This window comes from Altererythrobacter xiamenensis (genome assembly GCF_900177715.1).
In the GTDB taxonomy this organism is placed as follows: Bacteria; Pseudomonadota; Alphaproteobacteria; order Sphingomonadales; family Sphingomonadaceae; genus Erythrobacter; species Erythrobacter xiamenensis.
Genome location: NZ_FXWG01000003.1, coordinates 395,891 through 451,341 on the forward strand (window position 1 = coordinate 395,891; position 55,451 = coordinate 451,341).

Consider the following 55,451-nt stretch of genomic DNA (forward strand, 5'->3'; position numbering starts at 1 on the left):
CATGTCGCCCAAGCGGCTGACAATGGAGATTACCGAGGACGTCCTGCTTGGCGATCTCGACACGGCGGCAGAAGCATTGGCCGCGCTCAAGAAGACGGGGATGCGCGTGGCGCTCGACGATTTCGGCGCGGGATTCTGCAACTTCCACTATCTCAAATTATTGCCACTCGACGCGCTCAAGCTCGACCGGGTGATGGTGCAGGGCATCTGTGAAGACGAACGCGATCTTGCAGTCCTCCGCGCCATCGTAACGATGGCACATGCGCTTGGGTTGGACGTGGTTGCCGAGGGGGTCGAGACCGATGGCCAGCGCGACGTCATCGTCAGCGAAGGCTGCGCCTATTGGCAGGGTTTCCTGCGCGCGGCACCGATGCGGAGCAACGCCTTGCTGCAAATGCTGGGCGACGCGGCCTAGCTTGGAACCGCCTTAGGCCGCTTGCTTTTCTCGCTTCTTCGCCTTCCTGACAATGCCCGAGAGCCCTTTGGTCAGCTGGAATAGCCCGTTGAGGCGGCTCTTCGGGTCGCCCCAGGCGCGGTTGATCACCAGCTTCATGTCCGGACGTAGCTTCGCCGTACCCTGCAGCCTGTCGACATAGGCGATCAGGCCCGGGCCATCAGGGAAATCGTCATTGTGGAAGGTGACGAGCGTGCCGCGCGCACCGACATCGATCTTCGCGATATTGGCGGTAATCGCCTGGTGCTTGATCTCGATCAGGCGGACGAGGTTCTGCGTCGCATCGGGTAGTGGGCCGAAGCGGTCGATCATCTCTGCAGCCATCGCCTCGATCTCGGCCTTGTCCTGCGCATCGTTGAGGCGTCGGTAGAGCGCCATGCGGACGGCGAGATCGGGCACGTAGTCCTCGGGGATCATGATCGGTGCATCGACGGTGATCTGCGGGCTGACCGTTTCCGGCTTGGCTTCGAGCCCTGCCGCGCCAGCCTTGGCGGCGAGGATCGCATCCTCCAGCATCGACTGGTAGAGTTCGAAACCGACCTCGCGGATATGACCCGATTGTTCGTCGCCCAGCAGATTGCCGGCGCCGCGAATGTCGAGGTCGTGACTGGCGAGCTGGAAACCGGCGCCGAGGCTGTCGAGATCGCCCAGCACCTTAAGCCGCTTTTCGGCGACTTCCGAAAGCTGCACGTCCTTGCCGTAGGTAAGGTAGGCATAGGCACGCAGTTTCGAACGGCCCACGCGGCCGCGCAGCTGGTAAAGCTGGGCAAGGCCGAAGCGGTCGGCACGGTGAATGATGATCGTATTCGCGCTCGGAATATCGAGGCCGGATTCGACGATGGTGGTCGAGAGCAGGACGTCGTACTTGCGGTCGTAGAATGCGCTCATGCGTTCTTCCACTTCGCCTGGCGACATCTGCCCGTGTGCGGCGATGTATTTCACCTCCGGCACATTCTCGTGGAGCCAGTCTTCGACTTCGGCCATGTCGGAGATACGCGGCACGACGATGAAGCTCTGGCCGCCGCGATGATGTTCGCGCAGTAGGGCCTCGCGCATCACCATGTCGTCCCATTCCATCACATAGGTTCGCACGGCGAGGCGGTCGACCGGCGGGGTCTGGATGGTGGATAGCTCGCGCAGGCCCGACATCGCCATCTGCAAGGTACGCGGGATCGGTGTCGCGGTCAGCGTCAGGACATGGACGTCGGCGCGAAGCTGCTTGAGCTTCTCCTTGTGCGTCACGCCGAAGCGCTGTTCCTCATCGACGATAACGAGCCCCAGATCGCGGAACTTGGTCGATTTCGAGAGGATTGCGTGGGTGCCGATCACGATGTCGATATCGCCCTTTTCCAGGGCCTCGCGCGTTTCTGTCATTTCCTTGGAAGGGACGAGGCGTGAAAGGCGCCCGATCTTGAGCGGGAAACCGGCGAAACGCTCGGTGAAATTGGTGTAGTGCTGGCGGGCAAGGAGCGTGGTTGGGGCGACAACCGCGACCTGCTGGCCGTTCATCGCCGCCACGAAGGCAGCGCGTAGTGCGACCTCGGTCTTGCCGAAGCCGACATCGCCGCAGACGAGCCGGTCCATCGGACGGCCGCTTTCGAGATCGCGCAACACGTCTTCGATCGCGCGGTCCTGATCGTCGGTTTCGTCCCAGGGAAACTTCTCGACGAACTGGTTATAGGGGCCATCTTCGGCCTCAAGCACCGGCGCCTTCTTCAGCGCGCGTTCGGCTGCGACCTGCATCAGTTCGCCCGCGATCTCTCGGATACGCTCTTTAAGGCGGGCGCGGCGCTTCTGCCATGCCTCGCCGCCGAGCCGGTCGAGCATGACCGCCTCTTCGCTACTGCCGTAGCGCGACAGGACGTCGATATTCTCGACCGGAATGTAGAGTTTGTCGCCGCCCTTGTATTCAAGCATGACGCAGTCGTGCTGGCTCTTGCCGACAGGCACCGGCTCGAGGCCCAGATACTTGCCGATGCCGTGCTCGACATGAACCACCAGGTCGCCGCGATTGAGGGCCTGCAACTCGGCCAGAAACGCGTCCGAATCCTTGCGGCGTTTCTTGCGGCGGACGAGCCGGTCGCCGAGAATGTCCTGCTCGGTCAGCAGCTCCATTTCGTCATTGGCGAAGCCGGTTTCGAGCGGCAGGACCATCGCGGTGGGCCGGCCCTTAACGGACTTGCCGAGCGCATCCTGCCAGCTCTCGGCAAGCTGGGTATCGGCACCCGCTTCCGACAGGATCGAGGCGATGCGCGCGCGGCTACCGGTCGAATAGGCGGCGATCAGTGGCCGCTTGCCTGCCTTGGAAAGCGCCGAGAGATGCTTGGCGGCGGCTTCGTAGACATTGTCGCCGCGCGCCCGTTCGGGTGCGAAGTCGCGCGCAGAACTGAACCCGAAATCCACCACGCGATCGCTTTCGGGCTCGGCGAAGATTACCGTGCGATGGGCGGTGTGCTGTTCAAGCAGGCCAGCCATTTCCTCCGCGCCCAGATAGAGCGCGTCTTCCGCCAGCGGGCGATAGCTGCCTGCTGCCTGTCCGGCGGCTTTCATCCGGGCCTGGTGATAATCGGCGACGTCCTTGAACCGTTCCTCGCTCGCGGCCTGTGCGGCAGCATCGATCACCACCACATCGTCATCGCCGAAATAGTCGAACAGCGTCGCGAGCCGCTCTTCGAGCAGCGGCATCCAGTGTTCAAGTCCGGCAAGACGGCGGCCCTCGCTCACCGCTTCGTAGAGCGGATCCTGCGTCGCCGCGGCGCCGAACTTTTCGCGATATCGGCTGCGGAACCGCTTGATCGTTTCCTCGTCGAGCAAGGCCTCCGAAGCGGGCAACAGCAGGTGCTCGTCGAGCCTGCCCGTGCTCATCTGCGTGTTCGGATCGAACAGCCGCAGGCTTTCGAGCTCGTCCCCGAAGAAATCGAGCCGCAGCCCCTGATCGAGGCTCGAGGGGAAGATGTCCACGATCGAGCCCCGGAGTGCGTATTCGCCGTGATCGACCACCGTGTCGGTGCGCGAATAGCCTTGACGCTGCAGCAGCGCGGCGAGGCTTTCATGGCCGATTTCGGTGCCCTGTTTGAACTGGCGCACACTCTCGCGGATTCGGAAGGGCGTGAGGACGCGCTGGGTCAGCGCGTTGACCGTCGTCACCAGCAATTGCGAGCCGGTATTGCTCGCCTGAAGGCGGAACAGCGCGGACAGTCGCTTCGCGCTGACCGAGAGCGCGGGGCTGGCGCGGTCGTAGGGCAGGCAGTCCCACGCCGGAAACTCGATGACTTCCAGTTCCGGCGCGAAGAATTGCGCCGCGTCGGCGACAGAGCGCATCGCCGCTTCGTCGGGCGCGATGAACACTGCGCGCGCCTTCGATGCGCGGGCAAGGTCGCTCATCACCAGCGGCTGTGCGCCGCGTGCGACCGAGGAAAGCGTCAGCGGCGCCTTGGCCGAAAGAATGCGGGATAGGTCGGGCATGTTCTGTTCAAATCCGCGGGCGCGGGCTGCGTTCCGCTAGCGCGGGATATCGACGTAGTCGAGACGCTGCATGGCTTCGATCATCGGGCCTTGGAAGTGCGGAGGGACCGGGGCCGTCTTCATCGCCCAAGCCATGACATCGACGTCCTCCTCGTCGAGCAGACGCTCGAACCAGGCGAGCTGTTCGCCCTCCCAATCGGCCGAGTAGCGATCGAAGAAGCCACCGAAGATATAGTCTGCTTCACGCGTGCCGCGATGCCAGGCGCGGAATTTCGCGCGGGCGAGGCGGGCTTCGAAAGTGAGGGACTCGGGCATGGAAAAGGGGCGCCATTCTTGCGGAGAAGTAGCGCCCCTCTGTCCGATCATGCCCTCGCGATCAAGGGCGAGCTGCGATCAGGGATGCGTGTGGCTGTAGGTCACCATGGAATTGGCGATCAGGCCGCCATCCTCGTCCATCAGCTTCTTGGCCGCTTCTTCGCCTCCGGCAATTTCGGCAAAGGCCTTGCGGAAGGCGGCGCGTTCCGGCGGGTTATGCGAGTCCAGCATCTCCAGGCCGCGCGGCATTTCCATGACCATCATGATGTCCCACGGGCCAGCCATCATCCAGTGAATGGTGGGTTGCGGCATGCCGGCTTTGTCGGTCGCGGGTCCCCAGTATTTCTCGCCCATCTCGTTCCAACGTTCGGCCGCACCGGGTTTGAACTTCAGGAATTCGATGCGGTAGGTCGTCCGGGCCTCTTCTTCCTCGTCCTGCGCGAATGCCGGTGCGGCGGTCAGCATGAATGCAGTCGCCGAGATTGCCAGTGCAGTTTTCCTCAACATAATCAGTCCCCTCAGTGGTTGTTGCCGCGACCCGTGCGGATCTGGCTGTATCACTGCGGTGAGGATGCGACCTTTCCCCCCAAGTGTCGCCTGCCGCGGATTAGACGCCTGATTCATTCCACTGGCAAGGGGAGGGGGGTGCTTCGCAACATGGTTCATTGGGGGTAGAGCACCCCTTATGCGCCCTGAAGCTCTCAATCCGCTGTTCGTCGAGACAGACGCGCTGGACGGCGTGGGGCCCAAGCTCAAGAAGCCGCTCGACAAGCTCGGGCTGACGCGAGTGCGCGACCTCGCCTATCATCTGCCCGAACGCTTCGTGACGCGGCGCGTGGTCGACAATCTGGATGAGGCTAGCGAGGGCGAACAGATCGTCATTGCACTCACCCCGACCGAATACCGGTCGAGCCGCAACCAGCGCGGGCCCTATCGCGTGCTGGCGCAGGATGCGGCGGGCAATATCTGCGCGCTGACCTATTTCGGGCGCGCATCCTTCACCGCGAAGAAGCTGCTGCCGGTGGGGGAAAAGCGCTGGGTTTCGGGCAAGCTCGAACGCTACGGCGACATGCTGCAGATCGTCCATCCCGACCATGTCGAGGAGGAGGGAGGAGATGCGCTGGGGCGGCTCAACGAGCCGGTCTATGCGCTGTCGGAGGGGCTGACGCAGCCGCGTGTCGCGGCGCTCGTCGCACAGGCGCTAGAGCGCCTCCCCGGATTGCCGGAATGGATCGAACCGAGGCAGTTCGAGAAGGAGGGCTGGCCGAACTGGCGCGATGCGCTGCACCTAGCGCACAAGGGCGAGAATCAAGGCGCGCGCGACCGGCTGGCCTATGACGAACTGCTCGCCAATTCGCTCGCGCTGATGCTGGTGCGCGCCGACAACCGGCGGCGCAAGGGACAGGCGCTGAATGGTGACGGACACCTTCGTGACAGGCTGCAGTTGCCCTATTCGCTGACCGGCGCGCAGGCGCGATCCGTGCGGGAGATCGAAGGCGATCTTGCGCAGGAAGCGCCAATGCTGCGGCTGCTGCAGGGCGACGTCGGGGCGGGTAAGACCGTGGTCGCACTCTACGCCATGCTGATGGCGAATGAGGCGGGCAAACAGGCGGCACTGCTTGCGCCGACAGAAATCCTCGCGCGGCAACACTACGAGACGCTGCGCCAGATGGCCGCGCCCACAGGGATCGAAGTCGCGCTGCTGACGGGGCGCGACAAGGGCAAGACACGCGAAAGCATCCTGATGGGGCTGATGGATGGTTCGATTGATGTCGTCGTCGGCACCCACGCGATCTTCCAGGACAGCGTGAGTTACAAGGATCTCGCGCTGGTCGTGATCGACGAACAGCATCGCTTCGGGGTGCAACAGCGCCTGCAACTGGCGAGCAAGGGACGGGCTGCGCCGCATACGCTGGCGATGACGGCGACACCGATCCCGCGCACGCTGACCCTCGCGCAATATGGCGACATGGATGTCAGTCGTCTCGACGAAATGCCGCCGGGCCGCCAGCCGATAGACACTGTGGTTGTTTCGCAGGACCGGATGGAAGACGTGGTAGCGGGGGTCGCCCGACACATCGGCGCCAATGAAAAGGGTGGGGGACAGCAGGCCTATTGGGTCTGCCCGATGGTGCGAGACAACGAAACCGCCGATATCGCCGCCGCGGAAGAACGCTATGCCATGCTCAAGGAGCGTTTCGGCGATGACGTCGTGCTGGTCCATGGCCAGCTCAAGCCGGAGGCGAAGGACGCAGCGATGGAGCGCTTCGCCAGCGGACAGGCGAAGCTGCTCGTCGCGACCACGGTAATCGAGGTCGGGGTGGATGTGCCCGCCGCGACGCTGATGGTGATCGAACAGGCCGAACGTTTCGGCCTCGCCCAGCTACACCAATTGCGTGGACGCGTGGGGCGGGGCAGCGAGAAGAGCGTGTGCCTCCTGTTGCGCGGTTCAGCGCTGAGCGAGACGGGCCGCAAGCGGCTCGCCCTGATGCGCGAGACGCAGGACGGGTTTCGCATCGCCGAGGAGGATCTCGAGCTGCGCGGCGGGGGCGAACTGCTCGGCACGCGGCAATCGGGCGACACGCCGTTCAATGTCGCCAATCTTGAGCAAATCACCCGGCTCTTGCCTGCAGCGCATGACGATGCACGCCTGTTGATGGATCGAGACGGCGGTTTAGCGTCGGAAAGGGGCGAGGCCGCGCGCTACCTGCTATACCTGTTCGAACGCGACTGGGGCGTACAGCTGTTGCGCGGCGGCTAGGTTTGACCTTGAACCGCAGGAGCCATTGAAGCGCGCAATATCAGTAGCCTAGCGCCGACAATTCACGTTCGACCGGAACACGATAGCTGTCTCCGAAAAGCCGCAGATGGACCAGCCAGGGCCAGAGGCGGTAGAGCGGCTGCCGCTCCCGCCAACCGGTATCGAGTCCAAGCGTATCGAAGAAGCTCTCGGGCGGATGATCGAACAGCGTGAGCATGGCGAGATCGACCTCTCGGTCCCCGTAATAGCTCGCCGGATCGATCAGGAATGCGGTGTCGCGCGTCCAGACGATATTGCCGCCCCACAGATCGCCATGGAGCAGGGCGGCGAGCGGTTTCTCTGGCAGGAGACTGTCGATACCCTCGCACAAATGCTCAAGGCGGCTGGCAAGCCCGGTATCGATGTGAGGGCAATGCGACAGCAGGCGTCGCTCGGCCCAGAACGCGGACCACGTCTCACTTCGGTCATTCTCGATTGAGACCGGACCAAAGGCATAATCCGCATCCCAGCCGTAGGGGTGGTCCGTCGGTTGATGAAGCGTCCTCAAGGTCGAGGCTAGGGCGCTCCACTTATCGGCGCAGCCCGCCGGCGCGACATAGTCCATCGCCAGCCAATCGCCTTCATTCGCCAGAACGCCAGGCACCGGCGCCCCGGTTTCCGCCATCGCGCGAAGCATGTCCGCCTCTACCGATACGAGTGGGCCGGACTTGGCGACAATTTTGCGGCCATCGGCCAGTTCGAGGCGGGTCGCGCCCGATATGTCTCTGCCAGCGAGACGTTCTGATCCGGAGACTTCCGAGCCGAGTGCGCGCCCGATCGCAAAGTTCAGGTCGGCGCCGTTCAATGTCACTCCTGCTCGGCCACCAGCACGGCCACCAGAGCCTGCGCGGCGGCGTTCACATCGGCCCAGGTCACATCGAACTGGTCCTCGCCGTCATAATAGGGATCGGCGATTGCAGCGCCTTCGCGCCCTTTCACCAGGTCCATCAGCAGCAGCACTTGCGCCTTGCTGTCGGCAGGCTCGATCGCACGGATATTGCGCAGGTTCTGGTGATCCATGGCGAAGATGTAGTCGAAGCGTGCAAAATCCTCGGCCACGATCTGGCGGCCGCGGTAATGAGTGATGTCGATCCCTTGCCCGCGGGCTGTTTCGACCGATCGCGGGTCGGGCGGCGCATCGACATGATAGGCGGCGGTGCCTGCACTATCGATGTGAACATCCAGCCCGTGTTCGTCAGCAGCGGCACGAAAGGCGGCTTCGGCGAGAGGCGAGCGGCAGATATTGCCGAGACAGACGAAAAGGACGGCTTTTTGGCTCATGCGACGGGCCTCATGCGGTTTTCTCCAGAGTTTCTTCGACGACGCGCCTGATGTTCACCACGGCGCCGATCCGCGCTCCCATGAGGGCCGTACCGCTCACCTTGCGCTGAACGAACAACGTCTCGGCGGGCGGGAGGTGCCACGCTGCGCGGTCCCTCGCGATCGCCATGCCTTCGTCGCGCAGTAACGGGACGAAGGATCGGTCACCGAAGTCGAACGGCGCGTCGCGGCTCATTTCGCCAATGATGATCGCAATCATGCGGTCAACGCGTTCCGGGTGACGCTCTATCACGACAGGGCTGATGAAGCCTGCCGCCACCGCTTCTTCGCGGACGCGCTCGGCATCGGCGTCGAGGCCTGCCTGCAGCAATCGGCGATAGCTGCCTTGCACGTCCGGAGCGACTGCGCGGGTCGCGCCAAAGTCGAGCAGAATGATTGCCCCGTCGGAGCGGCGGAAACGGTAGTTGGCGAAATTGGGATCGGTCTGCATCACCCCGAACTCGAACAGCTCGCGCGCGACGAGGTGGATCAGGCGCTCGAACGTGGTATCCTTAAGCGCCTGGTCTTCCTCGCCCAGCACTTCGATCGGTACGCCTTCCTCGAAGCTCATGGCGAGGATGCGAGGGCGAGTCAGCTCTTCATGAAGGCGCGGAATGACGAAGCCGTCTTCGCCTTTCAGCCGCTCCGCATAGAGGCGCATCTGATCGCCTTCGCGGATGTAGTCCGCTTCTTCCTTCAATTGCTCCTTGGCGGCACCGAGCAAGGGAGCGATGTCGAGCTCATCCGGCAGCAATCCCGATATCCGGAGCAGCGCAGCGACATTGTCGACATCGGCATCGATACTGTCGGCGACGCCGGGGTACTGGACCTTGATCGCCAGTTCTTCCCCATCGCGGGTCATTGCCTTGTGCACTTGCCCGATGGAAGCGGCGGCGATCGGACGCGGATTGAACCAGCGGAACTGGCGGCGCCAATCCTTGCCCCATTCTGCGGCAAGAACCTTGTCCAATTGGCGGGCAGGCATGAAATGCGCGCGGTCGCGCAAGGCGGCGAGGATGTCGGAGAGTTCCGCGGGCAGGAAATCGCCCGCGTCCATGCTGATCATCTGCCCCAGCTTCATGGCAGCACCGCGCAGATGCGAGAGCCGGTCCGTCAGCCGTTTCGCATTGCCAGGCGTCAGGATGAGTTCTTCGAGACGTGGCCGTTCACCTGCAGCAAGTCTCCTCGCGCCTCCTCCGATGACGGATCCCGCGACACCTGCCGCCAGTCCGCCGAAGCCAGCCAATCGGGAGAGGCGTCCACTCGGAACGCTGCGCTGGCGGCGACGGTCGTCGGCAAAAGGGTCCGCTGGTTCGTCAGATTGCTCGCTCATCGCGCTTCCCTAGCACCTCAAAGACGAACGGCGAACTCTCGAAGGGAGAGCTCGCCGCCGTGTTGTTCGGTTTGCCGCGTCGTTAGGCGATCGCGCGACCACCGCCACGCAGGTAGTTGACGTAGATACCGTGGATCAGGCCAGGTACGAACATCAGCAGCGTGAGGATCAGGTTGATCCAGAAATCGCGGTCGAGGCCGTGCTTCAGCGCAACGCCCAGCGGCGGAACGAGGATAGTGGCGATAAGGGTGATGATTGCCATCATGATCGGGGGTCCTTCGATTGTCTGTTGCACGACGCACAATTGCGCCTGCCTTTGACAAATCAACTGACCGCGCGCGCCTGAAGTTCCGAAAGATTTTCGGGAACCTTTCGGCGGATCAACTGATGCAGAGCCCGCCATCGACCGGCAGGCACTGGCCGGTAATATAATCGCTGTAGCGCGAGGCGAAAAATACCGCGAGGCCTTCCAGTCCCTCATGATCGCCAGGGCGGCGCAGCGGAATTCGCTTCGACATCCACTCGGCAAACTTCGGATCGGCCTGCGCGGTAAGATCGGTCTCGTAATAGCCGAAAAGCAGGGCGTTTGCGGTAATATTGTAACGCGCGAGTTCGAATGCAGCACCACGCGTCAGGCCGTTCACTGCTGCCTTCGACGCAGCATAGTTGGAGCTTCGGTTGACCCCCATGATCGACTGGCCCGATGAGGTTGCGATCAACTTGCCGCCGCCAAATTCGTTCGGCCCGCGCTCGATCATGTGGCGCGTGACATGCTTGTAGGTGAGGGCGGTCCCTTCCGTGTTGACCGTCATGACCCGCTGCCAGGCATCTTCCGTCATGTCGGGAATAGCGAGGCCAGTTCCGCCAATTCCGGCATTGGCGAAACAGCAATCGACCTTACCGAAATGTTCGAGAGTCGCGGCCATCGCAGCCTCGATCTGCCCTTCGTCGGCAACGTCGCAGTTGATCGCTGCAGCTTTTCCTTTTCCCAAGGCATTGAGTTCGTCCACCGCAGCACGGTTTTTTTCCTCGTTACGCCCCCAGATGGCGACGCTGGACCCGGCTTTCGCCAGCCCCCGCGCCATGCCAAGCCCAAGTCCGCCATTGCCGCCTGTCACGACCGATACGTGACCTGTAAGATCAAAGAGTTCCATGCGCTGCAAACTGCCGTAAGCTATGGCGCTCAGCAAGTCGTGTTTTGATCAGGAGGAACTCTTGCGCACAACGGCTATTCACAAGGCATGACCGAACAATCCCTGCCTCCGGAAGCGCGCTGGCTCGGCTATGCGGGTCTGTTACCGCAAGCCCTCGCGCTGCTGCTCTCTCTTTCCAGCAATGAGTGGGGTTTCGTCGCTCTTGCCGGCGGGTTTGCCTACGGCGCGCTGATCTTCAGCTTCCTGGGCGGAGTATGGTGGGGTCAGGCGCTCGCAGCGGAAAGAGTGGGTGCGGGCACATTTGTTGCGGCAGTTCTGCCTAGCCTTATTGCGCTCGCGCTATTCTTGCCCTGGACGCTCGGCTACGCCTGGCCGGGTCCATCGCTGCTTTGGCTCGGCCTGTTTATCGGGATTTCGCCACTGATCGACCGCCGCCTCGACCTGAGCGGCAGCGCATTCATGCGCCTCCGCATCCACCTTTCGGTGGGCCTTGGCGTACTGACGATCTTACTGGGAATAGTCGCGCTTCAGCGCGTCTGAGGTGTCTCAGGTAACTTCGTCACCGGCATTCGCGACGGATTCGAGATCCTGACCCAGCCCGCGAACCGTGTTGCAGGCGGAAAGGGCAAGCGAGAAAACGAGGAGCGAGGCAATCGTAAGGCGGCGCATGGGACGGTCCCTATCTGCAATGTCGAAAAGCTATAGCTAGCATCTGCAACCTTTCTGCTAGATTGCCAAGGGTGCAGAACGCTCGATCTCCAGGTGAAGTAGAAACCCGCCACTTCCGGCTCTCGGCCAAATGTAAATTATTGCAAATTCTTCGGCCAATTGAGGGTCTTGGCATGGTCATTGGGGGTCTTTTTACAATATGGCCATTTCATGACTGATGGTTCGGAAATCTTGGGGCATAGCCGCAAGCGACAATTACGCGTCGCTGTGGCTGATGATGATCGGGAAATTCTCGAGAGCATTTCGCAAAGTCTTCGCAATGCTTTGTATAATGTGGAGAAATTCTCCAACGGTCGCGATCTGATGACCGCGTTGCGGCGCGATACCTACGACGTGGTGCTGGTCGATTGGAACATGCCGGGCGCAACCGGTTTCGAACTCGTCAGCTGGGGTGTCGAAAATCTCGAACACCCGCCAGCTTTCATCTTGCTCACCAGCCGGTCCGACAAGTCGGACATAGTCGAGGCGCTGGAAGGGGGCGCAAGCGACTATATCGTAAAGCCCGAGAGCGAGGACGTCGTGATCGCCCGGATCGAGGCGGCTGCGCGGCGCAATGGCGGCTCACCGCGTCGTGAGCGGATTCTCGATTACGGCGCCTATCAGATCGATACGGTCGAAAATGCCATCAGGCTGAACGGCGATCCGATCAAGCTTACGGGCAAGGAGTACCAGCTCGCCTGCCTGTTCTTCGACAATCTCGATCGCCCGATGTCGCGCGCTTACATCTACACGAGCGTGTGGGGCGGGGCCGCCGATGTGGCGACGCGCACGCTCGACATGCATGTGTCTCGTATCCGGTCGAAACTTGATTTGCGACCGCACAACGGCTTCGCTATCCGGACGGTGTTCGGCTTTGGTTATCGCATGGATCAGTATTCCGACGAAGATAGCTGACCGCCGCACAGATTGCGGGAGGGATTGGCGCGTATGATCGGAATCGCATCGGGCAATAGGATGATCCCGAAACTTGGGGTGCTGTTTGCGGCATTGACGTTACCATCCTGCACGGTGCCTTCCGATATCACGCTATCTTCGACAGCAGAGCCGGTGGCAGCGCAGGGCGCCGTTGCCATGGCACGGGAAGATAGTGAAGACGGGACGAGGGCGACCTTCGCGGCGGCTTTACGCAAATCCTTGCAAGACAACACCGTCGGCATCGTTGATAACGCGCCGCTGATCCTCGAATATTCCATTTCCCAGCGCGATGCGGAAACCGGCATTGCCGATCCGCTTCAACCGGGCGCTACGGACGTCACCTGGCAGTCCGACGAGCGCAAATCGAAGCTGTTCGACGGCTGCGATGTGACGCGGCTGCGTGCTGGCCTGTTGCTGGTTGACCGCGCCAGCGGCACGGTCGCCTATCGCGGTACGGGAGATATGGACACCTGCGCGGCCACCGATGGGCAGGTGCGGCAATTGGCGGAGGCGCTGATTGCCGACGCTCAGAGCAAGGGCGCGCTACCCCGGAACTGATCCTCGCGGGAGGATGACGCGAAACCGCGTTCCACCTTCCTCGCTGCTTCCGACGGTCACCGTGCCCTTGTGGCGATCGACCACCCTTTTGACGAAGGACAGGCCGAGCCCGGAGCTGATCGCTCCCTGGGTCGCTCTCGAGCCAAATCTGTCGAACGGGGAGGCCATGCGCTCTGGCGGAAGGCCGGGGCCACTATCGGATACGCTCAATTGAATCGCGTCGTCGCCCGATGGTTCGAGCGCAACCAGCACCGCGCTGCCCTCGGGCGAGTATTTGATCGCATTGCCTACCAGATTGTCGAGCAGCCGGGCGATGAGCGATGGATCGGCCTGGACGGCGAAATGCTCTTCGGGCGCATATTCGGTCCGGACCGAGATATTCTTGCGCCGCGCCTGTGAATAGGCAGCATCGCAGGCCTCGTCGGCAAGCGCAGCAAGATCGGTTTCCTCGCACTCCAGTTCGGCTTCGTTGAGGCGTGCAAGCTGGACGAAATCGTCCGCCAGCTTGAGCGTCTTTTCCGCCTGCAGCCGGATGCGTTGACCAATGCTGTCGGGTTTGCGCTCGCCATCGACGCGATCCGCGAGCCCGATGATCGCAACCTGCGGCGTGCGCATGTCATGAGAAAGAAACTCGAGCATCTCGCGCCATTCCTGCTCGCGCTCGCGCGCCTCCGTCACGTCGCGCAGCGCCATGATGTCCCAGGAACCCTCGCGGTTCTGCATTTCGAACTGGCGGGAGGCGACGAGGAATGTCCGACCGTCGGCGAGCACCAGTTCGCCTGCAGGATCGTCGAACTGCGCGCCGCTCCGGTCGAGAAATGTAGCGAAGGGAACATCCTCATTATCGGCGAAATCGGGCATGATTTCGAGGAAGCGCCGGTTGGCCATCGCGCTCTTGCCGGTCTCGTCGAACACCACGATCGCATCGGGTGCGGCTTCGATTACGCTGCGCAAGAAAGCAAAGCTTCGGTTGACGTGCCCCACCAGTGACCTGACACGGGATACTTGCCGTGCGATGATGTCGAAACCTTCACCGGTCTCACGGATATCGGCCCGCTGTTCGAGCCTTGCAGCCTCGCGTTCGAGATAGGAGCTGACCGCAGTGAGGCGTCGCCAGCTCCAGAAGGGATAGGCGAAGCCCACGAGGATGACGGCGGTAGCGGGAGCTACCCAGAACCCGGCAAGAGGGACAAGCAGCGCGCTTAACGCAAGGCTGCCCAGAGCAATTGCGATGGTCGCGTAGAGCGCCGTGCGGGCAGGAAGTTTCCAGAAGACGAGGAACTGCAGGATCAGGGCAAGCGCTGCGAGTGCGGCGGACCAGGCCCATTGCGCCTCTCGCAAATAGGTCCCGTTTCGCAGCGCGTCGAGCAGGTTTGCTTGCGCCTCCACCCCTGGCATGAGGACGGCGGAACCGGCGGCTACCGGATAGCGATCGCCCATGCCCTGCGCCGTTGCGCCCACCAGAACGTCGCGCCCTTCGAATAAGCTGCGTGGCACTTCACCAGCGATGACTGCAGCGGCAGAAACGGTCGGATAGGTGCCCGCAGAATGCGCAGAGATGACGGGAGCGTCTGGCCAGTCCCTGTCGGTCTGCCCGCCGAGCCCTGCGGCAACGAAGTGCGGATAGGTGTCGCCTGTGGCGGTGCTGCGTTCAAGGTCGAAGCGCCGCAACACTCCGTCCGTATCGGGCGTCGCGGCAACATGACCGACCGCTTGCGCCTGTTCGACCAGCGCGGGGAGGGGCAGGGCGGCGACCGCGCCCGTGATCCTGTTGGGCGCAGGCGCAAAGCTCATCGGGAGGACGACATTGCCTGCATTGCCGACAGCGTCTGCGAGGTCGCCGTCGGCCTCCGGGCTCGTCGGCTCCATGAACAGGATATCATAGTAGATCTGGCGTGCACCGGCATCGGAGAGCGCTTGGATCAAAGCAGCGTGGCTTTCTCGCGACCAGGGCCAGGCGCCGATTTGGGAAAGGCTATCATCGTCGATGGCGACGATTGCGATGTCGGTGTCTGGAGCGCTGCGACCCAAGGCGGCAGACCTATCGAGCATGAGCGCATCGAGCCGCTGGGTGAACCGGGTCGAGGTCATCGCAAAGGCGAGCAGCATGCCGACTGCAAGCAGCAGGATCCATTCCAGGAAAAGGCGTTTCTTCATCGTTCGCCGATCAGGATAATCTTGCGCGGAAGCATTGCCGCGAGGCTCGCACCTATTCGCTCACGTTGAGACGCTGCTCGGGGCCCCAGACCTTGAGCCAGTCGCCTTCATCGGCCTGCATCGCCGCGACACGCCAGATATATGTTCCGGGTTCGAGGCCCGAGAGAAGCAGGCTGCCACCGGCGGGGGCGAGTTCGTCGACCAGCATCCTGTCCTGGTCGCCTTCGCGCCAGAGCTGGAATGCATAAAGCACGCTGCCTTCTCCCTCGGGCAACCACGCGAACTTGAAGGCGTCGTCAAGCTCGGATTCCTCGACCGAGGCCGATACGCCGAGCCGCTTGCGGCGGAAGCTGTAAACTTCGGCAAAACCTTCGAGGCCCGACTCAGCGATTGCGCGCGAACGGACGAAATAGCGACCGTTCTCGAGGTCGGCGAAATCGGCTTGCTGATCACTGCCGATTTCTTCGGCGACGATTTCGAGAAAGCCCGCATCGCGCGCGATCTGCGTACGGCTGGCAACGGCACCCTGCGGCGGGGCTAGCACGAACTCGACAATTTCGCCGGTCTGTACGCGGCCCGCGTCTTCGACGTCGACCGCGGAGAGCAGTTCTTCGGGCGTGCCCGGGCCGCTCTGTGTAGCGGCAAGGCCGAAGCCTTCGGTAGCGAGAGTTTCGCCCGCCTCGTTTGCGACCGAGACCTTGCCTTCGACCACTTCGGTGAGGCTGCGTTCTGACTGTCCGTCATGCGCGACACGGAAGGTGGTGCCGCGCACGGCGGTGACTGCAATCGGCGTGCCGGTGTCGAAGCGCTCGCCTTCCTTCAGGCTCGGCACGGTCACTTCACCGCGCCCGTCGAGGATGGTGAAGGAAATGTCGCGCAGATCGCGCAGCTTGTAGATCCGTGCGCGGTCAAGTCGTGCGCGCGAGTTGGACGGCAGCGAAATGCTCGATCCGGCATCTGATACGAAGCTGATGAAACCGCGTGCACCGGTCGTGACGAGCGCACCTTCCGCGATTTCCGCACCCGGCTGCGGCACGGCGCCGTCGATTTCGACCGGGCCGGAAAAGCTGCGCACTCTCAGGCGAGCCGGCTTGTAGGCGAGAAGGTCGCGCGGCAGGCGCAGTTCCTTGCCAATCGGGATGCGGCGCGGGTTGCGAATGCGGTTGTAGCGCGCGATGGCTGCGGCGGCGTTTGCACCGAGCAGGTATTCGCGCCTCAAGTCATAAAGCGTGTCGCCGGGCTCCACACGATAGGTGATGTCGTCAGATTGGTTACTCGACTGGGCTTGCGCCGGACCGGTCTGCGCCAGTGAGAGCGCGCCCAAAGCAAGAATGATAGCGGCCGGGATACGAGGCCGCAGCATCAGTGGCTTGTCGATTGATTGCATCCTCTTGCAAATGCCCCTTGTCGCTCATCAGCCCCCACGGAATACCGCTATTCGTCGAATAACGCCATCCCGCCACGGATGAGCGAACAAGGGGCACCATCGTGGCTCATGCTGCCGCTGTTCTCTTTGGCTCTGGCGACCCGAAAGAGCTCGAACAGGCAGTCACGGGCGATGAAACGATCGCCCCTGGCAGATCGTTTATCGTGTTATCGTCCTTGCAACCCGAACGACTTCTTGGGGTTCACTGGAAACCCGACTGTCGCCAGCGACCAGTTCGATCGCTGCGACGAAGCAGCCAATCACGAAAAGCCCGGCAAGGCCGATCCCGAGGCGCAGTTCGGTCTGCGAACGACTCTTCGCGGTCGTTGTGATCCTCAAGTCAGCCTCCCTTGTCGCCGGGCATCTCCGCGTGACGTTGCGCGCCGGATATCACAGCCAACGGATTCACGGGGTAAACACATGTAAAATGTAAAATCGGGCTATCTATGAGATGTGAAGCGCGTAGCTCAAAGGCCAGCGCCTGGCACAAAGGCCGCGATGGGAAGTGCGACATAGCATCGTGAGAAAATTGGTCGGGGAGAGAGGATTCGAACCTCCGGCCCCTGCCTCCCGAAGACAGTGCTCTACCAGGCTGAGCTACTCCCCGACCGTGTCGGCCCCGCGCTGCATAGCTGCCACGCGGGTCGAGGCAAGGCGCGCCCTATAGGTGTGGATGAACGGGGTGGCAAGCGCACTTTTTCCCGCTAACCCTTCTGGCGATGAAAACGCATCCCGAAGAACAATATCTCGCCCTAATGCGCCAGATCTGGACGCAGGGAAGCGAGCGGATCGACCGCACCGGCATCGGCACACGATCCGTCGCAGGTGCCATGCTTCGATTCGATCTGGCCGATGGCGCCATGCCGCTGCTCACGACCAAGCGAGTCTACTGGAAGACCGCCACGCGCGAGATGCTCTGGTTCCTTACCGGAGAGACCAATATCCGCCCCCTGGTGCTGCAGGGCGTGAAGATATGGAACGAGTGGCCGCACGCGCGCTACGTCAAGGAGACGGGCGAGGATATCGCGCTCGAGGACTTCGTTCAGCGCATCGCGGATGACGCGGATTTCGCGGCGAAATGGGGCGATCTCGGCCCGGTATATGGCAAGCAATGGGTCGATTGGCCGACCTATCGCTACCGCCCCGATGGCCTTTACGAGAAAGGCGAGGGGATCAACCAGGTGGCTACTGTGGTCGAGAGCCTGAGGACCAGCCCCGGCAGCCGCCGCCACATCATCGAAGGCTGGAACGTCGCTGAGCTCGACCGCATGGCCCTGCCGCCGTGCCACAAGACCTACCAGTTCCATGTTGCCGGCGAGGGCCCGGAAGCGCGGCTCAGCTGCATGCTCTACCAGCGCAGCTGCGACGTCGCGCTGGGCCTGCCGTTCAACCTCTGGTCGGCGGCGCTCCTGACTCGCATGATCGCGCAGCAGGTCGACATGCAGCCGGGCGAGCTCGTGTGGATGGGAGGGGACGTCCACCTCTATCTCAACCACGAGCATCTGATCGAGGAACAGCTGACACGGGAACCGCAGGGCCACCCATCGCTTGAGATAGTGCGCAAGCCGGAAACAATATTCGACTACCGGATAGAGGATTTCGTGGTGCATGATTACGCCCCGATGCCGCCGATCAAGGCACCTGTTGCGGTTTGATGCCCGGCGCCGCGCCGCGCTTGACCGCCCTCGGGCGTTGAAATAAAATATCGCCAACGCGTAAGATTGCGTCTGGGAGAACATCTATGGCCGACAGGCCGGACAATGCCGCTGGCGGAGGGCAGAACAAGCCCACGCTCAAGCTGCACGTACCCGAACCCAAGTACCGGCCCGGCGACGAGGCCGACTTCAGCCACATCGTAATTCCGCCGGCAGGTGAGCAGCCGCGCCCGGACGAAGCCTGCGATCCCAAGGATATGCAGGGGATGGCTTTCGATCTCGTGCGGGTCCTGGGAGACGACGACAAGGCGCATGGCCCCTGGGATCCGAAACTCGATCCTGAAACGCTGCGCACCATGCTCGGCCACATGGCCTTGGTCCGTGCATTCGACGAGCGCATGTTCCGCGGTCAGCGGCAGGGCAAGACCAGCTTCTACATGAAGTGTACGGGCGAGGAAGCGACCAGCGTCGCTGCCAGCATGGCACTCGCATCGGACGACATGGTTTTCCCGAGCTATCGCAGCAGGGCATTTTGATCGCGCGCGGCTACCCCCTCATCGAGATGATCAACCAGATCTATTCGAACAAGGGCGACAAGCTGAAGGGCCGCCAGCTGCCGATCATGTATTCGAGCCGCGAACACAGTTTCTTCTCGATCTCCGGCAACCTCGCAACGCAGACCCCGCAGGCGGTCGGCTGGGCGATGGCGAGTGCGGTGAAAGGCGACAGCCGGATCGCGGCAACCTGGGTGGGCGAGGGTTCGACCGCGGAGGGCGACTTCCACTCCGCCTGCACATTCGCGACGGTCTACAACGCGCCGGTCATCCTCAACGTGATCAACAACCAGTGGGCGATTTCGAGCTTCTCCGGTTTTGCAGGCGCAGAGCGCACCACCTTCGCCGCCCGCGCACTGGGCTATGGCCTTGCCGGTCTGCGCGTCGACGGCAATGATGCGCTGGCCTGCTATGCCGCGCAGCGCTGGGCCGCCAACCGCGCCCGCGCCAACGCCGGGCCGACGCTGATCGAATACTTCACCTACCGCGCAGAGGGACATTCCACCTCGGACGATCCTTCCGGCTACCGCAGCGCGCAGGAGCGCGAGGAATGGCCGCTCGGCGATCCGATCATGCGCCTGAAGAAGCACCTCATCGCCATTGGTGAATGGGACGAGGAGCGGCAGGAAAAGATGGACCTCGAATGTGCCGAACGCGTGAAGGCGGCGACCAAGGAGGCCGAGAAGAACGGCATCCTCGGCCACGGCTTCCACCATCCGTTCCACACCATGTTCGAGGATGTTTACGAAGAGCTGCCCTGGCATCTCGAGGAGCAGGCCGAACAGGCAATCCGCGAGCGCAAGATCAAGTGGCCCGAGGGGAGGCCGAAGCAATGAGCGGCGACGTGAAAGACCAGACCGCAGAAAAAGCGGGCGCGAAAACTGGCGAACAGGCCACCGAACGCCGGATCAACATGATCGAGGCGATCAACGATGCGCTCGACATCATGCTGGAGCGCGACCCCGACGTGATCGTCCTGGGCGAGGACGTCGGCTATTTTGGCGGCGTCTTCCGCTGCACCGCCGGCCTCCAGGAAAAGCACGGCAAGACGCGTGTGTTCGACACGCCGATTTCCGAATGCGGCATCATCGGTGTTGCGGTGGGGATGGGGGCTTACGGACTGCGCCCCGTGCCCGAAATCCAGTTTGCCGATTACATCTATCCCGGGCTCGACCAGTTGATCAGCGAGGCTGCGCGGCTGCGCTATCGCTCGGCAACCGACTACATCGCGCCGCTGACGGTGCGCTCGCCCTTCGGAGGCGGCATCTTCGGCGGCCAGACCCACAGTCAGAGCCCGGAAGCGCTGTTCACGCACGTGTCCGGCCTCAAGACGGTCATCCCTTCGACGCCTTACGACGCAAAGGGCCTGCTGATCTCGGCGATCGAGGACAATGACCCCGTCATCTTCTTCGAGCCCAAGCGCATCTACAACGGCCCGTTCTCCGGATATTACGACAAGCCGGTCGAGCCATGGAAGAAGCATGAAGCTTCGATCGTGCCCGAGGGCTACTACAACATCCCGCTGGGCAAGGCGCGCAAGGTGACCGAAGGCGAACAGCTGACCGTCCTCGCCTATGGCACCATGGTTCATGTTGCCGAATCCGTGTGCAAGACCAAGGGTGTCGAAGCCGACATCCTAGACCTGCGCACGCTGGTGCCGCTCGATATCGAGGCGATCGAAGCCTCGGTCGAGCGTACGGGTCGTTGCCTTATCGTGCATGAAGCGACGCGCACTTCCGGCTTCGGCGCGGAACTGAGCGCGCTCGTGACCGAACGCTGTTTCTACCACCTCGAAGCACCGGTCGAACGCGTCACCGGTTTCGACACGCCCTATCCCCACAGCCTCGAATGGGCCTACTTCCCCGGTCCCGTCCGGATCGGCGAAGCAATCGACAAGATTTTGAAGGACTGACCCAATGGCCAAGTTCACTTTCAACATGCCCGACGTGGGCGAAGGCGTTGCCGAGGCGGAAATCGTCGAATGGCAGGTCAAGGTCGGCGACACCGTGTCGGAGGATCAGCACCTCGTCGACGTGATGACCGACAAGGCGACGATCGACATCGAAAGCCCGGTCGACGGCAAGGTTCTCGAAATTGCAGGTGAGGTCGGTGACACGATCTCTGTCGGGGCGATGCTGCTCGTGATCGAGGTCGAGGGCGAAGTGCCCGACGACGTCGAGGATAATGGCGATGATGAGCGCGGGGGCGAGGACGAGCACACGCCGCCCGACCCGAAATCGGAAGAAATCGAAACCCGGATCGAGGTCGAAACCTCCGACGCTTCCGACGCGGACGATGCGCTCGCCGCCGATCCCGACCCGACCCCGGCGCCCGAACCGGCTTCTCATGCGAAAGTCCTCGCGACGCCTGCCGTGCGCAAGCGTGCGCGCGACCTCGGCATCGATCTTTCGGAGATCAAACCGGCCGAGGATGGCCGTATCCGTCACGGCGATCTCGACCAGTTCCTTGCTTACAACGCAGGCGGCGGGTTTGCTCCTGCGGGCAAGGCGCGCGCGGATGAGGAAAAGAAGGTCATCGGTCTGCGCAAACGCATCGCGCAGAACATGGCCGCGTCGAAGCGCAACATACCGCACTTCTCCTATGTCGAGGAAATCGACGTGACCGAGATGGAGCGGATGCGCGCAGACCTCAACGCCAATCGCGGTTCGAAGCCCAAGCTCACCATGCTGCCGATGCTGATCACCGCGATCTGCAAGCTGATCCCGCAATATCCGATGATCAACGCGCGCTATGACGATGAAGCGGGCGTGGTGACGCGCCACGGTGCGGTGCACCTCGGCATGGCCACGCAGACCGACAACGGGCTGATGGTGCCGGTGATCCGCGATGCCCAGTCGCGCAATCTTTGGCAGCTCGCGACCGAGATCGGCCGCCTGGCCGAGGCAGCGCGCGACGGTTCGGCCAAGTCGGAAGAGCTTTCGGGTTCGACGCTAACCGTAACCTCCCTCGGCCCGCTTGGCGGTGTAGCGACCACGCCGGTCATCAACCGGCCCGAAGTTGCGATCATCGGTCCCAACCGGATTATCGAGCGTCCGATGTATGTCGATGACGGCAATGGCGGCGAGCGAATCGAGAAGCGCAAGCTGATGAATATCTCGATCAGCTGCGACCACCGCGTGGTCGACGGTTATGACGCTGCAAGCTTCATTCAGGAGCTCAAAAAGCTCGTTGAAACACCGGTTCTGCTGCTGACCGAATAAAGTTCGTTTTTTCGCGCCAAGGCTTGTTGACACCATGTGTCGGCAGCCTTATTGGCGCGTCTCCCAAGAGGCGCTAGCCGCTCAATATGCGCGGGTGTAGCTCAGTTGGTTAGAGTGTCGGCCTGTCACGCCGAAGGTCGCGGGTTCGAGTCCCGTCACTCGCGCCACTTGGGACATTTTCTTCCCTCAAGGGAAAATCACTAAAGCAGCTGGTCGAATGTGACATCCTGCCCCTTCGCGGGCAGGCTGACCAGCATGCCGTCTTCCGCTAATTCCAATCGCCCCTCGAACAGATCGGGGGCATCGCCTATGAAGGCGCGCTGGATCGGCCTTGCGGGCGGGGCAGGCACGAGGTGGTAGAGCACCAGCGCCTTCGCATCGGCCTGTTCTGCCACCCGCGCCGCATCCTCGGGCGAGGTGTGATAGTCCGGAATATCGGCCATGATCCTCGCGCCGTCGGTATTGCCGCGTTCCGCTAGCGTATCGCCGATGGTGCCGACCATCCGCGGATTGAGCGCCTCGTGGAAAAGCACGTCCGCTCCCTTCGATAAGGCGGCGAGTTCCCCGGAGTATTTCGTATCGCCGCTGATCACGAGCGAGCGCCCCTTGTAATCGACCCGAAACGCGAGCGAATGATCCACCGGGGCGTGATCGACGGTCAAAGCGCGGATAGTCACTCCATCCTGCTCGTAAACAACGCCATCGGAAATCACGCGGGCCACGCCGCCGAACCCACCGGGTCGAGCCACCTCCGGCCCGTGATGCGCAATGCGAAAGCCCCGGTCGATGTCATAGGCTTCCATGAAGCCCGCGACGACGCGCTCTGTCCCTTCGGGTCCGTAGATCGGTAGCGGCGCGCTTCGTCCGCCCGCCATCCACGCCTGCAGCATCAACTCGCCCAGGCCGTCGAGGTGATCGGAGTGGAGGTGGGTCAGAAAAGCGGCATCGAGCCGGTCCATCGGAAAGCCCATCGCGCCAAGCTTGCGCACCGAGCCTGAACCGGCGTCGAAGACGAAACCGCGTTTGCCCGCTAGTACCGCTATGCAAGGCCCGGCACGCGTTGCGTCGGGCATGGGCGAGCCGCTCCCGCAGACGTAGGCGTGGAGGCCGTCGGGAAGCTCTGCGCTGCGGTCGACGCCTGCGCGCTGCGCGACGGCGGTATCGAACAGGCGCTCCCCAATGGCGCGCTGGGCGAAGATCCAGATTGCAAACAGGACAGCGATCAACAGGACCGCACCCATAAGCCATTTGCGCTTCGTCACTTCCGCCTCCTTCAACTCGTAGGCGCCTCGGCCAACCTGCGCAGGTTGTCCTCATGATCCTCTCGGCTGATCTTGTAGCGCGAAACGAAGAATAGCGATCCCATCCACAGTGCCAGCAATGACGGTGCATACCACGCGCCGAGCGCCCAGAGCGTATCGGGCGATACGGTTGCGGGATCAGCGCCCTCGGGAAAGGCAATGACCGACAGGATCAGCCCGGCGGCGAGCACGCCCAGTCCCTGCGTCGTCTTTCGGGTGAAGGTGATCGCAGCGTAATACACGCCCTCGTTGCGGCGACCGGTCTTGAGCTGGTTTGATTCGACCAGATCGGCGATCATCGAGAAGCTCACCGCCTGCATCGCGATGATCAGCGACAGGTCGATGATGTTGATCCCGAGCACCAGCGGGAACAGCAGCGGATCACCGTTCTCCGGCATGATGCCGACCAGCCTCAGCAGTACCGGCATGGGCTGGATTCCGAAGGCTAGCAGGCCGATCACGATGGTCGCCCTCTTCTTGCCCAGCTTGCGCGTGGCGTAGGGTGCCAGCAGGAATCCGAACAGGGCGGAGAAGAACACCGTCGCGGTCCAGATGAAAATCTGCTCCTCGGAAAACTGCCAGAAGTAATTGAGCATGAGGAAAGCCAGCGCGGCGCTCAGGCCGGTAGCGATCGAGAACAGCACGGTTGCCAGGAACAGCGCTATGAAGCTACGTTCGCTCAAAATCTCGACCATTTCGCGGAAAATGCGCCGCATGCCGAAGCGCTCACCCATAACGGTGGGCGAATGAAGGTGCGGAATGCGGTGATGCGTGCCGACCGCAGAAATCATGATCGCAATGAAGATCGCCGCCGAACCGATCATGCCATAGGTCTCGTAAGCGTCGCGGTCGCGCATCCCCAAGGGGCCGGTCAGCAGGAGGCCGAACATCACGACGCTCATGATGTTGCCGCCCGCCCAGCCGAAGAAGATGCGATAGCTCTGGATGCTGGTGCGCTCGGCGTAGTCTCGCGATAATTCGGGGATCAGCGAGGAGCTCGGCGTCTCGTAGAAAGTAATGAAGGTGCGGATCAGGATCGCCATCAGGGTGAGGTATGCGAACAGGCCGCTCTGGCCGAGATCCGGCGGATTCCACAGCAGGAAATAGCTCAACGCAACCGGCAGCGCGGCGGCGTACATGAAGGGATGGCGCCTGCCCCAGCGGGACCGGAAGTTGTCCGACCAGTAACCAACCAGCGGATCGCTGATTGCATCGAATACGAGGGCGATCAGGATGGCGAGGCCGACAAGTCCCGGTTCTAGGCCGATGACCGTGCCGTAAAAGAAGAGCAGGAAGTAGTCGAAGCCGTTGTTCTTGATGCCGAAGGCAGCTGCGCCGATGCCATGCGCGACCTTCAGTCCGATAGAGGGCTTGTCGCGCTCCGGGGCGATAGCCCCCGACTGTGCTACATCCATGAAATCTCCTCTCTCCCGCGAGGGAAGCTAAGGAAATTGGGAATGACAGGCAAACTTACTTTTCAGGCGGACTCCAGCTGCCCGTTTCCATCCAGATGAGGAACCGGCGCAGAGGCAGGAGCCAGACGACGCCGAGCACGATGTAGACGATCGTCTGCGCCCAGGTCGGCCAACCACCTATCAGGTCAGGGGCGTAGCGCGCGATGACCACGCCGTAGATCATGAGAACAACGAAAAGGCCTATGATGCCCGCAGGTATCCGCCAGGTCGGCTGATCACGCATCAGAAAGGTCCGTAAAGGCGGGTGGGGGTGACAATGGCGGCAAGGGGCTGGTCATGCGGCTCGATTGGCAGCGCCTCGACCTTCTGGCAATCCCATGCCAAACCGATCGTCAGTGAATCGGGATTATCGGCGAGCCAGCGATCGTAGTGCCCGCCGCCCTGGCCGAGCCGCTCACCGCGCTCGGTAAAGCCGACGAGGGGGACGAACAGGACATCGGGTGAAAGCTTTTCCGCATCCGAAAGCGGTTGATGCAGGCCGAAAGCGCCTTCTTCGATATCGGTCTCGCCGTAGGGGTCGCTGTGATAAGCGAACTCCATCGGTCCTGCGGGGTCGGTAAACCGCGGAAGCGCGATGGTGTGACCGCGTTCCTGAAAGAAACCGGCATAGCTCGTTGTCGGCGCCTCTTCCGGCATGGCGCGGTAGAGACCGATCACGGCGTCATCGCCGATCATACCGAGCAGCGGGGCAGGGGGATGGCGAAACACCAGCCCGCGCATCGCATCGGGCAATTGCGCGACATGCTCTCGCCGCGCGGCACGGAGTTGTTTTCTGAGAGATTTCTTATCCATTTCCGTTCGCCCCCTGAGCTTGTCGGAGGGCTGCCCTTTCTATTGAACCAGCAAGATAGTGAAGCGCAGGGCTTGGACAAGCTCAGCCCGAACGGGCGCCCGCAGCGAAGCGTGACCGCTGATAGGCCGGCGCTCAAGTAGCCCAGCGGTAGCGCGAACTTCCCCGCGCTCAAGTAGTGAAGCGGTAGCGCGAAAATAGAGTGGCGGAACCACCATGGGTCGTTGCTCGAGAAATCCTCTGACGCCTAAACGTCAGGTGGGCGCCGTATACCCTGGAGCCCAGGACGAACCCGTACTCCGGGGCAGGGACAGCTCCCTAGGATTGCTTATAGCCTCAGGGATATTCAAACGGCTCGTGCCGGGCAGTCCCGCCGAAAGGCTATTTAGGAGGCCGTTGCCCCGCTCTCAAGCGTGTCGGCACATTTTTCGAGGCTTTCGGCTACTTCTTCGAGCAATCCGCTGAAATCCTGCGTCGGTTGCTGGGCAGTCGCGTTTTCTGCTGCTCGTTCCAGTTCGCCGACCTTTTGCGACAACGCGTTTCGCTCTTTCTCCAGGGTTTCGACCTTCGCGCGCAGTTCCTCGGAATCACCTGCTTCGAAGAGGGTCGCCTCAGCCTTGCCCGAGCTGGACTTCGCCTCGTGCAATTCGTCGGCGAGAAAGAGCGCGGCGAACAGCAGGTTCTGGCTCTCCTGCGGGGCGCGATTGGCGCCCATCGCCTCGATCTTCGCGTCGATCATCGAGCCGAGGTCGAGGATGTGCGCCTCTTCGCCATCATGGCATGAAACGTTGTAGCTGCGGCCACCGATCCTGAGCGTCACTTCGCTCATTGCTCCATCTCCGCGATCAGCTTGTCGAGGTCGTGCAGCGTGCCGGCGACTTCCTCGCGCAGCTTTTCATGACGATTGACGAGGCCGAGAACATTGGGCGGTGTGCCTGTCTCTGACGAACGCACAGCCTTGCTCGCCGCGTCGATCCGGGCAAGCGCGGCTTCGATCCGTGCAACGGCGCTTTCGGTCCGTGACCCATTCATGGCCTGAGATTTAGCAATATTCGCCCTTGGAGCAAAGCCTTGCGCCATCCTGTTGATAACTCCTCTGGGCTTTGAACGGCTTGCGCTGAAATGGGGGTTTGGCGAGGGGGCGGGTTGACCTTGCCAAACCCATCCGCGAAGGCTTCGCGCGCGCCGAATCGACACGCGGACGGCCCTTTGTTTTCCGGCTGTTCCGCCCACCATCAGGAGCCATCGCCGAATGAGCCTCGATCCCGCCCGTATGCAGAACATGGCCAATGCCATTCGCGCCCTTTCCATGGACGCAGTGCAAGCCGCCAATTCGGGCCACCCCGGCATGCCGATGGGCATGGCCGATGTCGCAACCGTCCTCTGGTCGAAATATCTGAAGTTCGATCCATCTGCGCCCAATTGGGACGATCGCGATCGCTTCGTCCTCTCTGCAGGCCACGGCTCGATGCTGATCTACAGCCTCCTGCACCTGTCGGGCTACGAGCAACCGACGATGGAGGACATCCGCAATTTCCGTCAGCTCGGCTCGCCTTGTGCAGGCCACCCCGAAAACTTCCTCCTGCCCGGTGTCGAGTGCACCACCGGCCCGCTGGGTCAGGGTCTTGCGATGGCGGTCGGCATGGCAATGGCCGAGCGGCACCTCAATGCGAAGTTCGGCAGCGAGCTCGTCGATCACCACACCTGGGTGGTCGCGGGTGACGGCTGCCTGATGGAAGGGATAAATCACGAGGCGATCGGCCTCGCCGGTCACCTCAAGCTCGGCCAGATGAACGTGCTTTGGGACGACAACAACATCACCATCGACGGCGAAACCGATCTTTCGACCAGCGAGAACATCAAGGCGCGCTACGAAGCGACCGGCTGGCACGTCACCGAATGCGACGGGCATGACTTCGCCGACATCGACCGTGCGATGCAAGAGGCGATGGCGCACGAGCGCCCTTCGCTGATCGCGTGCCGGACGGTGATCGGCAAGGGCGCGCCGAACAAGCAGGGCACCAGCGCCACGCACGGCGCGCCGCTCGGCCCAGAGGAAATCGCTGCCGCCCGTCAAACGCTGGGCTGGGAAGCAGAGCCCTTCGTCATTCCCGATGAGATCTTGTCGGACTGGCGCTCGACGGGCGAGCGAGGTCACAAGGCGCGCGAGGAGTGGGAAGCGCGACTGGCCGAGGACGCGGACCGCCGCGCCGCCTATGAAGCTGGTACGATGACGGGCGGCGATCTGGCCGGTCCTGCGCTCGAAGCTTTCATCAGCGGCCTTGCCAAGGAGCCGCAGAAGGTTGCGACCCGCAAGGCGAGCGAAATGGCGCTTACCCAACTGACCGCGAACATCGAGAACATGATCGGCGGTTCGGCCGACCTTACAGGCTCCAACAACACCAAGACGCCTTCGACCGATGCCTTCGGTGCGGACGACTATTCGGGTCGCTATGTCTATTACGGCATCCGCGAGTTCGGCATGGCCGCCGCGATGAACGGCATGGCGCTGCACGGCGGGATCATCCCTTACGGCGGCACCTTCCTGATCTTCAGCGACTATTGCCGCAATGCGATCCGCCTCTCGGCGCTGCAGCAGTGTGAGCCGGTCTACGTCATGACCCACGATTCGATCGGACTTGGCGAAGACGGCCCGACCCACCAGCCGGTGGAGCAGGTTATGAGCCTGCGGCTGATCCCGAACCTCAATGTCTATCGTCCGGCCGACGTGATCGAGACGGCGGAGTGCTGGGCGCAGGCTTTGCGTACGCCTGGGACGCCCTCTGTCCTTTGTCTGTCGCGCCAGGGGCTTCCTCAGCTGCGCGGCGAGGGTGACGAGAACTGGAGCGTCGACAGCAATCGCTCGGCCAAGGGCGCATACCGCCTCAAGGCCGCGGAGAATGCGCGCAAGGTCATTCTGATCGCGACCGGATCGGAAGTGCATCTGGCGATGGAAGTCGCGGCAAAGCTGGAACAAGACGGCGTCGGTGCCGACGTGATCTCGATGCCGTGCATGGAACTGTTCGAGCAGCAGGATGAAGCCTACAAGCAAGACCTGTTGCCCAATGTCGACCCGTCCGAAATCCTGCGCGTCTCGATCGAGGCGGGCACGACGCTCGGCTGGGAGCGCTACACGATGGCGAACGGGCTGACGATCGGTCTCGACCGCTTCGGAGCTTCGGCCCCGGCAGAACAGCTCTTTGAAAAATTCGGTTTCACCGTGGACGCAATCGTCCCGAAAATTCACAACAAATTGAACGGCTAAGCAGGAGTTTCTCTCATGGCGACCAAGGTTGCGATCAACGGTTTCGGACGTATCGGGCGGCTTGTCGCCCGGGCAATTCTGGAGCGGGACGACCACGATCTCGATCTCGTTTCGATCAACGATCTCGCGGACACCAAGTCGAACGCGTTGCTGTTCCAGTATGACAGCACGCACGGCCGCTTCCCCGGCACGGTCGAAGTCGATGGCGACAGCATTGTCGTCAATGGCAAGGCGATCAAGGTCACCAGCGAGCGTGATCCGGGCAATCTGCCGCATGGTGAGCAGGGCATCGACATCGTGCTCGAATGCACCGGCTTCTTCCAGAGCCACGAAGCGGCGGAGCCGCACATCAAGGCGGGTGCCAAGCGCGTCCTGATCTCGGCCCCCGCAAAGAACGTTTCTGCGACGATCGTTTATGGCGTGAACCACGAGACGCTGACTGCAGACGACGTGATTGTCTCCAACGCCAGCTGCACCACCAATTGCCTCTCGCCGATGGCGAAGGTGCTGCACGACACTGTGGGCATCGAGCGTGGTTTCATGACCACTATCCACAGCTATACCAACGACCAGCGTATGCTCGACCAGATGCATTCGGACATGCGGCGTGCACGCGGAGGTGCGCAGAACATGATCCCGACGACCACTGGCGCTGCCCGTGCGGTCGGTCTGGTGCTGCCCGAACTCGCCGGCAAGCTTGACGGGTCTTCGGTTCGCGTGCCGACGCCGAACGTCAGCCTCGTCGACCTCGTCTTCACCCCCGGCCGCGACACCAGCGCAGAGGAACTGAACGCCGCGCTCAAGGCCGCTGCGGAAGGCAAGATGAAGGGCGTGCTCGATTACACCGACCAGCCGCTCGTTTCGAGCGACTTCAACCACTATCCAGCCAGCTCGACCATCGACAGCCTCGAAACCTCCGTCATGGAAGGTAAGCTGGCGCGAGTCGTCAGCTGGTACGACAATGAATGGGGCTTCTCGAACCGCATGATCGACACCGCCGGTGTCATGGCGAGCTTCCTTTAAAGGAGCGCGAATATGGCTGCCTTCAAAACCCTGGATGACCTGAGCGATGACCTCGGTGATGTGACCGGCAAGGTCGCGCTGGTGCGCGTAGACCTGAACCTTCCGATGAAGGATGGTTCGGCCACCGACGTTACGCGAGTGGAGGCAGTCAAGCCGACCATCCTCGAACTGTGCGACAAGGGCGCGAAAGTGCTCATGATCGCGCATTTCGGTCGTCCGGGCGGCAAACGCTCCTCGGTGCTCTCGACCAGCATGGTGCAGGGCGATGTCGAGGAAGTGCTCGGCAAGGAAATCATGTTCATTCCCGAGGTCGCAGGGCCCGTGGTCGAACAGTCGATCGGCATTCTCGGAGACGGCGATATCGGCCTGCTCGACAATATCCGTTTCTGGCCGGGTGAAGAAGCCAACGATCCCGAGTTTGCGAAGGCAATTGCCGCGCATGGCGATTTCTACGTCAACGACGCCTTTTCCGCCGCGCACCGCGCGCACGCCTCGACCGAGGGGCTGGCGCATCTCCTTCCGGCCTATGCTGGCCGCGCGATGGAGAAAGAGCTGAAGGCGCTCGATGCCGCACTCGGCAATCCCGAACAGCCTGTCGCGGCTTTGGTCGGCGGGGCCAAGGTCTCGACCAAGCTCGACGTTCTCGAAAACCTTGTCGGCAAGGTGCAGCACCTGATCATCGGTGGCGGCATGGCCAACACTTTCCTTGCTGCGCGCGGGGTCAATGTCGGCAAGTCGCTGTGCGAGCATGAGCTGACCGATACGGCCAACAAGATCATGGATCAGGCCGATCATGCCGGGTGCACCGTGCATCTGCCCTATGATGTGGTGGTGGCGAAGGAATTCGCAGCCAATCCATCCTCGCTGCGCACCTGCAACGTTCACGAGGTCGCCGAGGACGAGATGATCCTCGACGTCGGCCCGCAAGCGGTCGAGGCTCTCGCAGACGTGCTCAAGACATGCCGCACGCTGGTGTGGAACGGTCCGCTGGGCGCTTTCGAGACCGAGCCGTTCGATGCGGCCACGGTCGCGCTGGCAAAGACGGCTGCGGCGCTGACGCAGGAAGGCTCGCTCACCTCGGTTGCGGGCGGCGGCGATACCGTTGCGGCGCTTGCCCATGCAGGCGTCGCGGGCGACATGACCTATATCTCGACCGCAGGCGGCGCTTTCCTCGAATGGATGGAAGGCAAGGAACTGCCCGGCGTAGCGGCGCTTTCCAAGTGAGCGAGAACGAAGCTGTCGGTTCCTCTGGCGGACTGGTTCCCGTTACCGAGGGTGAGTGGGCAGGATGGTCCACATGGAAGGGTGACGCTTTCGAACAGCGCGCCGGTCCGTTCTACGAACGCGTGGAGGAAGGCGGCGGCCGGGTCACGGCATTTCGGGCAGAAGATCGGCACATGAACGGTGCGGGCTTCATGCACGGGGGATGCATGATGACCTTTGCCGATTCGGCGCTTTTCACGATCGCCAGCGATGCGCTGGGCGATTCTCACGGCGTCACCATGAACCTGTCCGGCGATTTTCTCGACGCTGCCCGTGTTGGTCAGTTGATAGAAGCGCGCGGCGAAGTGACACGGGCGGGCGGAAAGACTATCTACGTGAGAGGGATCGTAACCGCCGACGCTGCACCGGTACTCAGTTTTACAGGCATCATTCGCAGGGTCGGTCCACGCAGGGGCACCTGATGGTCGAAACGCATAGTCTTTTCCCGACACCGTTTGGTAAAGACATGCTGCAGAGCGAGGAGGGTATCGCGGTCCTGCGCCAAGCCATCGAGGCGGAGCGAAAACGCGATCCCAAAGGCATCCGGATCTCCAATGTCGGGGGCTGGCATTCCAATACCAACATGATCGACTGGGGTGGCGAGGCTGCCCGCGCTCTTGCCTACAAGGCAATGACGATGGCCGACGCGCTCACGATCGATAGCAAATCGCCGGGTAATTCACGCTTTGGCTGGGTGCCGGAAATGTGGGCGAATGTCAGCACCGCGGGCGACGCCAATCAGTATCACTATCATCCGGGCAGCTTCTGGTCGGCGGTCGCCTATATCGACGATGGCTATGAGGGGGATGAGGATCCTGCCCTTGGAGGGGAGCTGCTCTTGCTCGATCCTCGCATGCCGTCGATTCGAATGACTGCTCCCGATTTGCGGCTTGCCAATGCCGATGGTGGACAGATGGTCAACGAGATACCTGTCCGTCCGAAATCGGGCGATATCGTGATTTTTCCGAGCTGGCTTCAGCATGCGGTCCGTCCATTTTACGGCTCTGGCACGCGCATTTCGATCGCGATCAACCTGATCGCGGCTCTCAAGAAGCCGCACTAGCGTTTAGCGATAGTCCGGATTTGGCGCGTCGAAACGGCGCCCTTCCTTCCACAGATCGACCGAATTGCCATGCGCGGGAATGCCGCCTGCGTCCTTGAGCATGCGCGCCATGTGCATCAGGTTCCAGGTCATGAACGTCGTGTTGCGGCGAGTGAAGTCATTGTCGAAACCAACATAGCCTTCACCGTCTTCCCTGGCGTCACCATAGCTGGGTCCGGGGCCAGCTTCTCCGATCCAGCCAGCATCTGCCTGCGGCGGAATGGTATACCCCACGTGCTGGAGCGAATAGAGCACGCCCATGCCGACGTGCTTGATGCCATCTTCGTTCCCGGTGACGATGCAGCCGCCAACCTTGCCATAGAAGACGTACTGACCCTTGTCGTTGGTCTGACCCGAGTGGGCATAGAGCCGCTCGATCAGGCGCTGGCACACGGACGATTTCTCCCCCAGCCAGATCGGGGTGCCGATGACGAGAATATCCGCTTCGCGCACCCTTTCCCAGATTGTTGGCCAGTCGTCTTTTTCCACGCGGTGTTCGGTCATGTCGGGATAGACACCGGGCGCAATATCATGATCGACGAGGCGAACCTGTTCGAGCGAAACCGAATTGCGAACGAGGATCGCTTCCGTCACGCCCAGCAGCTTGTCGGTATGAGATCCTTCGGGCGACTTTTTCAGTGTGCAATTGATGGTCAGCGCCTTGAGATCGCTGAAGTCGGTCCGGTTCTCGTCGCAAAGTCGTTCCTGGGTCGGGTCAAGCAAGCCAATTCTCCTCTTCTCGAACACTCAACGTTTGAGGCGCGGAAAGGTTACGAGGCACCGGTTGCAAGGTCCGCAGTGCCTAGCTATTGGCCCGCCAGAGCGCATTCGTATGCACGATTCCCACAAGCACAATCTCAACCACGGGGCAGACCTCATGAACACTGCTGAAATGACCGCCAAAATCGCCGAAGGTAACGGCTTCATCGCCGCTCTCGACCAGTCGGGCGGTTCGACGCCGAAGGCGCTCGCCGGTTACGGTATCGAGGAAAGCGAGTGGTCGGGCGATGAGGAAATGTTCGCCAAGATCCACGAAATGCGTTGCCGCATCGTTGAAAGCGACGAGTTCACCGGCGAAAAGATTGTCGGCGCGATCCTGTTCGAACGCACCATGGAAGGCTGCAACCCCGATGGCATGCCGATTCCCGAGCGGCTGCGGTCGAAGAGCATCGTCCCCTTCCTCAAGGTTGACAAGGGCATGCATGACGAAGCCAATGGAGCGCAGCTGATGAAGGACATTCCCGAGCTCGACGCGCAGTGCGCGCGTGCACGAGAACTCGGCGTGTTCGGTACCAAGATGCGCTCCGTCATCCACGAGGCGGACGAGCAGGGCGTAGCCGATGTCGTGCGCCAGCAGATGGATTTCGGCCTGCAGATCCTGAACGCTGGCCTCGTCCCCATGCTCGAGCCCGAGGTGAGCCTGAAGAGCAATTCGCGTGCCCAGGCAGAAGCGCTGCTGCTCGCCAATGCGCTTGAACAGATGGACCGCGTGCCCGAAGGCAAGCAGGTGATGTGGAAGCTGACCATTCCGGTCGAGCCGAACACCTATGCCGCGCTGATCGAGCATCCCAAGGTGCTGAAGGTCGTGGCGCTTTCGGGCGGTTACTCGACCGAGGATGCCTGCCGCGAACTGGCCAAGAACAAGGGCATGATCGCCAGCTTCAGCCGAGGCCTGCTGCAGGACCTGCGCGCCAGCCAGAGCGACGCCGAGTTCGACGCGACACTCGCCGGCGCGATCGACACGATCTACGCGGCATCGGTCGCGGGCTGAGTTCCGTCTCTAGAGGTCGGGCTCGAACGTGTAGTCGAGCTCGTATTCGGAAAGCGGGATCGCGCCATTGTCACGCGGCTGTGCCGTGGTCCCGTTGAGCGTCAGCCAGCCACTTGCGACGTAAACCGGCACGCCGAGTTCCACCGCGACAGCCTCGCGGTATCCGCCATCGAATGTGACGACCGCGGCGAGCACCAGGCGCTCTTCGCGGAAGCACAGTTCCGCGTTGCGGCACCGCGTGTCCTGCAGCACACCGTATGTGACGAGCGAGACGCCCTGTTCGACCTCGGCACGTTCGAACATGGGCAGGCCGCTCGCATATCCGGGGCCGCTCGTGAGCGAGAGGGCAAGGGCGGCACTGGCAGCGAGGGTCATCGGCATGGACTGTCTCCTTTGAAAGCGGACCGATACCACGGACGCAAACACGGTTCGCCTGCGCCGATCGCGGCGTCCTCAAAGGGCACAGAATTACCGCCGCGTTTACCATACGCTCCGCCCGAAGCGCTTGCTCCGTCCGTGAGCAACGCTATGGAGCGGTCATGACCGACGAACGCGTGCCGACCCAGCTCTACCTGATATCCCCGCTCGACGTCTCCGGTGAGTTTCCGGCCCGGCTCGAGCGCGCGCTGGTGGCGGGCGAGGGCCTCGTCACCGCCTTCCAGTTTCGCGTGAAGGATGTGGGCCAGCACGAGGCAGCCCGGCTAGCCGAACCGCTGCAGGCGATCTGCGCCGCGCATGACGTCGCCTTCATCGTCAATGACAGCATCGCGCTCGCGAAGCGTCTGCGTGCCGATGGGGTCCATCTGGGCCAGCAGGATGGCGATCCGAAGGAAGCGCGCGAGGAACTGGGCAAAGATGCGCAGATCGGCGTTACCTGCCATGCCTCGCGCCACCTCGCGCTGGAGGCGGGCGAAGCGGGCGCGGATTATGTCGCGTTCGGCGCATTCTTTCCGAGCGAAACGAAGCAAACCGAACATCGTGCAGACACCGACCTGCTCGAATGGTGGCACGAGATGGTCGAGATACCCTCGGTAGCCATCGGCGGCATCACGCCCGAGAACTGCGCAGCCCTGATCGAGGCGGGCGCGGACTTCCTCGCCGTGTCGGGCGCTGTCTGGAACGGCGACGAAGTTACGGCAATCAAAGCGTTTTCGGATATAATGCGCGCCGAGTGAGTTGATCTCCCAAATGGGACCGTCCGGTCCCGGATTCGAGGAGATTTCCATGCGCTTCATTCTTACCACGGGTCTTGCTCTCGTGCTCGCGGCCTGTGGCGCGAACGATGCAGAAGGCGACGCCGAGCGTCAGGCGAGTGCCGCCGACCAGGTTGTCAATCGCGACAATGGCAATCTTGCCGACAGCATGGCCTCGAACGATCCCGGCGCGGGTGAGACCACCAAAGAGACGATAGCCGACAGTGAAGAACGCCCGATCATGCAATTGCAGGTCGTGCTCGACCGCCGCGGCTTCGGTCCGGGCGTGATCGACGGCAAGATGGGCATGAGTACCGAAAACGCGCTGCGCGGTTTCCAGGAAGCGAACGGGCTCGAGGTCACCGGCAAGCATGACGAGGCGACCAAGCAGGCGCTCGCACAATCGGACGGGATCGCGGCCACCCGGGTTGTCACCGTCCCGCAGGATTGGAGCGCGAAGGACTATACCGACATTCCGGAAGAGACCGCCGAGAAGGCCGAGCTCGACAGGCTGGACTACACCTCGCTCGACGAACGGCTGGCCGAACGTTTCCACACCACGCTGGAGGTGCTCAAGCGGCTCAATCCCGACGGCAGACCCGCAGGGGCCAGCGCGCCTGACGAAACCGCTGAGCAGGCGTCCGATGACAGTGGAACCACCGAAGAAGCAACCGACGGGCAGCAGAGCTATTTCACCGCTGGCCAGCAGATCCGCGTCCCCAACATCGGCGCGGACCGCATTGCTCCAGGCGCGGTCGATGATTCCGGCTGGCAGCAGACGCTTGCCTCTTTGGGTGTCGGCACCGAACAACCCGAGGTCGACCGGATCGTGGTGAGCAAGGTTGGCAAGACGCTCAAGGCGTTCAAGGGAGACAAGCTGGTCGCGCTGTTCACCGTCAGCTCGGGCTCGAGCCAGTTCCCGCTGCCACTCGGCGAATGGGACATTCTGGGTGAAGCCTACAATCCGCCCTACAGCTACGATCCCGAGGTGCTGGGTCAGGGCGATGGCGAGACCTACAAGCTTCCCCCGGGGCCCAATTGCCCGGTCGGCGTCGTCTGGATCGACCTCAGCAAGGAACATTACGGCATCCACGGCACGCCCGAACCCGAAACGATCGGCCGCGCACAGAGCAGCGGCTGCGTGCGCCTGACCAACTGGGATGCAGCGCGTCTGGCGGAAATGGTGTCGCAGAAAACAAGGGTGGAATTCGTGGCCTGATCGCGGCCATAAGGTGACGTATGAGCATCATCGATCGCATTCTTACCATTATCATCACAGCCACGCTGACGTCGGCGGTGTGGATCATCGCGGGCGGCAGCCTGATCAAGCTCGCCGAGGATCAGACCGGTGAGGCGTCGATGAGGCCTGCAGAGGCGCAGCCAAGCCCGGAACCCTCGCCGACGGATGGTGCTACAGCAAGAGCGTCGAACGATACCGACCTCGCAAAGAGCGATCCGGTGGCGCTTGATACCGATGGCTCTTCATCGAGCGAATCTGCGCCTCCCGGCGTCCTTCGCATCCCGGTCCTCAACGTGAGGGCGGCGGACTTGTCCGACACGTTCCTCGACGAACGGGGCGGTGGCAATCGCTTGCATGAGGCGCTGGACATCATGGCGCCTGTCGGCACGTCCATCGTCGCAGCGGCGCCGGGCACGATCGAGCGGCTGTTCTTTTCCGAGGCCGGCGGCAATACGATCTATGTCCGCTCGACCGATCGCAAGACGATCCACTACTACGCGCATCTCGACGAATACGCCGAAGGTCTGAAGGAAGGTCAACGCATTCGACGAGGCCAGCGGCTCGGGACGGTGGGCCATTCAGGCAATGCCGAAAAGGACGCGCCACATCTCCACTTCGCCATCTTGCGCACCACTGCCGATGCGGAGTGGTGGGAACCGGCAAATGCGGTCAATCCTTATCCCCTGCTTGTCGGCCGCTGATTTCGACCGCCAACCGTTCTAGTGGCTGCCGGCGGTTCTGACGCAGGTCATGCGGCCCAGCGAACCGTCGTCCTCGATCTGCTGCAATACATTGGTGCCGGTGCGCTTGAGCTGGCGTCCCTTGAGCGGACCGCGCGTGAAAGTCAGAACGTCGCCCTTCATCAGGTAAACGCCGCGTCCATTGGGGCTACGGTAGCTCGAGGCGCGGGCGATGCGAAAACCGGCATCCTCCACCGTCTCCCACGCAGCCCCTGAGGCATCGCCGGGCAATGCGCATTCATAGGTTCCATGGGGCATGGTCTTGAGCATTTCGGCCTGAACCGGGCTAGCGGGCAGCAGGGCCAGAGGCGCGAAGATTGCGGCGGCGGGAAGAAGGCGTTTCATCGGGTCGGCAAATATCATGGCAAGCGCCATACCGCCAGTCGCCTTGCCCCCGGCTGAAGCGTAAGCTAAGGGCGCGGGCCAATCGGTTGCGACAGTTTCGTCGCGGCCAGCTCTTTTTCATTTTCAAGGTAGCTTCTCATGAAGATCAGCGGCGTCGATATCCGCCCGGGTAACATTCTCGAATATGAAGGCGGCATCTGGAAAGTCGCCAAGATCCAGCACACCCAGCCGGGCAAGGGCGGGGCTTACATGCAGGTCGAGATGAAGAACCTGCAGGACGGCCGCAAGACCAATGTGCGTTTTCGCAGCGCCGACACCGTCGAAAAGGTCCGGCTCGATACCCGCGAGTATCAGTTCCTTTACGAGGATGGCGACATGCTCGTGTTCATGGACCAGGAAAGCTACGAGCAGATCATGCTGCCGTCGGACCTTCTCGGCGATGCGCGCCCCTTCCTTCAGGACGGGATGCAGGTGCAACTCGAACTGTGGGAAGAAAAGCCGATCAGCGTGGAGCTTCCGGCACAGATAGAAGCCGAAATCGTCGAGGCCGATGCGGTGGTGAAGGGCCAGACCGCGTCGTCCAGCTACAAACCCGCGGTTCTCGACAATGGCGTTCGCATCATGGTGCCGCCGCATATCGAGAGCGGCACCCGCATCATCGTCGACGTCTACGAACAAAGCTACGTCGGCAAGGCAGGCTGATTATTAACCAGGGAGGTTGATTTCATGAGCGGCGAGAAACACCCCAAGCTTGAAAATGTCGATCTCGACACGAGCTATGTTCTGGGCGTCATTTACGACGATGTCTCGCTGACACTCGAAATGGACTTCCACCTGCTCGAAGGGCATCCGCGGTTCGAGCATACCGATGCCGAAGAGGGTTGCTATCGCAAGGGCTTCATCCGCTTCAGCGATATGGAAGACCTCCGGCTCAAGAAGACCAGGGCCGCGGACAGCGCCGACCTCGATCTGAGCGTGATCGAAAGCGCCACGCTCGACGGCGAATATTTTCACATGCTGGGCGGTTGGGGCGAAATCGAGCTCACCGCCAGCTCGATCCGGATAGCGATCGACTGACAGGAATTAACTAGAAATGTCCATGTATTCCGGCCTCGTCCGCGTTATGGAAAAGGCGGCTCGCAAGGCGGGCGGTCGTTTGCGCCGCGATTTCGGCGAGATCGAACATCTCCAGGTCAGCCGCAAGGGCCCGGCCGACTTCGTTTCCAAGGCGGACATGCGCGCCGAGCGCACGCTTTATGACGAGCTGCTGCATGCGCGGCCCGACTGGGGGTTCGTGCTCGAAGAAGCGGGCATCATCGAAGGCGACCCGACCAAGCCTCGCTGGATCATCGATCCGCTCGACGGCACCAGCAACTTCCTTCACGGCCTGCCGCATTTCGCGATCTCGATCGCGGTGCAGGAGCCCAAGCTGGACGGTTCAGGCTGGGGCGAGGTCACCGCCGGTGTGGTGTACCAGCCGATCACCGACGAGACCTTCTGGGCGGAGAAATCACGCGGCGCGTGGCTGCAGGATGCGCGACTGAGGGTATCCGCGCGCTCGAGCCTGTCGGACGCGCTGATCGCGACCGGAATCCCCTTCCAGGGCGCTGGCGATCCCTCCGAATGGATGAAGATCTACGGCGCCATTGGCCCGCAAGTCGCCGGGATTCGCCGTTTCGGTGCGGCATCGCTCGACCTCGCATGGGTCGCAGCGGGCCGGTATGACGGTTTCTGGGAGAGCGGCCTCAGTGATTGGGATACCGCAGCAGGCTGTCTGCTGATCCGTGAGGCTGGCGGCTTCGTCAGCGATTATCGCGGGCGGAGCCAGCCCATCCACGCGAAGCAGGTGCTCGCCGCAAACGATGCGTTGCACTCGAAATTGCACAAGCTCCTTGCGGGCGCGCTCAAATAAGGCGCGAGCCTTGGAGCAAACACGGCTTGAAAGGCGGATGCGGCGACGCTAACAGCCGCGCTCCTACGCAGGGCCCCTGTGGCGGAATTGGTAGACGCGCTCGACTCAAAATCGAGTTTCTAACGAAGTGCCGGTTCGAGTCCGGCCAGGGGTACCAGTCTCGACAATTCGTCTAATCTCGCCGGGCACTCTCATCTGCGCGGTGCCGGGCGAACTCGCACTTATGTCATTGCAAGAAAACCGCTTGTAATTACCGCGCTTGTTTGGGATTCAGCCTGCCATACAATGATCGGGCTCCCTTCATTTCATGCGATAGCGGCGATGGTGGTCACAATCGCCATGTTCGTGGCTTTCGTGCGCGGCCGCATGTCGATCGAGATCGTCTCACTCCTGACCATCGCCGTGATCGCGGTGGGCCTCTATTTTTTCCCGCTCGAAGGAACTCGCCCGATTGACGGGCTTGCATTGGCATTCGGCGGTTTCGGCCATTACGCACTGATCACGATCTGCGCGCTCATGGTGATGGGTCGCGGCCTTGTAGTGACAGGCGCGCTGGAGCCGGCAGCGCTATTCCTTGAGCGTGTATTCAAGTCGAACCTGCAGCTCGGTCTGCTGGTCTCGCTGCTGATTGCATTCTCACTTTCAATGGTGGTCAACAACACGCCAGTTCTGGTGTTGATGATCCCCATCTTCGTTGCGCTGGCGCACCGCGGCGCGCTCCCCGCATCGAAAACCCTCATGCCCCTGAATGCGGCGTCGCTGCTCGGCGGGCTGGCGACCACCATCGGCACATCCACCAACATCCTCGTCGTCTCGATCGCGGTCGACCTCGGGATGGAGGAGATGGGCGTATTCCATTTTACCCCGATCGTGCTGGGCGCTTCGCTGATCGCGTTGCCCTATCTGTGGCTCGTGATGCCCAAGATGCTGGGGGACAACCGCGTCACCGATACGAGCGAGAAGCGGCGCTTTCACACCCGATTGAGGATCGCTTCGGAAAGCTCGCTGACCGGCCAGGAACTGTCGGCTATCCTGCCGCGCCTGCCCGAGGATATTCGTTTTCACGACGAACCGACCGGGCCGCTCCAGCCGCAGCAGCGGCTGCATATCTCCGGCACGCACTCCGCACTCGAAGACGCGGTGCGCGTGCTCAAGGGCGAACTCGCGCCAAGCTGGGTGCTCGAACGAATCCGGCGCGAGTCCGACGCCAAGGGGCAGGACATCAACGTCGTCGAAATGACGGTCACGGCGGATTCGCGCCTCATCAACCGGACGCTGCCGACCTCGGGCATTGCCGACCTGCACGGCGTCGCGGTGCTCGGCATTCACCGTCCCGAACGTGTGTTGGGGGAAAAGGATCAGTATAGCGAAGGCGGGGATCTGCGGATCGTCGAAGGCGATGTGCTGCTCGTGATGGGCCTCGCCGACGATCTCGAGCGTTTCTCGCGCAGCGACAGCCTGCTCATGCTCGAAGGGGTGCGTGAACTCCCGCGCAAGTCCAAGGCCGTGCTTTCGGCGGTCATCATGGGCGTTGCGGTCTTTACCGCCTCGATCGGCATCTTCCCGATTGCCATTTCTGCGCTGGCTGGCGCGATCCTGATGTTCCTGACCGGCTGCGTGAAATTCGACCGTGTCGGTCGCGCGCTGTCCGGTCAGGTGATCGTGCTGGTGGCGGCGAGTATCGCCATCGGGCGCATCATTCTCGAAAGCGGCGCCGCGGCATGGTTGGGCGAGGCGTTGTCACTCGGCCTTCAGTATCTTCCGCCCGCAGGGGTCGTCGCTGCAATCATGCTGTTCGTCACCGTGCTGACCAATTTCGCCTCGAACGCGACGGCCGCAACGGTGGGAACGCCGATTGCCTTTGCCATTGCCAGCCAGCTTGGCCTGCCTGCCGAGCCGCTCGTTCTTGCCGTGTTGTTCGGCTGCAATCTTTGTTACGCGACGCCGATTGCCTATCAGACGAACATGCTGATCATGGGCGAAGGAAGTTATGACTTCGGTGACTATATCCGCACCGGCGTGCCGCTGGTCGTCATCATGGTGACCTCGCTATCGGTGCTTCTGGCGATCTCCTACGGGATGTAGGACCGCCGCTTCAAACAAGGGGACAGGACAATGAAACGCAGCGCATTGATGGGGGCAGGGCTGATTGCCCTGGCACTGGGGACGCCGGTGCAGGCAAATGATTTGCGCGAGGATCTCGCCGCCGACATGCCCGAATTGATGGAACTCTATCGCGATCTCCATGCCAATCCGGAACTGAGCTTCGAAGAGCACAAGACCGCCGCCAAGCTGGCCGAGCGGATGCGCGCCCTGGGCTTCGAAGTGACCGAGGGTGTCGGCCAGACCGGCGTGGTCTCGGTCATGAAGAACGGCGATGGCCCGGTGGTCATGCTGCGCGCGGACATGGACGGTCTGCCCGTGGTCGAGCAGACCGGTCTCCCTTATGCGAGCAAGGTCGTCGCTACCCCTGCCAGCGGTGTGACAACGGGCGTCATGCACGCTTGCGGGCACGACACGCACATGACCGGCTTCATCGGTGCGGCGCAGTTGCTCGCAGAGCGCAAGGACGAGTGGCAGGGTACGCTGGTGATGATCCTTCAGCCGGCCGAAGAACTGGGCCTGGGCGCGATCGCGATGATTGAAGACGGCCTTTACGAGCGTTTTCCCAAGCCCGAATACGTCCTCGCCTTCCATGATGCCGCAGCGCCGGCCCCGGCGGGCACCATCGGCTATACGCCGGGCTATGCACTCGCCAATGTCGATAGCGTCGATATCACGGTGAAGGGGATCGGAGGGCACGGCGCCTACCCGCACACCACGATCGATCCGGTCGTGCTCGCCAGCTCGATCGTGATGAAGCTGCAGACGGTTGTGAGCCGCAACACCTCGCCGCTCGATCCGGCAGTGATTACTGTTGGCAGCTTTCACGCGGGTGCCAAGCACAACATCATCTCGGACGAGGCGAAGCTTCAGCTGACCGTCCGCAGCTATTCGGATGAAAGTCGGAAGTTGTTGCTCGACGGCATTCGGCGTGTGGCGCGTGGCGAGGCCATAACAGCGGGCCTTCCGGAAGAGCTGCTGCCGGTGGTGACGGTCGAGGAACCTTATACGCCATCGACCTTCAACGATCCCGATTTCAGCGAAGAGCGCGCGGCAGCCTTTGCCGAGCGGTTTGGAGAGAAGCGGGTCATGCAGTGGCCGGCTGTAATGGGCGGGGAGGACTTCAGCCAGTTCCGCCGCGCAGATCCGGAAAACGTCAAGTCGATGATCTTCTGGATCAGCGGAACGCCCGATGACATGCTCACTGCACTTGAAGAAGAGGGCAAGCCGCTGCCCTCGCTTCATTCGCCCTTCTGGGCGCCGGATGCGGAGAAGGTGATCGAGACCGCAGCCGAAGCGCTTGCGAGCGCTGCGCTCGACCTGATGCCCGCTAGCGGGGGCTGAACTCCGAAATCGCAGGCCGGATAGCCTGCGCCCAAAATATTGACGGCCGCCGGAGCATTGGGGGTGCTCCGACGGCCGTTTCTCCTCCCCAGGAGAATGTTTATCCGCGCTACCGCTGCGCTGCGTGAGCGCGGAAAGCCAGTTAGCTATAGGTGCCGAGACGGTGGTGAAGGGCGTTGATCTTCGCCAGTTCCTCACGGTCCTCGGTCGCTTTTGCGTGGCTCTCGAGAGCGCGGCGCAGCAGCTTGAAATCGGCGGTCGAGAGCAGGGCGCGGGCGCGACCTGGTTCTCTCGCCGGGGTGGTCTGTTCTTCACTCATGAATTCTCTCCTCAATCCGGGGCTTAGGCAGCTTCGAATTGGTTCATGGTATTGTCCTTGCCGCCAGCCTTCAATGCGGCTTCACCGGCAAAGTATTCCTTGTGGTCGTCACCGATGTCCGAACCAGCCATGTTCTGGTGCTTCACGCAGGCGATACCCTGGCGGATTTCCTGGCGCTGGACGTTCTTGACGTAGCCGAGCATCGCCTGTTCGCCGAAGTATTCGCGGGCGAGGTTGTCGGTGCTCAGTGCTGCCGTGTGGTAGGTCGGCAACGTGATGAGGTGGTGGAAGATACCGGCGCGCTTCGCGGCATCGGCCTGGAAGGTGCGGATCTTCTCGTCGGCTTCGGCAGCCAGTTCGGTGCTGTCGTAGTCTGCACTCATCAGCTTGTCGCGGTCGAAAGCGGACACATCCTTGCCTGCTTCTGCCCATGCATCATAGACTTGCTGGCGGAAGTTGAGAGTCCAGTTGAAGCTCGGCGAGTTGTTGTAGACGAGCTTTGCATTGGGCACGACTTCGCGGATGCGATCGACCATGCCGGCAATCTGTTCGACATGCGGCTTCTCGGTTTCGATCCATAGCAGGTCGGCACCGTTCTGGAGCGAGGTGATGCAGTCGAGCACGACGCGGTCTTCGCCCGTTCCGGCACGGAACTGGTAGAGGTTCGAAGGCAGGCGCTTGGGCTCAAGCAGTTTGCCGTCGCGGCTGATGAAGACCTGGCCGTTCCTGATGTTGGCCGGATCGACTTCGTTGCAATCGAGAAACGCGTTGTACTGGTCACCGAGGTCGCCTTCTTCGGTCGAATAGGCGATCTGCTTCGTCAGGCCAGCGCCGAGCGAGTCGGTGCGGGCAACGATGATGCCGTCTTCAATGCCGAGTTCGAGGAAAGCGTGGCGGCAGGCGCGGATCTTCTGCAGGAAGTCTTCGTGCGGAACGGTAACCTTGCCGTCCTGGTGACCGCACTGCTTTTCGTCCGAAACCTGGTTTTCGATCTGCAGCGCGCAGGCACCGGCTTCGATCATCTTCTTGGCGAGCAGGTAAGTCGCCTCGGCATTGCCGAAACCTGCGTCGATGTCGGCGATGATCGGAACGACATGCGTTTCGTAATTGTCGATCGCGTTTTCGAGGCGCTTCGCTTCGACATCGTCGCCGCGCTCACGGGCTGCGTCGAGGTCGCGGAACATCATGCCGAGCTCGCGGGCGTCAGCCTGCTTGAGGAAGGTGTAGAGCTCCTCGATCAGCGCCGGAACGCTGGTCTTTTCGTGCATCGACTGGTCGGGAAGCGGTCCGAACTCGCTGCGCAGGGCGGCGACCATCCACCCGGACAGGTAGAGGTAGCGCTGCTTGGTGCTGCCGAAATGCTTCTTGATCGAGATCATCTTCTGCTGCGCGATGAAGCCGTGCCAGGTGCCGAGCGACTGGGTGTAGTTCGCCGGGTCCTTGTCATAGGCGGCCATGTCCTCGCGCATGATCTTCGCGGTGTACTTCGCGATGTCGAGACCGGTGCGGAAGCGGTTCTGGATCACCATGCGTGCTGCCGACTCCGGGTCGATAGCTGCCCAGGATGGGCCGTTCTGTTCGATTGTCTGGCGCATCTGGCCGATTGTTTCGGTGTAGCTCATTGAATATCTCCTGATGGGCGGGGAGGTGCCCCTTGCCCATGCACAATGCAGAGATCCTTGCGATTCGGATATGAAAGATTACAAACTTTGTTGTCTGACTGAGGCCGAATTGCCGGATTGAAGTGTAATGTTGTAAATATATTTACAACCTCGTTTCGCCTGTGTAGGGCGGTCCAATGGCAGAAAAATCCATCTTCGCCGGACCCGCGCTGCGCCGTTTGCGCAAGCGGGAGGGGCTGACACAGGCGGCAATGTCCACCGCGCTTGGCATTTCGCCAAGCTATCTCAATCTCATCGAGCGCAACCAGCGCCCGGTCTCCGCCCGTGTGCTGGTGCAGCTTATCGAGCAGTTCGATTTCGATCCGCGCTCGCTTCGCGAAGACGAGAGCATTGGCGGGGTCGATGGGCTAGCGCGTCGCCTTGCGGACGAGCGCTTTTCCGACCTTGCCATTGATCGCGACGAGGTGAGCGAGTTCCTCGCCGCGGCACCTCAGGCCGCCACCGCTTTCGCGCGTCTGTACGATCGCGGCGGTCCGGAGGCCGGGCCCGTCAACGATTCCCTTGCCGCCGCTCGTCGCGAGATCGAACGCTGGCAGGGTCATTTCGCGGACCTCGATCATGCAGCCGAAGCGCTGGCCGACGAGATGCGCCTGTCGCGCAGCGAAATCGGCGCCGCGCTGACCGAACGTCTGCGGGAGAAACATCAGCTCTCGGTTCGCATCCTGCCTCTGGAAGTCATGCCGGGCGCGGTCCGGCGCCTCGACCTCCATGCACGGCAGCTCCAGCTCTCGGAAATGCTCGACCGGTCATCGCGCAACTTCCACATCGCGCTGCAGCTCGCCGAGCTCGAGCACCGCAAGGCGATCAGCAGTATCGTCGCTGGTGCAAGACTTGCCGATGATGCCGCACGCCAGCTCTTCGAACGTCACCTGATGGCCTATGTCGCCGCGGCGATGTTGATGCCGTATGGGCGATTTCTGCGCGCTTGCGACCAGACAGGCTATGATTTCACCACATTGTTGCGCCGGTTCGGGGTCAGTTTCGAGCAGCTCGCGCACCGACTGACCACGCTGCAGCGCGTCGGCCAGCGGGGCCTTCCGTTTTTCATGGCGAGGATCGACCGGGCGGGGCAATTCTCAAAGCGATTTTCCGGGGCGAGCAGCGCCACCATTCTCGAAAGCGATGCGAGTTGCCCCTTGTGGGCGGTGCACGAAGCCTTCGAGCGGCGCGGCGAACTTTGCGTACAGCCCGTGGTGGTGGACGGTGCCGATGCAGGTCCGGACCACTGGCTGACCTTTGCACGCACGGTAGATGCGGCAGGTTCGACCGGCGAAGCGCGCTTCGTGATCGTGCTCGGCGTCGAAGCCCGGCTTGCCACCGAAATGCAGGCAGCCAAGGGCATCAGGCTGGAACGGGATGCAGCGCAGGCGATCGGGCTTGGCTGTGCGCGCTGCCACATCGTGGGATGCCGCCAGCGTTCGCTTCCTCCTCGGGGCGCCCCCTTGCAGATCGACAGTACCGTCCGCGGTCTGACGCCGTTCGAATTTGGCACAAGTGCCTGAAAAACCGAACGCTGAGCGGGGAACCGCTGACGAGCTTCCCCGTTTTCAGGCGACACTTCGGGGAGTTTTGAACAATGAGCGAAGAACGTATTACCACCACCGAAAACGCCGATGGCACCACGACGACGACCCGCACCGTGACCACGGGCGAACCTGCATCCGCGAGCCGCGGCAGTGGGGGTACCATCCTGCTTGTCCTCGTCCTGTTAGTTGCCGTGGGCGCTGGCATCTGGTTGTTCAGCCAGCAAAGCGGTGCCGAGATCGCCAAGGATAACGCCATTGCCGGTGCCGCCAATGACGTGGGCGATGCCGCACAGCAGGCAGGCGATGCAGTGCAGGATGTCGCCAACGAGGTGACCGACGGCAATTGACGTCCTGTTAAGGATCGGAACGCGCGATAGCGCGCGGCTTGCAGCCGGGTTGTAAAGTTTACCGACATTTCACCTATCGCTCCTAGAGCGGTCCCCAGATCGATCGATTTGAGAGACCGCCGGAGCAATGATCCGACTGTTCAAACACTATATTCCGCACGCCGTGCTGCTGCTCGGCCTGCTCGATTTCGGCTTGCTCATGCTGGCTGGCGAGCTGGCCTGGCAGATCCGCGCTTCGCAGATCGGAATGGATCCCGGCACGTTTACCGAGCGCTGGCCGGCCGTGACGGGTTCGGCACTTGTGGTCTGGCTCGCCATGATTTCGGTCGGAGTTTACGGGCCATATGCCCTGCGCTCGCTTCGTTATGCGGGGGCACGTTTGCTCGTGGCTATCAGCCTCGCGGTCCTGGCGCTCGCGCTTGTCGAGTTCGTTCTAAACGACGTTACCTTCTGGCGATCCACGCTTTTCTACACCATGTGCCTGACGATCGCGTTCATGGTCGCCGATCGGCTTTTCCTGAACAACTTCCTTGGTTCGAGCGCATTTCGCCGACGTATCATGGTTCTTGGTTCGGGCGACCGTGCCCAGCGTATCCGGGAGCTTGGCGACCGGCCCGAGAGCGGCTTTGCCGTGGTCGCCTATCTCGCGATGAGCGACGGCGAACGCGTGGTCGAGGAGGCGATCCCGCGCGAGGCGATCCACGATCTCGGACGTTTCGTCGAAAACCTCGGGGTGAGCGAGGTCATCCTCGCGCTGCAGGAACGGCGCAATGCGCTGCCGCTCAAGGATCTTCTTCGCATGAAGACCAAGGGCGTCCACGTGAACGACTTCTCGAGCTTTCTCGAACGCGAAACGGGTCGGGTGGATCTCGACACGGTCAATCCCAGCTGGCTCATCTTTTCCGACGGTTTCTCATCGGGCCGGATGATCTCGAGCGCCGCCAAGCGCATTTTCGATATCGTCGCGAGTTTGATCCTTCTGATGCTCACATTTCCGATCATCCTGCTGTTCGCGCTAATCGTGAAGCTCGACAGCAAGGGACCGGCCTTTTTCCGCCAGAAGCGGGTCGGGCTCTATGGCCAGACATTCGATCTCATCAAGCTGCGCTCGATGCGAACCGATGCGGAGAAGGATGGCGCGAAGTGGGCCGAGGAGAATGATCCACGCGTGACCCGTGTCGGGCGCTTCATCCGCAAGGTTCGCATTGACGAGCTACCCCAGACCTGGAGCGTGCTGAAAGGCGACATGAGCTTCGTCGGACCGCGTCCCGAAATCCCGCAGTTCGTCGGCGACCTCGAGGAACAGCTCGTTTTTTATGCTGAGCGCCACATGGTGAAACCCGGTATCACGGGCTGGGCGCAGATCAATTACCCTTACGGTGCGTCGATCGAAGATAGCCGCAAGAAGCTCGAATACGATCTCTACTACGCCAAGAACTATACGCCCTTCCTCGACCTCGTAGTCCTGCTCCAGACGGTGCGGGTGATCCTCTGGCCGGAGGGCGCGCGATGAAGGATGCAGCCTGGCATATCCTGCCTGCGTTGAGCTTCATCCTGTATCTTGCGGGCGCGCTGGCCTGCGCCATTTCGGCCTTGTGGATCCTGCGTCGCGGTGACGCTGCACGGTCGGATCGCTCTGCCGCAATCCCGGCAGTCATGCTGACGGGTTTGTGGTGTGCCTTTGCCGCTGCGTTCGAGCCGCTTTCGCCGCCGGTCCTCATGCTGGAGGCTGGACGCAACCTCGCCTGGATTTACTTGCTGCTGAAGCTGTTCGGAAACGACGGACGTGACGAGAGCATGGGTGCGGTGAAGCCGGTCGTATTCTCATTGGCTTTTGTTTCGTTGCTGCAGCCCGTTCTGACTGTCGTGGCCTGGCGTTTCGCCATTACGCCGCAACTGGTAGAACTTACATTCCAGATTGCCATGCTGCTGCAGATGCTGGTTGCCATCGGCGCGCTGATGCTGCTGCACAACCTCTATGCCGGGGCGGCGGCATCCTCGCGCCAATTGCTGCGATGGAGCGCGCTCTCGCTCGCTGGTGTCTGGGCCTACGATCTCAATCTCTTCGCCATCGCGTATATGAGCGGCGAGGCACCCGCACTGCTGCTTGCCACGCGCGGCGGTGCGGCAATGGTCCTCGCTCTCTCGCTTGCCATCGGTTCAAGCACGGCGTCGGCAGGCCTGCAGTTCAAGCCTTCACGCGCAGTTACATTCCAGACGCTCTCTCTGCTGGTGATCGGGCTCTATCTCATGGTCATGCTGATCATCGCGCAGTCGCTTCCCATGATCGGCGGCGATTTCGGCCGGATGGCGCAGGTCGGCTTCCTGATCGCGGCAAGCGTAATCGCGGTGCTCTGGTTGCCGTCCAACCGCGCGCGCAGCTGGCTCCGTGTGACCGCCACCAAGCACCTCTTCCAGCACCGTTACGACTACCGCAACGAATGGCTGCGCTTCACCCGGACGATCAGCGAGAGCGGGAGCGAGACCGGCGCGGAGGTCAGTTTCCACGAGCGCGCGGTCAAGGCGATGGCAGACATCACCGATAGCCCGGCGGGCCTGCTGCTCGCACCCAACGAGGAAGCGGTGCTCGAACTGGTCGCACGCTGGCGCTGGCCCTCCATCGAAGTGCCGGCGGTCGCCGCAACCTACGAACTGGCGGGCCTGCTCGAACAGGAAAGCTTCATTCTCGACCTCGACGTATTGCGCGAGGGCGGAGAGTTTCGCGGTGAGCGCGAACATGTCCCAGGATGGCTACTCGACGAACCGCGGGCCTGGGCGGTTGTCCCGCTGCTGCACTTCGATCGCCTCGTCGGAGCGGTTGTTCTGGCGAGACCGCAAGCGGCACGCCGCCTCGATTGGGAAGACTTCGATCTGTTGCGCGTCGTGGGCCAGCAACTCGCTAGCTATCTCGCCGAACAGTCCGGCCAGCAGGCCTTGATGGAGGCGAGCCGGTTTGACGAGTTCAATCGCCGCATCGCTTTCGTCATGCACGATATCAAGAACCTTGCCAGCCAGCTCTCGTTGCTCGCGCGCAATGCGGAAAAGCATGCCGAAAATCCCGAGTTTCGGGCTGATATGCTCGTGACGCTACGCAACAGTGCAGACAAGCTCAACGCGCTGCTCGCCCGCCTGGGCCGCTATGGCACCGGCAATACCGGCGCGCCCGAGGCGGTGGATATCGGCGCGCTGGCCGAACAGATGGTCGAGCGGTTCCGGAGCGTGCATCCGATCGTGCTCAACCGGGCTGATAGCTGCCTCGCCATGGCCGACATGGAAGGTCTCGATCAGGCGCTCGTGCACCTCGTCCAGAACGCGATCGATGCCAGCCCGCAGGATGCACCGGTATTCCTGGAGGCCACCGTCGACGGGCTCAATGCGAGGATCGACGTGATCGACACGGGCGAGGGCATGTCACCCGAGTTTATCCGTCGGGGCCTGTTCAAACCCTTCGTCTCATCGAAAGACGGGGGTTTCGGCATCGGAGCATTCGAGGCGCGCGAGATCATTCGCGCCATGGGCGGACGGCTCAGCGTCGAATCGCGCGAGGAAATTGGAACGAGGTTCACCGTCTGGCTGCCGCTACACGCGTCAACTGGCCTGACAAGAGATGAATGCAATGTGCAAAGCGAGGTTGCGTAATGGCTGAGAAAAAACCGATCCTGCTGGTGGTCGAAGATGACGAAGGTCTCCAGGCGCAGCTCAAATGGGCCTATGACGATTTCGAAGTCGTCCCTGCACTAGATCGTGAGAGCGCAATTGCCGCTCTGCGTCAGCTGGAACCCTCTGTGGTCACGCTCGACCTCGGTCTGCCACCTGATCCCGATGGTACGAGCGAAGGCTTCGCCGTGCTCGATGCGATCATGGAACTGAAGCCTGACACCAAGGTGATCGTTGCTTCGGGACACGGCGCCCGCGAAAGCGCGCTGAAAGCGATCGAGAACGGCGCTTATGATTTCTACCAGAAGCCTGTCGATATCGAGGCGCTCGGTCTGATCGTTCGACGCGCTTTCAACCTGCACGAGATCGAGGACGAGAACCGCCGGCTGAGCGAGCGTGTGGGCGAGGACAAAACCGTGCTCGGCAGTCTCATCACAGGCGCGCCGGAAATGGCCAAGGTCGCGCGCACGATCGAGCGCGTCGCCGATACGAATGTCTCGGTCATGCTGCTCGGCGCAAGCGGTACCGGCAAGGAGCTACTCGCGCGCGGACTGCACGATGCCAGTGATCGCCGTGACAAGCCTTTCGTTGCGATCAACTGCGCTGCGATCCCTGAAAATCTGCTCGAAAGCGAGCTATTCGGGCACGAGAAGGGTGCCTTCACCGGTGCGGTGAAGACGACCGAGGGCAAGATCGAAAGCGCCAATGGCGGTACGCTCTTCCTCGACGAGGTCGGCGATATTCCCCTCGCGCTTCAGGTAAAGCTGCTGCGGTTTTTGCAGGAACGCACGATCGAGCGGATCGGCGGGCGCAAGGAGATCGCAGTCGATACGCGCATCGTCTGCGCGACCCACCAGGACCTCGAAGCGATGACCGCCGACGGGCGTTTCCGCGAAGACCTCTACTACCGGCTTGCCGAAATCGTGGTGAAGATTCCCTCGCTAGAAGAACGGCCCGGCGACGCAGTTCTGCTGGCCAAGGCTTTCCTCAAGCGCTTTGCCGAGGAGATGAATCCGCAGGTCACTGGCTTTGGTCCCGATGCGCTTGCCGCGATCGACGACTGGAAATGGCCGGGCAATGTGCGCGAGCTCGAAAACCGGGTGAAACGGGCAGTGATCATGGCCGAAGGCAAGCTGGTCGGTGCGGGCGATCTCGACCTGCAGGAAAACGGCGAGGATCGCGACGACGTGCTCAATCTCAAGAGTGCGCGCGAACAGTCCGACCGGCTCGTCATCCGTCACGCATTGGCGCGCAGCGAAGGCAATATCTCGAATACGGCCAAGCTGCTCGGGATCAGTCGCCCGACGCTCTACGATCTCCTCAAGCAGTATGATCTCAGCGCGTGATCGCCCTTTAGGCGCGGTCACAGCGGCGCTCTTGCTGGCCTGTCTGCCGGTCCTTTCGGCGTGCACGGAGGAAGGCGCGCTTCCGGAAGATCCACTCGAGCGCGCAGAAAATGCGCTGCAATCGGGCGATGGCATTGCTGCCGAGGCAGATTTGCGCCGCGCAATGGATGCCGGCGTTGCGCGAGCAAGGGTCGCCGCGCTTATGGGTGAGGCACAGCTCGCTCAAGGAAATCTGGCCGAAGCGCGCATATGGCTGGAGCCGGGCGAGTTCGCACCTCAAATGCGGGCAAAAGGCTTCCATCTTCTGGGCCAACTCGAGGTACTAAGCGGAAATCTTGCTGCGGCGGGTGCGGCATATGACCGCGCCTTGGCCGAAGATCCTGACAATCCGGAATTGTGGGTCGATATTGGCCGCCTGCGCTATCGTGGCGGTGAACAGCTTCAGGCGATCGAGGCAGCGGAGCGGGCCGTCGCTCTTGGCCCTGCCAATGCCGCCGCGCTGCATTTTCGCGGTCAGCTCTTGCGCGATTCTCATGGAATGGCTGCAGCGCTGCCATGGTTTGAAGCGGCGCTGAAGCAAGATCCCGGCAATCCCGCGGTGCTCGCAGATTACGCAGCAACGCTCGGCGAACTGGGACGGGCGAAGGAGATGCTTGCTGCGGTCAGGCATCTTGCCGAGGTCGATCCAGACAATCCGCAGGTGCATTTCCTGCAGGCAGTATTGGCGGCGCGTGGCGGTAAGCCGGTACTCGCCCGTGCGCTGCTGCAACGCAGCGGCAATCTCGAGCGGCAGGTGCCTGCTGCGATGCTGCTCTCGGCGCTGATCGACATGCAGAATGCCAATCACGCCAGCGCCGCGCAGCAACTCGCGCGACTGGCTGAAAGACAGCCGGACAATCACCGCGTCCAGGCTTTACTGGCGCGGGCGCTTCTCCTCGGACGCAGCGAGAACGAATTGATTTATCGCTATGCGGACCGCGCAACGCGACCTGGCGCATCCCCCTATCTGATGACCCTCGTCGGCCGGGCTCATGAGGGCAAAGGCAATCGTGGGGCCGCCGCGCCATTTCTGGATGCAGCGGCGAAACCGCTACCAGCTGGTCTGGTACCGATCGAGGTTGCTGAGGATTATTCGCCTTCAGGGGGCCGTGAGGATGCAAGCGGAGCGGAGATCTTCGCCAGCATTCGGGCGGACATCGGTTCCGATCGAAGCTCCGCGGCGGTGCGCAAGTCGCGCGAGTTGTTGCAGCGCTATGCGGGGAGCGCCGACGCGCTCAGCCTGGCTGGCGATGCTGCATTCGCCGGCGGCGATGTTCAAGGCGCAATCGAAAGATACGAGGCATCTGCGGCGGTGCGCAGACCTTGGCCGCTCACCAAGCGGATGATCATGGCCTATCGCGAAGCCGGGCAGGGAGACGAGGCGAACGCGTTGCTCTATTCCCACCTGAAAGGCGAGCCGGGCAATGCCGAGGCAGCCGGAATGGCTGCTGCTGCGCTCGCGGATATGCGGCGCTGGTCCGAGGCGGCAAGCATGCTCCATCACGCGCTGGCCCACGGCGGAGGCCGCGATACGCACCTCTTGGCACTTCGTGCCCGCATTGCGGACGCGCAGGCGGGCGAGGAGAGTTTGACTCGTAGCTCCAGCGAACTCGCCCGGCGCTGATCGTTAGCTTCGATTGCGTTGGCTCTCGACAGCGCAACTTTCCAAGGGCAGTGGCGGCTGATGTTGCGCAAACCAGCCTTTCTCAATGACCCGATGATCCTGGTCCTGCTGGCGGCGACTTTGCTTGCACTGGTTCTGCCAGCGAAGGGGGAGGGCGCCGATATCGCGCGCAGCATATCGAGCGCGGGCATATTCCTGCTGTTTTTAGTCAATGGAATGCGAATCGCGCGCGGCGAAATTGCGCGTGCTTTCGTCAATTGGCGCTTTTTCCTGCCGCTGTTCCTCTGGGTGTTCGGAGCGATGGCGTTGCTAGGCCTCGGCGCATCGCATCTCGCGCAGGGCTTTCTGCCGCCTCTGGTGGCGCTCGGCTTCCTATACCTCGGCACGCTGCCATCGACGATCCAGTCGGCGATTTCCTACACCACGCTCGCCAATGGCAATATCGCACTTTCCGTGGTCGGAGCCGCGCTCATCAACATTGCCGGAGTTTTCGTGACCGCGCCGCTTTTCGCGCTGTTGGCAGGCAGCGAGGCGGCGGAGATCGGCAATGACGTAATCGTCAGGATCGGGATGATCCTCGTGCTGCCGTTTCTGATCGGGCAGGCGGTGCAGGGCTGGACACGCGATTGGGTGATTGCCCGCAAGGCAAGGATCGTCTGGCTCGACCGTATCGTGATCGGAATCGCGGTATTCGTCGCGTTTTCGGGTGCGGTCGAACAGGGACTTCTGACGATGTTCGATCCGTTGAGCGGTGTCGTGCTCCTAGGTCTCGTCTGCGCATTTCTGCTGTTGGCCAATCTGGGCGCCTGGTGGGCCAGTGCCTTGCTGGGTTACACCCATACAGACCGGACAGCATTCCTGTTCGCCGGCGCGCAGAAGAGCGTCGCTATTGGCGCGCCGCTCGCAGCGATATTGTTCGCGCCCGAGGTGGCCGGCTTCGTTATTGCGCCGCTGATTCTCTACCACTTCCTGCAGCTCGTGATTGCTGCACCGATTGCTAGTCGGTTGGCGCACTCTGCAGATTGACCCTCTCGGCTCCCTCGCGGCGGTTGTGCCGCACCGACCACCAGAAGCTGAGGCCGATCAGCACCGCGCCGATAAGTCCCGTGATGGTTTCCGGGATATGCCAGCGCGCCGACAAGAGCATGATCACGCCGAGCACGATGATTGCCCAGAAGGCACCGTGTTCGAGATAGCGATATTGGGCTAGGGTGCCGGTGCGAACGAGGTGGATCGTCATCGAGCGCACGAACATTGCACCGACCGATAGGCCGAGGGCGATAATGATCATGTTGTTCGAAAGCGCGAAGGCACCGATAACTCCATCGAAGCTGAAAGACGCGTCGAGCACTTCGAGATAGAGAAACCCGCCTAGGCCGGACTTCACGATCTCTCCGGCCGCTTTCTTGCGCGCTTCGCGCTCCTCGATGATTGCCCCGATTGCATGCACACTGATGAAGGTGACAAGACCGAGGATAGCAGCTGTCAGGAATGTCACGACATCCGCCTCTGGCAACGCTGTCGAAACGCCATAAACGAGCAGTAGAACCAGTCCGATCTCTACCGCGGGCACGCTGGAGAACTTGGAGATCCAGCGCTCTACGGCATGGATCCAGTGTACTTCCTTCTCTTCTTCGAAGAAGAAAGTGAGGCCGACCATCGCCAGGAATGCTCCGCCGAAGCCCGCGATGCCGACATGCGCGCTGGAGACAATCTCTTCGTAGCGCACAGGGTCGTTCAAGGAGAGATTGATCGCCTCAACCGGCCCGAGACCCGCTGCAATCGCGACAATGGCGATCGGGAAGATGATCCGCATGCCGAATACGGCGATCAGGATACCCCAGGTAAGGAAGCGTTGCTGCCACACCGGGTCCATCTCTCGCAGCACGGTCGCATTCACGACAGCATTGTCGAAGCTCAGCGATACTTCGAGGATCGAGAGGACAATGACGATCCATAATATGCCGAGCGTTGCCGTCAGCGACCCC

Annotated in this window: 53 protein-coding genes, 3 tRNA genes, 1 other RNA gene and 1 pseudogene (2 of these 58 running past the window's edge); 32 read left to right on the top strand and 26 right to left on the bottom strand. The window is 62.0% G+C overall.

From position 1 onward, the window contains the following. Positions 1-415 carry the 3' portion of an EAL domain-containing protein gene (locus tag CCE89_RS12510; RefSeq protein WP_086438392.1) on the top strand. The gene continues 401 nt to the left of window position 1, outside the view, so only the last 415 of its 816 coding nucleotides appear in the window; its start codon lies beyond the left edge, outside the window; the stop codon is at positions 413-415. 12 nt (positions 416-427) lie between these two features. On the opposite strand, the gene mfd is transcribed toward CCE89_RS12510, so the two are convergent. From mfd to CCE89_RS12525, 3 genes are all read right to left on the bottom strand, one after another. Beyond that, a complete protein-coding gene (gene mfd / locus CCE89_RS12515; RefSeq protein WP_086438393.1) occupies positions 428-3,919 on the bottom strand; it encodes a transcription-repair coupling factor in 3,492 nt (1,163 codons plus the stop codon). Between the two features lie 36 nt (positions 3,920-3,955). Continuing rightward, on the bottom strand, positions 3,956-4,234 hold the full coding sequence (locus CCE89_RS12520; RefSeq protein WP_086438394.1) for an FAD assembly factor SdhE: 279 nt from the start codon (positions 4,232-4,234) through the stop codon (positions 3,956-3,958). Between the two features lie 78 nt (positions 4,235-4,312). Further along, the gene (locus CCE89_RS12525; RefSeq protein ID WP_143256044.1) at positions 4,313-4,741 is read right to left on the bottom strand and encodes a hypothetical protein; all 429 of its coding nucleotides are present in this window, start codon (positions 4,739-4,741) and stop codon (positions 4,313-4,315) included. Between the two features lie 178 nt (positions 4,742-4,919). Between CCE89_RS12525 and recG the strand changes: the two genes are divergently transcribed. Further along, positions 4,920-6,995, top strand: coding sequence for an ATP-dependent DNA helicase RecG (recG, locus tag CCE89_RS12530; protein ID WP_086438396.1), 2,076 nt, complete (start codon positions 4,920-4,922; stop codon positions 6,993-6,995). 40 nt (positions 6,996-7,035) lie between these two features. Here the strand turns inward: recG and CCE89_RS12535 are convergent, their stop codons facing one another. The 5 genes from CCE89_RS12535 to CCE89_RS12555 form a co-directional block, all read right to left on the bottom strand. Continuing rightward, complete coding sequence (locus CCE89_RS12535; RefSeq protein WP_234990073.1) at positions 7,036-7,839, bottom strand: fructosamine kinase family protein; 804 nt, start codon at positions 7,837-7,839, stop codon at positions 7,036-7,038. Positions 7,840-7,841: 2 nt separating this feature from the next. Further along, on the bottom strand, positions 7,842-8,315 hold the full coding sequence (locus CCE89_RS12540; protein WP_086438397.1) for a low molecular weight protein-tyrosine-phosphatase: 474 nt from the start codon (positions 8,313-8,315) through the stop codon (positions 7,842-7,844). Positions 8,316-8,325: 10 nt separating this feature from the next. Continuing rightward, positions 8,326-9,687 (bottom strand): ABC1 kinase family protein, encoded by a 1,362-nt coding sequence (locus CCE89_RS12545; RefSeq protein WP_086438398.1) that lies wholly within the window; start codon positions 9,685-9,687, stop codon positions 8,326-8,328. 82 nt (positions 9,688-9,769) lie between these two features. Then, positions 9,770-9,952, bottom strand: a complete 183-nt coding sequence (locus CCE89_RS12550; RefSeq protein ID WP_268762250.1) for a YqaE/Pmp3 family membrane protein — start codon at positions 9,950-9,952, stop codon at positions 9,770-9,772. Positions 9,953-10,067: 115 nt separating this feature from the next. Further along, positions 10,068-10,841 carry an SDR family NAD(P)-dependent oxidoreductase gene (locus CCE89_RS12555; protein WP_086438399.1) on the bottom strand — a complete coding sequence of 258 codons (774 nt, stop codon included), beginning with the start codon at positions 10,839-10,841 and terminating at the stop codon, positions 10,068-10,070. Positions 10,842-10,928: 87 nt separating this feature from the next. Here CCE89_RS12555 and CCE89_RS12560 point away from each other — a divergent pair, with 87 nt between their 5' ends. Next, positions 10,929-11,381 (top strand): DUF3429 domain-containing protein, encoded by a 453-nt coding sequence (locus CCE89_RS12560; RefSeq protein ID WP_086438400.1) that lies wholly within the window; start codon positions 10,929-10,931, stop codon positions 11,379-11,381. Between the two features lie 6 nt (positions 11,382-11,387). Here CCE89_RS12560 and CCE89_RS12565 read toward each other — a convergent pair whose 3' ends face one another. Next, positions 11,388-11,510, bottom strand: coding sequence for an entericidin A/B family lipoprotein (locus CCE89_RS12565; protein ID WP_086438401.1), 123 nt, complete (start codon positions 11,508-11,510; stop codon positions 11,388-11,390). A 210-nt stretch (positions 11,511-11,720) separates the two neighbouring features. On the opposite strand from CCE89_RS12565, the gene CCE89_RS12570 reads away from it, so the two are divergent. Both CCE89_RS12570 and CCE89_RS12575 read left to right on the top strand, forming a co-directional pair. Then, complete coding sequence (locus CCE89_RS12570; RefSeq protein WP_086438402.1) at positions 11,721-12,464, top strand: response regulator transcription factor; 744 nt, start codon at positions 11,721-11,723, stop codon at positions 12,462-12,464. A gap of 33 nt (positions 12,465-12,497) precedes the next feature. Next, the gene (locus CCE89_RS12575; RefSeq protein WP_086438403.1) at positions 12,498-13,043 is read left to right on the top strand and encodes a hypothetical protein; all 546 of its coding nucleotides are present in this window, start codon (positions 12,498-12,500) and stop codon (positions 13,041-13,043) included. Here CCE89_RS12575 and CCE89_RS12580 read toward each other — a convergent pair. The 4 genes from CCE89_RS12580 to CCE89_RS12590 form a co-directional block, all read right to left on the bottom strand. Next, positions 13,029-15,200 carry a CHASE2 domain-containing protein gene (locus tag CCE89_RS12580; RefSeq protein WP_086438404.1) on the bottom strand — a complete coding sequence of 724 codons (2,172 nt, stop codon included), beginning with the start codon at positions 15,198-15,200 and terminating at the stop codon, positions 13,029-13,031. The genes CCE89_RS12575 and CCE89_RS12580 overlap by 15 nt on opposite strands. A 52-nt stretch (positions 15,201-15,252) precedes the next feature. Beyond that, the gene (locus tag CCE89_RS12585; protein WP_159456657.1) at positions 15,253-16,563 is read right to left on the bottom strand and encodes a FecR domain-containing protein; all 1,311 of its coding nucleotides are present in this window, start codon (positions 16,561-16,563) and stop codon (positions 15,253-15,255) included. 222 nt (positions 16,564-16,785) lie between these two features. Continuing rightward, complete coding sequence (locus tag CCE89_RS15195) at positions 16,786-16,965, bottom strand: hypothetical protein (protein ID WP_143256045.1); 180 nt, start codon at positions 16,963-16,965, stop codon at positions 16,786-16,788. Between the two features lie 191 nt (positions 16,966-17,156). Further along, a tRNA-Pro gene (locus CCE89_RS12590) sits at positions 17,157-17,233 on the bottom strand. Between the two features lie 112 nt (positions 17,234-17,345). Here CCE89_RS12590 and CCE89_RS12595 point away from each other — a divergent pair. The 5 genes and pseudogenes from CCE89_RS12595 (at position 17,346) to CCE89_RS12615 (ending at position 22,223) form a co-directional block, all read left to right on the top strand. Continuing rightward, a complete protein-coding gene (locus CCE89_RS12595; RefSeq protein ID WP_086438406.1) occupies positions 17,346-18,281 on the top strand; it encodes a thymidylate synthase in 936 nt (311 codons plus the stop codon). Between the two features lie 86 nt (positions 18,282-18,367). Next, positions 18,368-19,671, top strand: a pseudogene (locus CCE89_RS12600) (thiamine pyrophosphate-dependent enzyme). Further along, complete coding sequence (locus tag CCE89_RS12605) at positions 19,668-20,747, top strand: alpha-ketoacid dehydrogenase subunit beta (protein WP_407640402.1); 1,080 nt, start codon at positions 19,668-19,670, stop codon at positions 20,745-20,747. Before CCE89_RS12600 ends, CCE89_RS12605 begins: the two are co-directional and overlap by 4 nt. 4 nt (positions 20,748-20,751) lie before the next feature. Continuing rightward, a complete protein-coding gene (locus CCE89_RS12610) occupies positions 20,752-22,056 on the top strand; it encodes a dihydrolipoamide acetyltransferase family protein (protein WP_086438407.1) in 1,305 nt (434 codons plus the stop codon). Between the two features lie 90 nt (positions 22,057-22,146). Next, positions 22,147-22,223 (top strand) — tRNA-Asp (locus tag CCE89_RS12615). Positions 22,224-22,256: 33 nt separating this feature from the next. Here the strand turns inward: CCE89_RS12615 and CCE89_RS12620 are convergent. From CCE89_RS12620 to CCE89_RS12645, 7 genes are all read right to left on the bottom strand, one after another. After that, complete coding sequence (locus CCE89_RS12620; protein ID WP_200810348.1) at positions 22,257-23,318, bottom strand: MBL fold metallo-hydrolase; 1,062 nt, start codon at positions 23,316-23,318, stop codon at positions 22,257-22,259. An 11-nt stretch (positions 23,319-23,329) separates the two neighbouring features. Next, the gene (locus CCE89_RS12625; protein WP_086438409.1) at positions 23,330-24,772 is read right to left on the bottom strand and encodes an MFS transporter; all 1,443 of its coding nucleotides are present in this window, start codon (positions 24,770-24,772) and stop codon (positions 23,330-23,332) included. 55 nt (positions 24,773-24,827) lie between these two features. Beyond that, positions 24,828-25,055, bottom strand: coding sequence for a DUF2842 domain-containing protein (locus tag CCE89_RS12630; RefSeq protein ID WP_086438410.1), 228 nt, complete (start codon positions 25,053-25,055; stop codon positions 24,828-24,830). Beyond that, positions 25,055-25,624 carry a 5-formyltetrahydrofolate cyclo-ligase gene (locus CCE89_RS12635; protein WP_086438411.1) on the bottom strand — a complete coding sequence of 190 codons (570 nt, stop codon included), beginning with the start codon at positions 25,622-25,624 and terminating at the stop codon, positions 25,055-25,057. Before CCE89_RS12635 ends, CCE89_RS12630 begins: the two co-directional genes overlap by 1 nt. Positions 25,625-25,826: 202 nt before the next feature. Continuing rightward, a non-coding RNA gene (gene ssrS / locus CCE89_RS15620) (6S RNA) lies at positions 25,827-25,996 on the bottom strand. An 11-nt stretch (positions 25,997-26,007) separates the two neighbouring features. Continuing rightward, positions 26,008-26,451 carry a cell division protein ZapA gene (gene zapA / locus CCE89_RS12640; RefSeq protein ID WP_086438412.1) on the bottom strand — a complete coding sequence of 148 codons (444 nt, stop codon included), beginning with the start codon at positions 26,449-26,451 and terminating at the stop codon, positions 26,008-26,010. Next, positions 26,448-26,654 (bottom strand): hypothetical protein, encoded by a 207-nt coding sequence (locus CCE89_RS12645; RefSeq protein WP_086438413.1) that lies wholly within the window; start codon positions 26,652-26,654, stop codon positions 26,448-26,450. Before CCE89_RS12645 ends, zapA begins: the two co-directional genes overlap by 4 nt. Before the next feature lie 220 nt (positions 26,655-26,874). Between CCE89_RS12645 and tkt the strand changes: the two genes are divergently transcribed. Genes tkt through CCE89_RS12670 form a run of 5 tightly spaced genes read left to right on the top strand, consistent with a single transcriptional unit; the run spans position 26,875 to position 32,236 of the window. Next, positions 26,875-28,887 (top strand): transketolase, encoded by a 2,013-nt coding sequence (tkt, locus tag CCE89_RS12650; RefSeq protein WP_086438414.1) that lies wholly within the window; start codon positions 26,875-26,877, stop codon positions 28,885-28,887. 15 nt (positions 28,888-28,902) lie between these two features. Continuing rightward, complete coding sequence (gap, locus tag CCE89_RS12655; RefSeq protein WP_086438415.1) at positions 28,903-29,910, top strand: type I glyceraldehyde-3-phosphate dehydrogenase; 1,008 nt, start codon at positions 28,903-28,905, stop codon at positions 29,908-29,910. 12 nt (positions 29,911-29,922) lie between these two features. Further along, a complete protein-coding gene (locus tag CCE89_RS12660; RefSeq protein ID WP_086438416.1) occupies positions 29,923-31,134 on the top strand; it encodes a phosphoglycerate kinase in 1,212 nt (403 codons plus the stop codon). Further along, positions 31,131-31,595, top strand: coding sequence for a PaaI family thioesterase (locus tag CCE89_RS12665; RefSeq protein ID WP_086438417.1), 465 nt, complete (start codon positions 31,131-31,133; stop codon positions 31,593-31,595). Before CCE89_RS12660 ends, CCE89_RS12665 begins: the two co-directional genes overlap by 4 nt. Continuing rightward, the gene (locus CCE89_RS12670) at positions 31,595-32,236 is read left to right on the top strand and encodes a 2OG-Fe(II) oxygenase family protein (protein ID WP_086438418.1); all 642 of its coding nucleotides are present in this window, start codon (positions 31,595-31,597) and stop codon (positions 32,234-32,236) included. Before CCE89_RS12665 ends, CCE89_RS12670 begins: the two co-directional genes overlap by 1 nt. Before the next feature lie 3 nt (positions 32,237-32,239). On the opposite strand, the gene CCE89_RS12675 is transcribed toward CCE89_RS12670, so the two are convergent. After that, a complete protein-coding gene (locus tag CCE89_RS12675) occupies positions 32,240-32,998 on the bottom strand; it encodes a flavodoxin family protein (protein WP_086438419.1) in 759 nt (252 codons plus the stop codon). Between the two features lie 154 nt (positions 32,999-33,152). On the opposite strand from CCE89_RS12675, the gene CCE89_RS12680 reads away from it, so the two are divergent. Next, positions 33,153-34,046, top strand: coding sequence for a fructose bisphosphate aldolase (locus CCE89_RS12680; RefSeq protein ID WP_086438808.1), 894 nt, complete (start codon positions 33,153-33,155; stop codon positions 34,044-34,046). Positions 34,047-34,055: 9 nt separating this feature from the next. On the opposite strand, the gene CCE89_RS12685 is transcribed toward CCE89_RS12680, so the two are convergent. Continuing rightward, the gene (locus CCE89_RS12685; RefSeq protein ID WP_086438420.1) at positions 34,056-34,427 is read right to left on the bottom strand and encodes a hypothetical protein; all 372 of its coding nucleotides are present in this window, start codon (positions 34,425-34,427) and stop codon (positions 34,056-34,058) included. Between the two features lie 158 nt (positions 34,428-34,585). On the opposite strand from CCE89_RS12685, the gene thiE reads away from it, so the two are divergent. Genes thiE through CCE89_RS12700 form a run of 3 tightly spaced genes read left to right on the top strand, consistent with a single transcriptional unit; the run spans position 34,586 to position 37,180 of the window. Beyond that, positions 34,586-35,221 carry a thiamine phosphate synthase gene (gene thiE / locus CCE89_RS12690; RefSeq protein WP_086438421.1) on the top strand — a complete coding sequence of 212 codons (636 nt, stop codon included), beginning with the start codon at positions 34,586-34,588 and terminating at the stop codon, positions 35,219-35,221. Positions 35,222-35,270: 49 nt separating this feature from the next. Next, the gene (locus CCE89_RS12695; RefSeq protein ID WP_086438809.1) at positions 35,271-36,458 is read left to right on the top strand and encodes a L,D-transpeptidase family protein; all 1,188 of its coding nucleotides are present in this window, start codon (positions 35,271-35,273) and stop codon (positions 36,456-36,458) included. A 20-nt stretch (positions 36,459-36,478) separates the two neighbouring features. Next, complete coding sequence (locus CCE89_RS12700; protein ID WP_086438422.1) at positions 36,479-37,180, top strand: M23 family metallopeptidase; 702 nt, start codon at positions 36,479-36,481, stop codon at positions 37,178-37,180. 18 nt (positions 37,181-37,198) lie between these two features. On the opposite strand, the gene CCE89_RS12705 is transcribed toward CCE89_RS12700, so the two are convergent. After that, complete coding sequence (locus tag CCE89_RS12705) at positions 37,199-37,594, bottom strand: elongation factor P (RefSeq protein WP_234990074.1); 396 nt, start codon at positions 37,592-37,594, stop codon at positions 37,199-37,201. 108 nt (positions 37,595-37,702) lie between these two features. Here CCE89_RS12705 and efp point away from each other — a divergent pair, with 108 nt between their 5' ends. From efp to CCE89_RS12735, 6 genes are all read left to right on the top strand, one after another. After that, positions 37,703-38,266 (top strand): elongation factor P, encoded by a 564-nt coding sequence (gene efp, locus CCE89_RS12710; RefSeq protein WP_086438423.1) that lies wholly within the window; start codon positions 37,703-37,705, stop codon positions 38,264-38,266. Positions 38,267-38,290: 24 nt separating this feature from the next. Then, a complete protein-coding gene (locus tag CCE89_RS12715; protein WP_086438424.1) occupies positions 38,291-38,641 on the top strand; it encodes a hypothetical protein in 351 nt (116 codons plus the stop codon). Between the two features lie 16 nt (positions 38,642-38,657). Next, positions 38,658-39,476: an inositol monophosphatase family protein gene (locus CCE89_RS12720; protein WP_086438425.1), complete on the top strand. Its 819-nt coding sequence runs from the start codon at positions 38,658-38,660 to the stop codon at positions 39,474-39,476. Between the two features lie 72 nt (positions 39,477-39,548). Continuing rightward, a tRNA-Leu gene (locus tag CCE89_RS12725) sits at positions 39,549-39,633 on the top strand. Between the two features lie 128 nt (positions 39,634-39,761). After that, positions 39,762-41,561: an SLC13 family permease gene (locus CCE89_RS12730; RefSeq protein WP_086438426.1), complete on the top strand. Its 1,800-nt coding sequence runs from the start codon at positions 39,762-39,764 to the stop codon at positions 41,559-41,561. 30 nt (positions 41,562-41,591) lie between these two features. Further along, positions 41,592-42,923 carry an amidohydrolase gene (locus tag CCE89_RS12735; protein WP_086438427.1) on the top strand — a complete coding sequence of 444 codons (1,332 nt, stop codon included), beginning with the start codon at positions 41,592-41,594 and terminating at the stop codon, positions 42,921-42,923. A 142-nt stretch (positions 42,924-43,065) separates the two neighbouring features. Here the strand turns inward: CCE89_RS12735 and CCE89_RS15350 are convergent, their stop codons facing one another. Both CCE89_RS15350 and CCE89_RS12740 read right to left on the bottom strand, forming a co-directional pair. Next, positions 43,066-43,242: a hypothetical protein gene (locus tag CCE89_RS15350; protein WP_200810349.1), complete on the bottom strand. Its 177-nt coding sequence runs from the start codon at positions 43,240-43,242 to the stop codon at positions 43,066-43,068. A gap of 23 nt (positions 43,243-43,265) precedes the next feature. Beyond that, the gene (locus CCE89_RS12740) at positions 43,266-44,864 is read right to left on the bottom strand and encodes an isocitrate lyase (protein ID WP_086438428.1); all 1,599 of its coding nucleotides are present in this window, start codon (positions 44,862-44,864) and stop codon (positions 43,266-43,268) included. Positions 44,865-45,040: 176 nt separating this feature from the next. On the opposite strand from CCE89_RS12740, the gene CCE89_RS12745 reads away from it, so the two are divergent. The 7 genes from CCE89_RS12745 to CCE89_RS12775 all read left to right on the top strand — a co-directional run bounded on the left by CCE89_RS12745 (position 45,041) and on the right by CCE89_RS12775 (position 54,489). Further along, the gene (locus CCE89_RS12745; protein ID WP_086438429.1) at positions 45,041-46,426 is read left to right on the top strand and encodes a helix-turn-helix domain-containing protein; all 1,386 of its coding nucleotides are present in this window, start codon (positions 45,041-45,043) and stop codon (positions 46,424-46,426) included. Positions 46,427-46,500: 74 nt separating this feature from the next. Beyond that, entirely contained in the window at positions 46,501-46,797 is a 297-nt protein-coding gene (locus tag CCE89_RS12750) for a hypothetical protein (RefSeq protein WP_086438430.1), read from the top strand. Between the two features lie 127 nt (positions 46,798-46,924). Beyond that, positions 46,925-48,310 (top strand): TIGR03013 family XrtA/PEP-CTERM system glycosyltransferase, encoded by a 1,386-nt coding sequence (locus tag CCE89_RS12755; protein WP_086438431.1) that lies wholly within the window; start codon positions 46,925-46,927, stop codon positions 48,308-48,310. After that, positions 48,307-50,436, top strand: coding sequence for an XrtA/PEP-CTERM system histidine kinase PrsK (gene prsK / locus CCE89_RS12760; protein WP_086438432.1), 2,130 nt, complete (start codon positions 48,307-48,309; stop codon positions 50,434-50,436). The genes CCE89_RS12755 and prsK overlap by 4 nt, the downstream gene beginning before the upstream one ends. Then, positions 50,436-51,800 (top strand): PEP-CTERM-box response regulator transcription factor, encoded by a 1,365-nt coding sequence (prsR, locus tag CCE89_RS12765; RefSeq protein ID WP_086438433.1) that lies wholly within the window; start codon positions 50,436-50,438, stop codon positions 51,798-51,800. Before prsK ends, prsR begins: the two co-directional genes overlap by 1 nt. Next, positions 51,784-53,463 (top strand): tetratricopeptide repeat protein, encoded by a 1,680-nt coding sequence (locus tag CCE89_RS12770; protein ID WP_086438434.1) that lies wholly within the window; start codon positions 51,784-51,786, stop codon positions 53,461-53,463. Before prsR ends, CCE89_RS12770 begins: the two co-directional genes overlap by 17 nt. A gap of 60 nt (positions 53,464-53,523) precedes the next feature. Then, complete coding sequence (locus tag CCE89_RS12775) at positions 53,524-54,489, top strand: bile acid:sodium symporter family protein (protein ID WP_086438811.1); 966 nt, start codon at positions 53,524-53,526, stop codon at positions 54,487-54,489. Here CCE89_RS12775 and CCE89_RS12780 read toward each other — a convergent pair. After that, positions 54,461-55,451 carry the 3' portion of a DUF475 domain-containing protein gene (locus CCE89_RS12780; RefSeq protein ID WP_086438435.1) on the bottom strand. It continues 89 nt past the right edge of the window, so the window shows 991 of its 1,080 coding nt (coding positions 90-1,080); its start codon lies beyond the right edge, outside the window — the gene reads right to left on this strand; its stop codon occupies positions 54,461-54,463. The genes CCE89_RS12775 and CCE89_RS12780 overlap by 29 nt on opposite strands.

What these genes read in the sequence shown, in the direction of transcription:
- mfd (WP_086438393.1), bottom strand. Translation starts at nt 3,919, where the DNA reads ATGCCCGACCTATCCCGCATTCTTTCGGCCAAGGCGCCGCTGACGCTT.
- CCE89_RS12520 (WP_086438394.1), bottom strand. Translation starts at nt 4,234, where the DNA reads ATGCCCGAGTCCCTCACTTTCGAAGCCCGCCTCGCCCGCGCGAAATTC.
- CCE89_RS12525 (WP_143256044.1), bottom strand. Translation starts at nt 4,741, where the DNA reads ATGTTGAGGAAAACTGCACTGGCAATCTCGGCGACTGCATTCATGCTG.
- recG (WP_086438396.1), top strand. Translation starts at nt 4,920, where the DNA reads ATGCGCCCTGAAGCTCTCAATCCGCTGTTCGTCGAGACAGACGCGCTG.
- CCE89_RS12540 (WP_086438397.1), bottom strand. Translation starts at nt 8,315, where the DNA reads ATGAGCCAAAAAGCCGTCCTTTTCGTCTGTCTCGGCAATATCTGCCGC.
- CCE89_RS12545 (WP_086438398.1), bottom strand. Translation starts at nt 9,687, where the DNA reads ATGAGCGAGCAATCTGACGAACCAGCGGACCCTTTTGCCGACGACCGT.
- CCE89_RS12550 (WP_268762250.1), bottom strand. Translation starts at nt 9,952, where the DNA reads ATGATGGCAATCATCACCCTTATCGCCACTATCCTCGTTCCGCCGCTG.
- CCE89_RS12555 (WP_086438399.1), bottom strand. Translation starts at nt 10,841, where the DNA reads ATGGAACTCTTTGATCTTACAGGTCACGTATCGGTCGTGACAGGCGGC.
- CCE89_RS12560 (WP_086438400.1), top strand. Translation starts at nt 10,929, where the DNA reads ATGACCGAACAATCCCTGCCTCCGGAAGCGCGCTGGCTCGGCTATGCG.
- CCE89_RS12565 (WP_086438401.1), bottom strand. Translation starts at nt 11,510, where the DNA reads ATGCGCCGCCTTACGATTGCCTCGCTCCTCGTTTTCTCGCTTGCCCTT.
- CCE89_RS12570 (WP_086438402.1), top strand. Translation starts at nt 11,721, where the DNA reads ATGACTGATGGTTCGGAAATCTTGGGGCATAGCCGCAAGCGACAATTA.
- CCE89_RS12575 (WP_086438403.1), top strand. Translation starts at nt 12,498, where the DNA reads ATGATCGGAATCGCATCGGGCAATAGGATGATCCCGAAACTTGGGGTG.
- CCE89_RS12580 (WP_086438404.1), bottom strand. Translation starts at nt 15,200, where the DNA reads ATGAAGAAACGCCTTTTCCTGGAATGGATCCTGCTGCTTGCAGTCGGC.
- CCE89_RS12585 (WP_159456657.1), bottom strand. Translation starts at nt 16,563, where the DNA reads ATGCTGCGGCCTCGTATCCCGGCCGCTATCATTCTTGCTTTGGGCGCG.
- CCE89_RS12595 (WP_086438406.1), top strand. Translation starts at nt 17,346, where the DNA reads ATGAAAACGCATCCCGAAGAACAATATCTCGCCCTAATGCGCCAGATC.
- CCE89_RS12605 (WP_407640402.1), top strand. Translation starts at nt 19,668, where the DNA reads ATGAGCGGCGACGTGAAAGACCAGACCGCAGAAAAAGCGGGCGCGAAA.
- CCE89_RS12610 (WP_086438407.1), top strand. Translation starts at nt 20,752, where the DNA reads ATGGCCAAGTTCACTTTCAACATGCCCGACGTGGGCGAAGGCGTTGCC.
- CCE89_RS12625 (WP_086438409.1), bottom strand. Translation starts at nt 24,772, where the DNA reads ATGGATGTAGCACAGTCGGGGGCTATCGCCCCGGAGCGCGACAAGCCC.
- CCE89_RS12630 (WP_086438410.1), bottom strand. Translation starts at nt 25,055, where the DNA reads ATGCGTGATCAGCCGACCTGGCGGATACCTGCGGGCATCATAGGCCTT.
- CCE89_RS12635 (WP_086438411.1), bottom strand. Translation starts at nt 25,624, where the DNA reads ATGGATAAGAAATCTCTCAGAAAACAACTCCGTGCCGCGCGGCGAGAG.
- zapA (WP_086438412.1), bottom strand. Translation starts at nt 26,451, where the DNA reads ATGAGCGAAGTGACGCTCAGGATCGGTGGCCGCAGCTACAACGTTTCA.
- CCE89_RS12645 (WP_086438413.1), bottom strand. Translation starts at nt 26,654, where the DNA reads ATGAATGGGTCACGGACCGAAAGCGCCGTTGCACGGATCGAAGCCGCG.
- tkt (WP_086438414.1), top strand. Translation starts at nt 26,875, where the DNA reads ATGAGCCTCGATCCCGCCCGTATGCAGAACATGGCCAATGCCATTCGC.
- gap (WP_086438415.1), top strand. Translation starts at nt 28,903, where the DNA reads ATGGCGACCAAGGTTGCGATCAACGGTTTCGGACGTATCGGGCGGCTT.
- CCE89_RS12660 (WP_086438416.1), top strand. Translation starts at nt 29,923, where the DNA reads ATGGCTGCCTTCAAAACCCTGGATGACCTGAGCGATGACCTCGGTGAT.
- CCE89_RS12670 (WP_086438418.1), top strand. Translation starts at nt 31,595, where the DNA reads ATGGTCGAAACGCATAGTCTTTTCCCGACACCGTTTGGTAAAGACATG.
- CCE89_RS12680 (WP_086438808.1), top strand. Translation starts at nt 33,153, where the DNA reads ATGAACACTGCTGAAATGACCGCCAAAATCGCCGAAGGTAACGGCTTC.
- CCE89_RS12685 (WP_086438420.1), bottom strand. Translation starts at nt 34,427, where the DNA reads ATGCCGATGACCCTCGCTGCCAGTGCCGCCCTTGCCCTCTCGCTCACG.
- thiE (WP_086438421.1), top strand. Translation starts at nt 34,586, where the DNA reads ATGACCGACGAACGCGTGCCGACCCAGCTCTACCTGATATCCCCGCTC.
- CCE89_RS12695 (WP_086438809.1), top strand. Translation starts at nt 35,271, where the DNA reads ATGCGCTTCATTCTTACCACGGGTCTTGCTCTCGTGCTCGCGGCCTGT.
- CCE89_RS12700 (WP_086438422.1), top strand. Translation starts at nt 36,479, where the DNA reads ATGAGCATCATCGATCGCATTCTTACCATTATCATCACAGCCACGCTG.
- CCE89_RS12705 (WP_234990074.1), bottom strand. Translation starts at nt 37,594, where the DNA reads ATGGCGCTTGCCATGATATTTGCCGACCCGATGAAACGCCTTCTTCCC.
- efp (WP_086438423.1), top strand. Translation starts at nt 37,703, where the DNA reads ATGAAGATCAGCGGCGTCGATATCCGCCCGGGTAACATTCTCGAATAT.
- CCE89_RS12715 (WP_086438424.1), top strand. Translation starts at nt 38,291, where the DNA reads ATGAGCGGCGAGAAACACCCCAAGCTTGAAAATGTCGATCTCGACACG.
- CCE89_RS12720 (WP_086438425.1), top strand. Translation starts at nt 38,658, where the DNA reads ATGTCCATGTATTCCGGCCTCGTCCGCGTTATGGAAAAGGCGGCTCGC.
- CCE89_RS12730 (WP_086438426.1), top strand. Translation starts at nt 39,762, where the DNA reads ATGATCGGGCTCCCTTCATTTCATGCGATAGCGGCGATGGTGGTCACA.
- CCE89_RS12735 (WP_086438427.1), top strand. Translation starts at nt 41,592, where the DNA reads ATGAAACGCAGCGCATTGATGGGGGCAGGGCTGATTGCCCTGGCACTG.
- CCE89_RS15350 (WP_200810349.1), bottom strand. Translation starts at nt 43,242, where the DNA reads ATGAGTGAAGAACAGACCACCCCGGCGAGAGAACCAGGTCGCGCCCGC.
- CCE89_RS12740 (WP_086438428.1), bottom strand. Translation starts at nt 44,864, where the DNA reads ATGAGCTACACCGAAACAATCGGCCAGATGCGCCAGACAATCGAACAG.
- CCE89_RS12745 (WP_086438429.1), top strand. Translation starts at nt 45,041, where the DNA reads ATGGCAGAAAAATCCATCTTCGCCGGACCCGCGCTGCGCCGTTTGCGC.
- CCE89_RS12750 (WP_086438430.1), top strand. Translation starts at nt 46,501, where the DNA reads ATGAGCGAAGAACGTATTACCACCACCGAAAACGCCGATGGCACCACG.
- CCE89_RS12755 (WP_086438431.1), top strand. Translation starts at nt 46,925, where the DNA reads ATGATCCGACTGTTCAAACACTATATTCCGCACGCCGTGCTGCTGCTC.
- prsK (WP_086438432.1), top strand. Translation starts at nt 48,307, where the DNA reads ATGAAGGATGCAGCCTGGCATATCCTGCCTGCGTTGAGCTTCATCCTG.
- prsR (WP_086438433.1), top strand. Translation starts at nt 50,436, where the DNA reads ATGGCTGAGAAAAAACCGATCCTGCTGGTGGTCGAAGATGACGAAGGT.
- CCE89_RS12770 (WP_086438434.1), top strand. Translation starts at nt 51,784, where the DNA reads ATGATCTCAGCGCGTGATCGCCCTTTAGGCGCGGTCACAGCGGCGCTC.
- CCE89_RS12775 (WP_086438811.1), top strand. Translation starts at nt 53,524, where the DNA reads ATGTTGCGCAAACCAGCCTTTCTCAATGACCCGATGATCCTGGTCCTG.